We start from the raw sequence: 50414 nt of genomic DNA, 5'->3' as shown, positions 1-50414 counted from the left end.
ATCCAGGGCCCCGGCCACGGGCAGGCGCGCGGAGCGAGTGCAGCGGGCCTGCCCGACGACGGACGACGCGTTTCGCGCGGAGCGCCAGCGGAGCGGGAAACGCGTCGTCCGTCGTAACGGGGGTTCCAGGGGGTCGCCCCCCCTGGGCTGCACGGCTAGCGGTTCTTGAACTGCGGGGGGCGTTTCTGCATCGTCGCGGTCATGCCCTCGGCCAGGTCCTCGGTGAAGAACGCGAGGGCCTGGACGCCGGTCTCCGCGGCGATCTGCCGGCGCAGGCCCGGCACGTCCAGGGACATGTTGAGCAGCTCCTTCGTGCGGCTCAGCCCGTACGGGGACGTCGCGAGCAGCTCGTCGGCGAGCGCCTGCGCGGCGGCGAGGTCGCCGCCCTCCGCGCAGACCTCGTTGACGAGCCCGAGGGCCTCGGCGCGGGCCGCGTCGAGGCGCTGCGCCCGGTAGCAGATCTCCGCGGCCTTCGCCGGGCCGACGAGGCGCGGCAGCAGCCAGGACAGCCCGCAGTCCCCCGCCGACAGGCCGAGGTTCACGAACGGGACGACGAACCGGGTGGTCGGGTCGGCGACCCGCAGGTCGCAGGCCAGCGCCCAGGAGACGCCCATCCCCGCGACCGGGCCGTGCAGCGCCGCGATCACCGGCTGCGGGATCTCCCGCAGCCGCGCGGTGACCTCGCCGCCGCGGGCGATGCCGCGGTACAGCCGCTGGGCGCGGCCCTCCTTGGTCTCCTGGCCCGGATCGCCCTGGATGTCCATGCCGGAGCAGAAGCCGCGGCCGTCCCCGGTGAGCACCACGACCCGGGTGGACGGGTCGCGCGGCAGCTCGTTGAGGACGTCCAGCATCCGCTCGGTCAGCGCGCCGTCGACGGCGTTCAGCCGCTCCGGGCGGGACAGGGCGATGGTGAGCACCCCGTCCCGCCGGTCGAGCCTGATCCCGTCCAACGGCTCAGGAGGTCAGCTGCTGGATGAGCGGGCCCATCTGCTCCATCGGGTTCTTGAACACCGCGAGCGGCTCGTTCGCGTTGATCGCGGCCCAGTTGTCCCGGACGGCCTCGACGGAGAGGGTCTCCTTCTGCCCGTAGCCGGGGCCCTCCGCCACGAAGATCTTCGCGATCCGGCCGCCGCCGACGGTGTAGACCTCGCCGGAGTCCTCGTTGGACTCGTGCACGAGGAAGGCGACGAGCGGGGTGACCTGGTCGACGCCGAGCTTGTCGGCGAAGTCGGCGGGCAGCAGGTCCTCGGTCATCCGGGTCCACGCGACCGGCGCGATGGCGTTGGCCTTGATGTTGTACTTGGCGCCCTCCTGCGCGAGGGTCTTGGTGAACCCGACGAGGCCCATCTTCGCGGTGGCGTAGTTGGCCTGGCCGAAGTTGCCGAACAGGCCGGCGGGCGACGAGGTGTTGACGATGCGGCCGTAGGCGTTGTCGCGCAGATGCGGCCAGGCGGCGCTGGAGACCAGGAACGAGCCGCGCAGGTGCACGGCGATGACCGCGTCGAACTCCTCGACGGTCATGTTCTTGAACGACTTGTCGCGCAGGATGCCCGCGTTGTTGACGACGATGTCGACCTTGCCGAACGCGTCGAGCGCGGTCTGCACGATCGCCTTGGCGCCCTCGGGGGTCGCGACGTTGTCGGGGTTGGCGACGGCCTCGCCGCCGTTCTTCTTGATCTCGTCCACGACCTCCTGGGCGGGGCCGGCGGAGGCGCCGACACCGGAGCGGTCGCCGCCGAGGTCGTTGACGACGACCTTCGCACCGCGCGCGGCGAGCTCCAGCGCGTGCTGGCGGCCGAGGCCGTGGCCCGCCCCGGTCACGACCGCGACACGGCCGTCGTAGCGCAGTTCCGACATCTCTGTCTCCTCACATCGCACCGACTACGCCCCCAGGTAATCATCCGGGGGTTACCCAGTGGTACCACTAAACCGAATCCCGCTCGGCCGCGGCCCCCTCCGATCCCTCCCCGGCGGTCCGCGCGGGCAAGCACCGTGCTCCGTGGGACTTCAGTGAAACTTGCGGCAAATGCCGCATTTCCTGGGGCGTACGGCGTAGTGTCCTCACCCACCCGCATGTCCTCACCCACCCGCGCAACCCGGCCCGGTCCGCACAGGTGCCGCCCCGACATCGGAGGTCCCGTCTCGATGAGCCCTGCCGACGCGTCCAGCGCCCCCCGCCCGTACCGCGTCGTGCAGTGGGCGACCGGCGCGCTCGGCCGCGCCGTGATCCGCGGCGTCCTCGACCGCCCGGGCCTGGAGCTCGCCGGCGTGTGGGTGCACACCCCGGCCAAGGACGGCGCCGACGCGGGCCTGCTCAGCGGACGCGCCGCCACCGGCGTCACCGCCACCCGCGACCTCGGCGCGATCCTCGACCTGGACGCCGACTGCGTCGTCTACGCGCCCGGCCGCGCCGGCGACCCGCTCGCCGACCTCGACACCGTCTGCGCGCTGCTGGCCTCCGGCAAGAACGTGATCTCCATGAACGGCCTCGTCTACCCCCAGGCGCACGGCCCGTCCCTGGTGAACGAGCTGGAGCAGGCGTGCAAGCGGGGCGGGTCGTCGGTACACGGCACCGGCTTCAACACCGGGTTCATGGCGGACGTGATGCCGCTGGCGCTGTCCCGGCTGTCGCGCCGGATCACCCACGTCTACTCCCGCGAGTGCTCCGACTTCGCCCGGCACCCGTCCTGGGGGATGGTGCACCACATGGTCGGGTTCGGCCGCGACGAGGAGGCGTTCCTGCGCTCGCTGCGCCCCACCCGCACCGCGATGCGGTCGCTGTACACCGAGAGCCTGCACCTCGTCGCCGCCGGGCTCGGCGTGGACCTCGACGAGATCGACGTGGACGTCGACTACCGGCTCGCCGGCACCGACCTGGAGATCACCGCCGGCCGGATCCCGCGCGGCACCGTCGCCGCGGCGCGCTGGACGTTCAGCGGGCTGACCGGCGGGCGGCCGGTGATCAGCGTCGAGGTGATCCACAAGGCGGACGCCGCGCGGATCCCCGACTGGGGCGACCCCGGCCACTCGGTGCGGGTGCACGGCCGCCCGTCGATCACCCTCACCACCGACGACGAGTGGGTGTCCGACGAGATCTCCGCCGCCGCGGCGCACGCGCTGAACTCGATCCCCGTCGTGTGCGCCGCCGAGCCCGGCATCCGCACCTACCTGGACCTGCCGCCGGTCACCGGCCGGATGGACGCCACCGCCTCCGGCGGCCTCTGAGGGCCCCGGCCCGCGCCGGCTACGGGAGGGTCTGCTCCACGCGGGACTCCGCCCCGCCGTCGTCCGCCTCCGCCTCGGCCTCCTCCTCGGCCTCCCGGCGGTGCTTGCGGACGCTCCACACCACGATCGCGACGACCGCGATCACCGCGATCCCGATCGCCAGCCCGCGCCCGGCCCACTGCGCGGCCCGGTCGAACGCCTCGCCCGCGAAGTAGCCGCCGAGCGTGAACGTCACGACCCAGGTGAGCCCGCCGAGGAAGTTGAACAGCAGGAACTTCGGATACGGCAGCCGGGAACTGCCCGCCAGCGCGGGCATCAGCGCCCGCAGCAGCGCGGTGAACCGGCCGATGAACACCGCCACCGCGCCGCGCCGCCGGATGAGGTCCTGCGCGCCCTCCACCTTCGCGCGGTGCTTGGCCACCGCGCGGATGTCCAGCAGCCGCGGCCCGTACTTCTTGCCGATCTCGTAGCCGACCGAGTCGCCGGCGACCGCCGCGACGACCCCGATGACCAGCAGCAGCGGCAGCGAGAGGGTGCCCTGGCTGGCCAGCACGCCGCCGACCACCACGGCCGTCTCGCCGGGGAACACGAACCCGACGAACAGCGCCGCCTCCGCGAACACCAGCGCGGCGATCAGCCCGTAGACCAGGCCGGGCGGCAGGCCGTCCACCAGGGTGTTGAAAGTCTCGAGCATGGTCCCCCGCCATCTCGTCCGTCCGGGGCCGCCTCCGGCTGCCGGCCCCTGCTGCGCGCCATGCGATCGTGCGGGCCCGTTTGGCGCGGGCCACCGACGGTTATCGTATGCGCGGGGCCGGTGACCCAGGATCCCCCGGAAGGACGACTTGCCGGCGGCCGGTAGGGCGTGCGGACCGGCGGCCGCCTCCTTCCAGGGTCGCGGTCGCCTCCCCCTGACGGTCGCACCGCACGGTTGACTTTCGGAAGGAACCGGACATGACCGCACAGGAAGTCGAGCGGGGCCGCTTCGTCCGGCAGCCGAACCGGTTCACGGAGCGGATCACCGCGGACGGTTCGAGCGGATACCCCGTGGAGCCGGGCCGGTACCGGCTGTTCGTCTCCTACGCCTGCCCGTGGGCGCACCGCTCGCTGATCGTCCGGCGGCTGCTCGGCCTGGAGGACGCGCTGCCCGTCGCCGTCGTCGACCCGATCCGGGACGAGCGCGGCTGGCGGTTCCCCGACCGCGACCCGGTCACCGGCGCGGTGTTCCTGTCCGAGCTGTACCTGGCGAGCGACCCGTCCTTCGAGGGCCGCTACACCGTCCCGTGCATCTGGGACACCGTGACGGAACGCCTGGTCACCAACGACTTCCCCAACATCACCACGATGCTGGAGACGGAGTTCACCGCGCTCCACCGCCCCGGCGCGCCCGACCTCTACCCGGAGCCGCTGCGCCCGGAGATCGACGAGCTGAACGACCTCGTCTACGACACCGTCAACAACGGCGTCTACAAGGCCGGTTTCGCCAAGGCCCAGGACGCCTACGAGGACGCGTTCGACGCCCTCTTCGCCACCTTCGACCGGCTGGAGGAACGGCTCGCCGGCAGCCGCTACCTGCTCGGCGACCGCATCACCGAGGCCGACGTCCGCCTCTACCCGACGCTCGCCCGCTTCGACGCCGTCTACTACTCGCATTTCAAGTGCAACCTGCGCCGCCTCGTCGACTACCCGAACCTGTGGGGGTACGCCCGCGACCTCTACTCCGTGCCCGCGTTCGGCGAGACGACGAACCTCGACCACATCAAGCGGCACTACTACGGGACGCACGGCGACATCAACCCGTCCGGCATCGTCCCGAAGGGCCCGCTGATCGACTGGACGGCCCCGCACGGCCGCGGCTCCCGGACCGGAGGCTGACACCGGGAACCGGACGCCCGCACCGGGAACCGAACGCCGCTCACTTCACGTCGTACCGGTCACATCCCGTCGTTATGCTGGCGGATCTCCGAAACGATCTCGATGTGAGAGGCAGTACCTCCGACAATGCGCAGCCAGTTCTTCGGAAACATGGACCAGGGGCAGCAGCTCCCCGGCCACTTCGCCCTCCAGAACTCCAAGATGCTCCGCGTCCACCTCAACGGGGACGTCCTGGCCCGGCAGGGCTCCATGGTCGCCTTCCAGGGCCAGATGGACTTCGACTACGAGGGCGCCGGAGGCATCGGCAAGTTCATCAAGAAGGCCGTCACCGGCGAGGGCGTCCCGCTGATGCGCGTCCGCGGCCAGGGCCTGCTGTTCGTCGCGCACGACGCCGCCGACATCCACCTGTTCTACCTGGAGAACGAGGGGCTGACCGTCAACGGCGCCAACATCCTCGCCTACGACTCGCACCTGCAGTCCGACATCCAGCGCGTGCAGGGCGCGGGCATCGCCGCGGGCGGCCTGTTCAACACCACCCTCACCGGCACCGGTTTCGTGGCGCTCACCACGCACGGCACCCCCGTCATGCTCGACTGCGGCCGCGCCCCCACGTTCGCCGACGGCCAGTCCGCGGTGGCGTGGAGCACCAGCCTCCAGGTCGGCGTCAACCGCACCTTCAAGGCCGGCGCGCTCATCGGCCGCGGCAGCGGCGAGGCCATGCAGCTCGCCTACCAGGGCCAGGGCTTCGTCCTCGTCCAGGCCAGCGAGGGCCCCACCGTCCCCCCGCACACCCACTGAGCCGCGCCGCCGGCGGGTGACATCGGTCACCTTTCGGGGCGGCGGATCTTGTCGGAGGCGCGGCCCCGGCTTCGGCAAGATCCCTGTGGCCGCGGGGGAATGGAGGGCGATCGCAACGCGCTGGCATGGGAAGAGGTCAAGTGCGAGTAGCCTTGATAGGTCTCTTATCTCACCTGCGAGCTGCGGAAGAGGGCGATCTCCGCCGTGTCGACAGAGTCGTCGCAAACTAGTGCCGACCCAAAGATCACAGATTTCGGTGCCAACGAGTGGCTGGTCGACGAGCTGTACCAGAAGTACCTCGAAGACCCCAACTCGGTTGACGAAGCCTGGTGGAACTTCTTCGCGGACTACCAGCCGGACACCCGGCCGGCGTCCGTGACCCCCGCGTCCCCCGGCGCACCCCAGACGAGCACCGGAACGGCGGCCGGCGCGGCCGCCAACGGCACCGCGGCCGCTCCGCCGACACCGCAGTCTCCGGTGTCGCCGCCGAAGGCCCCCGCCAAGCCGGCCGACAAGACCGCCAAGCCGGCGCCGAAGGCGGACAAGCCGGCGCCGCCGCCGGTCCCGGCGGGCGCCGAGGAGGTCCGGCTGCGCGGCGTCGCCGCCCGGACGGCCACCAACATGGAGGCCAGCCTCGCGGTGCCGACCGCGACGAGCGTGCGCGCCGTCCCGGCCAAGCTGCTGATCGACAACCGCATCGTCATCAACAACCACCTCAAGCGCGGCCGGGGCGGGAAGGTCTCCTTCACGCACCTGATCGGGTACGCGATCGTCAAGGCGCTCGCGGCGATGCCCGAGATGAACGCCGCGTTCACCGAGGTGGACGGCAAGCCGGTGCTGGTCCGGCCGGAGCACGTGAACTTCGGGCTGGCGATCGACCTGCAGAAGCCGGACGGCTCCCGGCAGCTGGTCGTGCCGAGCATCAAGGCCGCCGAGACCCTCGACTTCCGCCAGTTCTGGGCCGCCTACGAGGAGATCGTCCGCAAGGCGCGCGGCAACAAGCTGACCATCGAGGACTACCAGGGCACCACGATCAGCCTGACGAACCCGGGCACGATCGGCACGGTGCACTCGGTGCCGCGGCTGATGCCCGGCCAGGGCACGATCATCGGCGTCGGCGCGATGGAGTACCCGGCCGAGTTCGCGGGGGCGTCCACCGACACCCTCGCCCGGATGGGGATCAGCAAGGTGATGACGCTGACCTCCACCTACGACCACCGGATCATCCAGGGCGCCCAGTCCGGCGACTTCCTGCGCCGCATCCACGAGCTGCTGCTCGGCGAGGACGGCTTCTACGACGAGATCTTCGAGGCGCTGCGCATCCCGTACGAGCCGGTGCGCTGGGTCAAGGACATCTCCGCCGGCCACGAGGACGACGTCGCCAAGATCGCCCGGGTGCACGAGCTGATCCACGCCTACCGGGTCCGCGGCCACCTGATGGCCGACACCGACCCGCTGGAGTACAAGCAGCGCCGCCACCCCGACCTCGACATCCTCAAGCACGGCCTCACCCTGTGGGACCTGGAGCGCGAGTTCGCGACCGGCGGGTTCGGCGGCAAGCCGACCATGAAGCTGCGCGACATCCTCGGCGTGCTGCGGATGGCGTACTGCCGGACGGTCGGCATCGAGTACATGCACATCCAGGACCCGGAGGAGCGCGCCTGGATCCAGGAGCGCGTCGAGGTCCCGCACGACAAGCCGTCCCGCGAGGAGCAGCTGCACGTCCTGCGCCGGCTGAACAGCGCCGAGGCGTTCGAGACGTTCCTGCAGACCAAGTTCGTCGGGCAGAAGCGGTTCTCGCTGGAGGGCGGCGAGTCCGTCATCCCGCTGCTGGACTCGGTGATCTCCGCGGCGGCGAAGGCCAGCCTGGACGAGGTCGTCATCGGGATGGCGCACCGCGGCCGGCTGAACGTGCTCGCCAACATCGTCGGCAAGTCCTACGGGCAGATCTTCGGCGAGTTCGAGGGCAACCTCGACCCGCGCAGCGCGCAGGGCTCCGGCGACGTGAAGTACCACCTCGGCGCGTCCGGCGACTTCGTCGCCGACGACGGCTCGAAGATCCACACCGAGCTGGTCGCGAACCCGTCCCACCTGGAGACGGTCGACCCGGTGCTGGAGGGCGTCGTCCGCGCCAAGCAGGACCTCCTCGACGTCGGCGAGGCCGGGTTCACGGTGCTGCCGATCCTGATCCACGGCGACGCCGCGTTCGCCGGGCAGGGCGTGGTCGCCGAGACGCTGAACCTGTCGCAGCTGCGCGGCTACCGCACCGGCGGCACCGTGCACGTGATCATCAACAACCAGGTCGGGTTCACCACCGCGCCGGAGTACTCGCGGTCCAGCGTGTACGCCACCGACGTGGCCCGGATGATCCAGGCGCCGATCTTCCACGTCAACGGCGACGACCCGGAGGCGTGCGCGCGGGTGGCGCGGCTGGCGTTCGAGTACCGGCAGACGTTCAAGAAGGACGTCGTCATCGACATGGTCTGCTACCGGCGCCGGGGCCACAACGAGGGCGAGAACCCCTCGTTCACCCAGCCGCTGATGTACGACCTGATCGACGCCAAGCGCTCGGTCCGCAAGCTGTACACCGAGGCGCTGATCGGCCGCGGCGACATCACCGTCGAGGAGGCCGAGCAGGCGCTCCGCGACTACCAGGAGCAGCTGGAGCGGGCCTTCACCGAGACCCGCGAGGCCGTGAAGAAGCCCCTGGAGCCGGGCTCGGTCGTCAAGCCGGACGTCGAGGAGCGCATCCCGATCGACCACGGCAAGGCCGGCACGGCGATCCCGCAGGAGACCGTCAAGCGGATCATCGAGACGCAGGTCAGCCTGCCGGAGGGGTTCACCCCGCACCCGCGGCTGCAGCCGATCCTGCAGCGCCGCGCGCAGATGATCGAGGACGACGCGATCGACTGGGCGACCGGCGAGCTGCTCGCGATGGGCTCGCTGCTGATGGACGGCCACCCGGTCCGGCTCGTCGGGCAGGACACCCGGCGCGGCACGTTCGGGCAGCGGCACGCGGTGCTCGTCGACCGCAGGACGGGCGAGGAGTACACCCCGCTCAAGCAGTTCGGGCAGGGCGTGTCGAAGTTCTACGTGCACGACTCGCTGCTCAGCGAGTACGCGGCGATGGGCTTCGAGTACGGCTACTCGATGACCCGCCCGGACGCGCTGGTCGCGTGGGAGGCGCAGTTCGGCGACTTCGCCAACGGCGCCCAGTCGGTGGTGGACGAGTACATCTCGTCCGGCGAGCAGAAGTGGGGCCAGCGGTCCAGCCTGGTGCTGCTGCTGCCGCACGGCTACGAGGGCCAGGGGCCCGACCACTCGTCCGCGCGGATCGAGCGGTACCTGCAGCTGTGCGCGCAGGACAACATGACGGTCGCCTACCCGACGACGCCGGCGAACTACTTCCACCTGCTGCGCTGGCAGGTGCTGTCGAGCCGGGGCAAGCCGCTGGTGGTGTTCACGCCGAAGTCGCTGCTGCGGCTGAAGGCGGCGACGTCGCCGGTCGAGCAGATCACCGACGGCGCGTTCCAGCCGGTCATCCCGGAGGTCAACCCGGCGGTGGAGCCGGCGGGCGTGAAGCGGGTGCTGCTCACCACCGGCAAGATCTACTACGACGTGGCGAAGGCGCGCGACGCCGCGGGCGCCAACGACACCGCGGTCGTGCGGGTCGAGCGGCTGTACCCGCCGCCGGTCGACGAGATCAAGGCGGAGCTGGCGAAGTACCCGGCGGGCGTCGAGGTGGTGTTCGTGCAGGACGAGCCGGCGAACATGGGCGCGTGGCCGTTCATGGCGCTGAAGCTGCCGCACCACATCGAGGGGCTGAAGATGTCGCGGGTGTCGCGCCCGGCGTCGTCGTCGCCCGCGGTGGGGTCGGCGAAGCTGCACCAGGCCGAGCAGGAGGCGCTGCTGTCCAGGCTGTTCTGACGCTGTCGTGAGCTGACGGGCAGGCCGTGCCGCTCCGCGTCCCGCCGCCGAACCGGCGGGACGCGGAGCGGCTGCGTTAGAGGGAAACGGATCCGCATGTACTTCACTGATCGGGGCATCGAGGAGCTCACCGAGCGCCGGGGCGGCGAGGAGGTCAGCCTGACGTGGCTGGCGGAGCGGCTCCGCGAGTTCGTCGACCTGAACCCCGAGTTCGAGACGCCGGTGGAGCGCCTCGCGACGTGGCTCGCCCGCCTCGACGACGAGGACGACGACGACTGACGCCCCGTTGACGCGCGGCGGGCCGAGATTCGCGATACATCTTGACTTTTCGTTGACGCGACATATCGTGTCAACGGAAGGAACCCTCGGACGAAGGGCAAGAGGCGATGTCGCGCTGGACGATCGACGAACCGACCACGCTGGACTTCGACGGCGTGGTCACGCTGCGCACGACGCTGATCGCCGGCACCGTCTCCGTGCTCGCCTCCGACGAGCGCCCGTCCGTCATGATCAGCGAGGTCGAGGGGCCGCCGCTGATGATCGCGCACGAGGCCGGCATGCTCACCATCACCCACGAGCGGCTCTGGGAGGGCGTGCTGAGCTGGCTGCGCACCCGCAACGCCCGCGCCGCGATCACGGTGACCGTCCCGCACGACTGCCCCGTCACCGTCAACCTGGTGTCCGCCGACGCCGTCATCACCGGGCTGACCGCCCGCACGTCCATCAAGTGCGCGTCCGGCGGCATCACCCTCGACGGGGTGACCGGCGCGGTCGACGCCAACACGGTGTCCGGCGACATCGAGGCGCAGGGCCTGGACGGCACCGTGTCGTTCACCTCCGTCTCCGGCGACCTGGCGCTCGCCGGCGGCGCGGTCGAGCAGCTCACCGCCCGCACCGTCAGCGGCCGCATCGCCGCCGACGTCGACCTGGTCGGCGACGGCCGGATCGAGGTCAACACCGTCTCCGGCGAGGTCGCGCTGCGGATCCCCGAGTCCGCCGGGGCGCGGGTCACGCTGAACGCGGCGGCCGGCCGGATCGAGACGTCCTTCCCCGAGCTCGGCCGCGCCGACCGGGCCGTCGCCACCACCGTCTCCGGCAAGATCGGCGACGGCTCGGGGCGGCTGTCGGTCAACTCGGTGTCCGGCTCGATCACGCTCCTCGGCCGCGGCGACGAGGCCCCGGAGATCAGCACCCCGCGAATGGAGAAGTGAGTTGAGCCCCGTTTTCGGCCACGGCCGGCTCCGCCTGTACCTGCTGAAGCTGCTGGAGGAGAGCCCGCGGCACGGCTACGAGGTGATCCGGATCCTGCAGGACCGGTTCCTCGGGGTGTACTCGCCCTCCCCCGGGACGATCTATCCGCGGCTCGCCCGGCTGGAGGCGGAGGGCCTGGTCACCCACGAGGTGGTCAAGGGCAAGAAGGTGTACTCGCTGACCGACAAGGGCCGCGAGGAGCTCGAGCGCCGGATGGACGAGCTGGCGGAGCTGGAGGAGGAGATCACCGCCTCCGCGCAGGAGTTCGCGCGCGGCGTGCAGCAGGACGTCCGGCAGACCGTCCGGTCGCTGCGCGAGGAGCTGACGCAGGCCGCGCGGACGATGCGCGACCAGGGGAAGGCCACGTCCAAGGAGGCGTGGAAGGAGACCACCGACCGGCAGAAGGACGAGTGGCGGCGGCAGAAGGACTACTGGCGCGAGCAGAAGCAGGCGTGGAAGGAGGAGTGGCGGCAGAACTGGGAGGACGCCTGGAAGACGGCGACCGGCACCCGCGAGGACATCGCCCGCCTGAAGCTGGAGCGGCTGCTGCGCCGGTTCGTCGAGGACGTCCGCAAGGCCGCGAAGCGCTCCCGCCTCGACGACGACGACCTCGCCGCCGTCCAGGCCCTCCTGGACGAGACCCGCGAGCGCCTGCGCACCGAGATCCTCGACCGCGACATCGACGCCCGCGACTGACCGGCGCCTGGAGCGGAGCGCCAGCGGAGCGGAAGGCGCCGGTCAGTCCTGCTCTGGCGTGAGCTACGGGGTGAAGACGATCTTGCCGAAGAGGTCGCCCTCGGCCATCGCGGCGAAGCCCTCGCGGGCCGCGCTGAGCGGCAGCGTCCGGTCGATCAGCGGGCGGGTGCCCGTCTTCACCAGGAACCGCGCGAGCCGTTCGAGCTGCTCGCGGGTGCCCATCGTGGAGCCGACGACCTGGAGCTGCAGGAAGAACACCCGGTTCAGCTCCGCGGGCGGCACCTGGCCGCTGGTGGCGCCGGACACCACGATCCGGCCGCCGGGCCGCAGCGACTTCAGCGAGTGCGACCACGTCGCCTCGCCGACCGTCTCGATGACCGCGTCGACCCGCTCCGGCAGCCGCGCGCCGGACTCGACGGCGACGTCCGCGCCGAGCTCCAGGGCGCGCTTGCGCTTGGCCTCGCTGCGGCTCGTCGCGAACACCCGCAGGCCCGCCGCCGACGCCAGCGCGATCGCGGCGGTCGCGACGCCGCCGCCCGCGCCCTGCACCAGCACGGTCGCGCCGGGCTCCACGCCCGCCTTGTCGAACAGCATCCGGTAGGCGGTCAGCCACGCCGTCGGCAGGCACGCGGCCTCCTCGAACGACAGCTCCGCCGGCTTGCGGACGAGGTTGCGGCGCGGCACCGCGACCTTCTCGGCGAGCGTGCCCGGGTACCGCTCGGACAGCAGGGACCGCTTCGGGTCGAGGGTCTCGTCGCCGCCGCCCCGGTCCGGGTCGCCGATGACCGAGTGGACGATGACCTCGTTGCCGTCCTCGTCGACGCCGGCGGCGTCGCAGCCGAGGATCATCGGGAGCCGGTCGGCGGGGAGCCCGACGCCGCGCAGCGACCACAGGTCGTGGTGGTTGAGCGCGGCGGCCTTCACCGTGACGGTCGTCCAGCCGTCCGGCACCTCGGGATCGGGCCGCTCCCCCAGCGTCAGCCCGTTCAGCGGATGGTCTGCGTCGATCTGTGTGGCCGTGACAGCGAACATGAACGCACACTAACCGCCCGCCCGGAAAGCGCGGCGGCCCGCCCCCGGTCCCGGGGACGGGCCGCACGGCGGGCGGTCAGAGCACCTTGGACAGGAAGTCCTGCGTGCGCTGGTGCCGCGGGTTCGCGAGCACCTCGCGGGGCGTGCCCTTCTCCACGACGACGCCGCCGTCCATGAAGACGAGCGAGTCGCCGACCTCGCGGGCGAAGCCCATCTCGTGGGTGACGACGATCATCGTCATGCCGTCCACCGCGAGCTGCTTCATGACCTCCAGTACCTCGCCGACCAGCTCCGGGTCGAGCGCCGAGGTCGGCTCGTCGAACAGCATCAGCGCCGGCTCCATGGCGAGCGCCCGCGCGATCGCGACGCGCTGCTGCTGCCCGCCGGACAGCTGCGAGGGGTAGCTGCGCGCCTTGTCGGCGAGCCCGACCCGCTCCAGCAGCGCGACGGCCGCCTCGCGCGCCTTCGCCCGCGGGATCCGCCGGACCTGCACCGGCGCCTCCATGACGTTCTCCAGCGCCGTCATGTGCGGGAACAGGTTGAAGCGCTGGAACACCATGCCGATGTCGCGGCGCTGCGCCGCGACCTCGCTCTCGCGCAGCTCGTGCAGCTTGCCGCCGCGCTCCCGGTAGCCGACCAGGTGCCCGTTCACCCACAGCCGCCCGGCGTTGATCTTCTCCAGGTGGTTGATGCAGCGCAGGAACGTCGACTTGCCGGACCCGGACGGCCCGATGACGCACATCACCTCGCCCGGCATGACCTCCAGGTCGATGCCCTTGAGGACGTCCAGCCGGCCGAAGGACTTGCACACGCCCTCGGACCGGACCATCGGCCGCCCTGGCGCGGCGCCGGACGGCCCGTCGCCGTCCGCGGGCTCCGGGGGCTCCGCGCCCGGCTTGCCCAGCCCGACTCCGCTCACCGTTCCCTCCCCTCGACCGCCGTCCGCTGGGCGGTCCGCCGGGCGCGCAGGTTGCTCCACAGCCGCTCCAGCATCGTCTGCCGCTGCGCGGTGCCGCGCCCGAAGTAGCGCTCCAGGTAGAACTGCCCGACCGTGAGGATCGACGTCATGATCAGGTACCAGATGCTGGCCAGCAGCAGCAGCGGGATCGTCTGGTACGTCCGGCCGTAGATGATCTGCACGGAGTACAGCAGCTCGGGCACCGCGATCACCGACACCAGCGAGGACGTCTTCAGCATCGAGATCGTCTCGTTGCCGGTCGGCGGGATGATGACGCGCATCGCCTGCGGCAGCACGATCCGCCGCATCGTCTTCGCGCGGCTCATGCCGAGCGCGCTCGCCGCCTCCGCCTGGCCCTGGTCGACCGACAGGATGCCGGCCCGCACGATCTCCGACATGTACGCCGCCTCGTTCAGCCCCAGCCCGAGGCAGCCCGCGACGAACGGGGTGATCAGCGAGTTCGCGTCGAAGTGCGCGAACGTCGGGCCGAACGGGATGCCGATGGACAGCTGCGGCACGAGCGCCTTGATGAACGCCCACAGCAGGATCTGCACCAGCACGGGGGTGCCGCGGAACGCCCAGATGTACAGCCAGGCGGACCCGGAGATCAGCGGGTTCGGGGACAGCCGCATGATCGCCAGCAGCACGCCGCCGACGACGCCCATCACCATCGCGATGGCGGTCAGCTCCAGCGTCTTGCCGATGCCGGTCATCACCGCGGTGATGGTGAAGTTCTGCCCGATGACGTCCCAGCCGAAGTTGGGGTTGTTGACGACGCTGTAGACCGCCCACACCGCGATGTACGCGATGATCACCGCGGCGACCCAGCGTCCCCAGTGCCGCACGGGGACGGCCCGGATCTCCTCGGGCCGGCCCTCGCGCGACGTCTCGTCCGTGACAGTCATCCGGTCAGCTCGTGGCGCCGTTGATCTGCGGCGAGGTGTTGGCCCCGCTGGTGATGCCCCACTTGTCGAGGATCTTGTTGTAGGTGCCGTCGGCCTGCAGCGCCTTCAGCGCGCCGAGGATCGCGTCCTTGGTGGTGCCGAGCTGCTTGCCGACCGCGATGCCGTACGGCGCGGTGTCGTACGTCGCGCCGGACACCTCGAACTGGCCGCCGGACTGCTTGGCGGCGTAGTCGATGACGGGCGAGTCGGCCAGCACCGCGTCCGCGCGGCCGCTGCTCAGCGCCAGGTTCGCGCCGTTCTGGTCCGGGTACGGCTGGCCGACGGGCCCGGGCTTGCCGGCGTCCTTGCACTTCTTGGTGCGGGTGCCGAGGCCCTTCGCCGCGTCGACGGTGGTGGACACCTCGTCGTTCTGGACGGTGCCCTTCTCGACCGCGACCTTCTTGCCGCACAGCGACAGGTCGTCGGGCTTGAGGTTCTGCGGGTTGCCCTTCTTGACCATCAGCGCGGAGCCGGCGGTGAAGTAGGTGACGAAGTCGACCGTCTTCTCCCGCTCCTTGCTGTCGGTGAACGAGGACATGCCGAGCTGGTACTGGCCGGACTTGATGCCCGGGATGATCGCGTCGAAGCCGGCCTTCTGGAAGGCGAACTCGACGCCGAGCTTCTTGCCCAGCGCCTTGCCGAGGTCGAGGTCCATCCCGATCAGCGTCTTGTTGTCGGTGTCGTAGAACTCGTTCGGCGCGTACGACGGGTCGGTCCCGACGGTGATCTTGCCGGCGGACTTGACGTCCGGGGCGAGCTTGGCGTTCAGCGCGGCGTCCTGGGTGATGCCGGAGAAGATGTCCCCGACGGACTTGGTCGGCGCGGCGGCGCCGCCACCGGAGCCGTTGTCGTCGCCGCACGCCGACAGGGCGAGGGCGCCTGTCAGCACGAGCGCGCCGGCCGCGACGGCGCGGCGGCGCAGAGAACCAGTGATCACAGGTCCCCCTCCAGAGGTCGCAGTGGATCCGCACGGATCCTGAGGTCAAGAGCACATCTTGGCGCACACCTGGCCCGATGCGGATAAAGGGTGCGACACAATCGGACAACGAGGCAGCCCGGCACCCCCGCCGCCACCTCCGGTTCCCGCACTCTACGCGATGATCGTCCCACCATCCGTGACGATCAGTGACGGCCGCCACCGCCCCGCCCCCCGGACCGGCGGGACCCCGTGTGGCACAATCGGACAACGGGTGACCCCCGTACGTCGCGAGATGTCCACCAGGTGACGGCCACCAGACCACACCACCGCGGCGGCATCGCCCGAAAGCCAACTTTCACTGACAGGGGTCGCTGTGGCTGCCGAGCCCATTCCCACCGAACCGCTCTCACTGGACGACGATCCGGCCTTCCCGCTGCACCGCGGCGGCAAGCTGGAGATGCGGTCGACCATCCCGGTCCGCAACAAGGACGATCTGTCCCTCGCCTACACGCCCGGCGTCGCCCGGGTGTGCACGGCCATCGCCGACAACCCCGAGCTCGCCTACGACTACACCTGGACGTCCAAGGTCGTCGCCGTCGTCACCGACGGCACCGCCGTGCTCGGCCTCGGCGACATCGGCCCGGCCGCCTCCATGCCCGTCATGGAGGGCAAGTCGCTGCTGTTCAAGGAGTTCGCCGACGTCGACTCCGTGCCGATCGCGCTGAACTGCACCGGCGTCGACGAGATCGTCGACACCGTGATCCGGCTCGCGCCGTCCTTCGGCGGCATCAACCTCGAGGACATCAGCGCCCCCCGCTGCTTCGAGATCGAGGACCGGCTCCGCGCGGCCCTCGACATCCCCGTCTTCCACGACGACCAGCACGGCACCGCGATCGTCGCGCTCGCCGCGCTGAAGAACGCCGCCCGGTACGTCGGCAAGCCGCTGTCGGAGCTGCGCGCCGTCGTGGCCGGCGCCGGCGCGTCCGGCATCGCCGTCTCGCAGATCCTCATCGAGGCCGGCATCGGCGACATCGCGCTGTCCGACAGCAAGGGCCTCATCTACGAGGGCCGCGACGGGCTCAACCCCGTCAAGCAGCGGATCGCCGCGATCACCAACCGGTCGCACCTGACCGGCTCCACCGAGGAGGCGCTGCGCGGCGCCGACGTGTTCATCGGCCTGTCCGGCAGCACCGTCCACGAGTCGTGCGTCGCGACCATGTCCGACGGCGCGATCGTGTTCGCCCTCTCCAACCCCACCCCCGAGGTGCACCCGGACGTCGCGCGCCGGCACGCCAAGGTCGTCGCCACCGGCCGCAGCGACTTCCCCAACCAGATCAACAACGTGCTCGCCTTCCCCGGCATCTTCCGGGGCGCGCTGGACGTGCGCGCGCACTCCATCACCGAGGGCATGAAGCTGGCCGCCGCGAACGCGCTGGCGGACATCGTCGGCGACGACCTCACCGCCGACTACATCATCCCCAACCCGTTCGACGACCGGGTCGCGCCCGCCGTCACCGCCGCGGTCGCCGCGCAGGCCCGCGCCGAGGGCGTCAACCGCGTCTGACCCCCGCCCGACCCGCCGCGCCTCGCGCCGGCCCGCGCTCCCCACCCGCGGAGCGCGGGCCGCACCGCCTCCTACCGTCCGGCCGCGGCCCGACCGGCCCCCGGACGGACGGACGCGCGCCGCCACGGCCAGTACCGGGCCACGACGCGGCCGAGGACGAGGCCGTCCGGCACGGCCCCGAAGTCCCAGCTGTCGCGGCGGCCGCGGGCGCGCTGGTTGTCGGACTCCAGCCACCAGCCGCTCCCCGACCGGTGCGCCACCCGCTTCACGATCAGCACGTCCGCCCGCTCCGGGTGCCGCGCGACGACGACGTCCCCGGGGCGGGGCCGGGCGCCCGCCAGCACCACGAGCCAGTCCCCCGGCGCCAGCGCGGGCAGCATCGAGTCGCCCTCGACCGCGACCGTCCGCAGCCGCCCGCGCGTCCCGGCCAGCGCCAGCAGCAGCGCCCCGCCGAGCGTCCAGGCCACCGGGTGGCGCATCCGCATCGCTCTCCTCGCCTCCGTGCACGGGCGCTTTCGCGCGCTGGACCGCATAGTCGCGCGGCCACGGGTACATCTCACCGCTGGAAGGGGTTCCGGGTCGCGCCGCGGTCCGGGTCCTAGGCCGAAATACCGAGCGCCCTGGCCGGACGGGCCCAGGGGCACAAGGGTAATGTCGGTGACCTGAGCATGATCCGCAACGAGGGAAGGGAATCGCAGGTGTTCAAGCTTCTGCGCCCGAAGACCACGGTCTCCGCGCACTGCGACCTGCCGTGTGGCGTCTACGACCCGGCGCAGGCCAGGATCGAGGCCGAGTCGGTCAAGGCGATCTGCGAGAAGTACGCGGCCAACGAGGACCCCGAGTTCCGCGCCCGCGCGATCCTGATCAAGGAGCAGCGCTCCGAGCTGGTCAAGCACCACCTGTGGGTGCTGTGGACCGACTACTTCAAGCCGCCGCACTTCGAGAAGTACCCCCAGCTGCACCAGCTGTTCAACGAGGCGACCAAGCTCGCCGGCGCCTCCGGCACCAAGGGCAGCATGGACCCGAAGGTCGCCGACGACCTGCTCGGGAAGATCTCCGAGATCGACAAGATCTTCTGGGAGACCAAGCAGGCCTGAGCACGGCCCGCTTCGAGGCCCGGTCCCGCTTGGGGCCGGGCCTCGGTCGTTCCGTTACGAGCGGGCCAGGTCGGTGAGGGCCTCGCCGGTGAGGCGGTAGGTCGTCCATTCGTCCTGGGGGCGCGCGCCGAGGGCCTTGTAGAAGCCGATGGCGGGTTCGTTCCAGTCGAGGACGGCCCACTCGACGCGTTCGTAGCCGCGCTCGTCGGCGATGCGGGCGAGCTCGGTGAGCAGCGCCTTGCCGTAGCCGTGGCCGCGGACGCCCGGGTCGACGAACAGGTCCTCCAGATAGATGCCGTGCGTGCCGTTCCACGTGGAGAACGTGAGGAACCACACAGCGAACCCGGCGACGCGGCCCTCGTGCTCGGCGATGAGCACGTGGGCGCGCGGGTCGTCGCCGAAGAGCCGCGCGTGCAGCTGCTCCTCGGTGGCCTTCACCTCGTGCAGGGCGCGCTCGTACTCGGCCAGCTCGCGGATGAGCCGGAGGATCGCGGGGACGTCGTCGGGGGCGGCTGGGCGGATCATGCCGAAAGGCTATGCCAGGCCGCCGCGTGCGCCGTCCGCGGGCGCCGGAGCGCTGGCCGCGGCGGTTAGAGCGCGGCCAGGGGCGTCTCCGGGTCGGCCCACCGCTCGTTCGGGACGAGCGGGTACCAGCCGGGGCGTCCCGGGTCGCGGTCGTAGGGGTAGCCGCCGAGCTCGCGGTACAGCTCGGCGTATTCGGCGACCTTGTCGCGGTCCAGCGTGACGCCGAGGCCGGGCCCAGACGGCACCGCGATCCGCCCGTCCGCGTACTGGAACGGGCCGCCCTCGATGACGTCGCCGGCGAGGTGGTGGTAGTGCGCGTCGGCGGCGTAGGTGAGGTTCGGCAGGACGGCGCCGAGGTGCAGCATGGTGGCGAGCTGGATGCCGAGCTCGCCGGACGAGTGGACCGACACCCCGAGCTGGAAGGTGTCGCAGATCCCGGCCGCCTTGACGCACGCGCGGATGCCGCCCCAGAACGTCGTGTCGAGGAGGACGACGTCCACGCTGCGATGCAGCACGTTGGTGGCGAGCTGCTCGAAGTTGACGACGACCGTGTTGGTGGCGAGCGGCGTGGGCGTCCTCTCGCGCACGAGCCGCAGCCCTTCCAGGCCCCAGACGGGGTCTTCGAGGTAGTCGTTGTTCAGGTGCTCGATGGCCTTCGCGAACCGGAGGCCCTCGTCGAGGCTCAGCACGGCGTTGGGGTCGTAGCGCAGCCGGTCGCCGGGGAACGCCTCGGCGAGGGCCTTGTAGCACTCGAGTTCGTAGGCGGGCGGGAAGACGCCGCCCTTCAGCTTGTGGACGGTGAAGCCGTGCCGTTCCTTCAGGTCGCGGGCGTGCGCGACGAGCTGCTCGGGGGTGCGGACCTCCGGCGTCCGGCCGTCCGCGCCCGGGTAGCGGTAGAAGAGGTAGGACGCGAACGGGACGCTGTCGCGGACGCGCCCGCCGAGCAGGTCGTGGACGGGCACGCCGAGGTGCTTGCCGACCAGGTCGAGGCAGGCGAACTCGATGGCGGCGAGCATCTGGGTGCGGTTGTTGTACAGGCTCGCCGTCGGGTTGGCGATCTTGAAGCGGAGGGCCTCCAGCTCGAACGGGTCGTGCCCCTCCAGGTAGGGCGCGAGGGCGCGGAAGGCGTCCTCGGCGGACTGCCCGCCGCCGCCCATCTCGCCCAGCCCGACCAGGCCGTTGTCCGCCTCGACCTCGACGATCGTGCGGACGAAGCGGCCCCAGTGCGCGCCGTTGCTGTGCAGCAGCGGCGCCTCCAGCGGCACCGCGACGGTGGTGGCCCGGATGTCGGTGATCTTCATGCTCAGAGGTTCCCCTTCACCGTGACGGCGACGATCCCGCAGGCGGGCAGGCGGACGGTCGCGGCGCCGTCGCGGACGGGCGCCTCGGCGGCGTCGCGGCCGAGGCCGGAGTCGACGGTCGCGGCGCGCATCCCGGGGACGGTCAGCGCCGTCTCGACGGGCGCGGCGGCGAGCGAGCGGAGCCGGACGACGAGGTCGGGGCCGTCCCGCCCGATCGAGGTGATCTGGACGTCGGGGTCGTCGACGGACGCGTACGCCTCCACCGGCGCCGCCCGCCCGGTCCCGGTCGTCAGCGTCGCGACGAACGGGTCGGTGAGCCCGGCGGCGGCGAGGGCGCCGAGCCGCCGGCCCGGGACGTCGCCGGCGGCGGACGCGACGGCGTACCGGAAGGTGGTCTCGCCCTGCTGCTGGGACGGGAAGTTGGTGTCCCAGATGTTGTTCAGCGCCCAGGAGTAGACGGTGGCGGGCTCGTCGTCGATGGTCGGCGGGAACGGCGCGTACGGCATGTGGATGGAGCCGAACTGGACGAGGGGCGCCTCCAGCGTCGCCCACGCCACGGTGAGGTCGGGGTCCTCGAAGGCGACCCAGTGCCGGATGGGGCGCATGTGCTCGGCCGATCCGGGGACGCTCGGCACGCCGGTGCCGCCGACGCCGCCGGTCAGCTCCCAGGCGGCGGGCGGTCCGCCGGCCGCGAAGGGGAAGGCGAAGAACACCGCCTCCTTGGTCGCGGTGGGCTGCTTGCCGAGCTGGAAGCGCAGGTCGAGGCGCGGGACGCCCGCGTGCAGTTCGAGGGTCGTGCGGATCCAGTCGGCGCCCTTGCCGGTGAGCTCCACGACGAGGCGTTCCCCCACCGGGGTGCGTTCGCACTTCACGACGGCGGCGTGCCGGCCGAGGGCGCGGTCGCCGAGGAGCGTCCGGTCGTGCACGAGCATGTGCCCGGACATGTGGTTGAAGTGGGGGGCGGTCGCGTACCGGTCGTAGACGTACTGCCCGAATCCGGCGGCGGCGTCGGCGTTGACCAGCTCGCGGCCGGCGGCCTTGTCGAAGACGGAGGCGAGGTGGCCTTCGGCGAGGTCGTAGGTGACGCGGTAGTACTCGTTCTCGATCACGCCGTCGCGGCCGAGGTCGACGGGTTCGGGCGCCGGGTTCTCGCCGCGGACGACGTCGAGGCGCACGCGTCCCATGCCGGGGACGTCCGGGACGACGGCCTCCAGGTGGCGGCCGATGGGCCGGGTCGGCCACTCGTCGGGGTCGACCTCCTCCTCGTGGTGCGGCAGCGGGTCGCCGGTGCGGGCGTCGATCAACGTCACAGGAACGTCGACGGGGACCACGTCGCGCGGCAGGAACGCGCGGACGACGTCGGTGCGGGCGGTGCCGCCGGGGTTCAGGACGGCGAACGAGGCGAGCGCGCCCGGCGCGGGTGCGAGCGTGGCGCCGAACCGCCGCGAACCGGCCTGCAGCAGGTCGAGGGCGTCGTCGTAGGACTGGTAGCCGACCGCGGACTTGCGGGTCCACTGCAGGCCGCCGGAGTCGGTGCCCTCCTCGGCGTCCTCCCACGGGTTGGCCGCGCCCCAGGTGTGCTCGTCGAACAGCGCCGCCTTGTCGTAGGCCTCGTCCAGGCCCTCGGCCTCGGCGCCGGCGAGGGCGTGCAGCGTCTCGGCGGTGCGCAGGACGTTCTGGGCGCGGCGGACGTGCCCGAGCGGGCGGGCGCCGGAGCCGAGGCCGTCGGCCCACCAGTCGGTCCAGTCGCCCTCGTGGACCGGGAGCCGGTCGTGGTGGTGCTCCTCGACGTGCTCGAAGAAGTCGGCGTTGGTCGCCATGCGCAGCCGCGGGTACTCCCATGTCGCGTTCCAACGCAGCGCGATGTCGGCGGGCATGATCGACGGGCCTGCGTTGTCGGCGTGGGCGCCCTGCACCCGCAGGTGTACGGCGTCGAGGACGTCGGGGGCCTTGTCGGCGCCGACCTGGCCGGGCGCCGCGTACCAGCCGAAGGTGCCCGGCCCGTACGGGTAGGGGCGGTCGGCGAGGGAGGACAGGTAGCGCGGGAGCAGGTCCTCGGCGAGGTCGTAGCCGTCGACGAGGCCGACGGTGTTGCCCTCCATGTACGCCATGCCGTGCGGGGTGTCGGTGAACCAGACGATCAGCTCGCGGCCGCTCGGCGCGCGCCAGCGGAACGGGCGGCCGAGCTTGTCGCCGCCGGTGATGTACGGGACGGAGCGTCCCGCCCAGTTGTGCGCCGCCGCGAGGTAGCGGACGCCCGCGGCGTTGAGCGCGTCGACGACGCCGACGACCGCGCCCGGGATGTCGGTGTGCATCGCCGAGCGGACGTCGATGCCGTGCCGGTCCCGCAGGTCTTTGACGAACCGGAGCTGCCGGTACAGCTCGTCGGTCGAGCACGCCTCGGTGTGCAGCTGCATGGGGAACGCGGTGACCTCGATGTTCCCGCTGCGGGTCCGGTCGACGAACTCGGCGACCTGGTCGTCCGGGCGGGTGGCGAGCCAGCGCAGCGCGGGCAGCGACGACTCCACCGACCAGCGGAACCGGGCGTCGTCGGGCCGCCCGTCGGTCTCGCGGGAGAGCCGGAGCGCGGCGTCGAGGTAGTCGAGGTGGTGGCGCAGGACGGTGCCCTGGGTGTCGGTGTAGCCGATGTCCAGGTGCGAGTGGTGGACGACGAAGACGCTCCACTTGCGCTGCGGGGTGACGTCGAGCGGGGCGGCGCCGACGAGGCCCGCGCCGTCCCGCACCTCCAGCGTGAGGCGGCGCGGGGCGTCGACGGCCGGGACGAGCAGGGTCGCCCGGCCGGCGTCGTCGGTGCGCTCCTCGGCGTCGCCGAGCCGCAGCGCCAGCCCGGGGCCCGCCTCGATCCGGACGGCCTGCCGGAGCGCGCCGGCCGCGTCCCGCCTGAACAGCGGGACCACCGCCGCCCGCACCGACAGCCCGCGGACCGCGAGCACCTCGGCGGAGGTGTCGTGGCGGAGGGCGGCGCGGATTCCGTCGTAGTCCGGGGAACCGAGGCTCTCCGTCAGGAGCCGACTGGTCATCCGTGTCCTTTCAGAATGACTGTGACCGGGGGATCAGAACTGGGCGAGCGTCAGCCCGCGGGTGAACAGCCGCTGCGTCGCCAGGAACAGCACGACCGTGGGGAGCGAGACCACGAGCCCGGCGGCGAGCGCGACCGGGACGGGCGTCCCGGCGTACACGTCGGTGGTGAGCGCCGACAGCTCCGCCCAGACCGGCCGGACGTTGTCGGACTGCGCCAGCGTCAGCCCGAACAGCAGGTCGTTCCAGACGTAGGTGAACTCGAGGATGAACACCGCGGCGAGCGCGGCCGACGACAGCGGCAGGTAGATGCGCCAGAAGATGCGGAAGGTGGACGCGCCGTCCAGCCGCGCCGCCTCGAAGATCGAGACGGCCACCGAGCCGAAGAAGTTGCGCATCACCAGCGCGGCGAGCGGGACGCTGATCGCCGTGTGGACCAGCACGAGGCCCATCTGGTTGTCGTACAGCGACACCTTGCTGTAGCCGACGAACAGCGGCACGAGCAGCATCTGGAACGGCACGACCGTGCCCGCGAAGATCACGATGAACCAGAGGAACCCGAACCGGACCCGCAGCACCACGATCGCGTATCCGGCGAGCGCCCCGAACAGCACGGCGAGCGCGGGCGCGACCAGGCTGTAGATCGCGGTGCTGCCGAGCGTGGCGCCGACGTCGGTGCGGCTCCACGCCTCGCTGATGTTGTCGAACAGGCCGATCGAGCCGGGCGGCTTCACCGCGTCGGACGGGTCGTAGTCGCCGGCGGGGCGGACGGCGTTCGCGACGATGAGGTACGTCGGGAACAGCCACACCAGGCCGAGGACGATCAGCACGGCGCGGCGCATCAGGAGCCCTCCCTGGCGAGCTGGTGGCGCAGGTAGACGTAGGAGGCGAGGCCGGTGACGGTGGTGAGCGCCACCGCGATCGCCGACCCGTAGCCGTACTCGTCGGCGACGAAGACCTGCCGGTACATGGTCACCGCGAGGGTCTCGGAGGTGCGGCCGGGGCCGCCCTGCGTCATCACCCAGACGATGTCGAACGTCTTCAGGCTCGCGACCAGCGCCAGCCCGAACACGACGGTGGTGAGCGGCCGCATCAGCGGCCAGATGACGTGCCGGAACAGCTGCCAGCCGGACGCGCCGTCGATCCGGGCGGCCTCGATCGGCGCGCGCGGGATCGACTGGAGGCCGACGACGAACAGCAGCATGTTGACGCCGAGCTGCTGCCACGCCCACACCACGATCATCGCGAGGGTGTTGCGCGGGCCGTCCTGGAGGAACTCGGTGTGGCCGCCGGGCATGCCGAGGAACGACAACACCTGGTTGGCCATGCCGTCGGGCTGCAGGATGAAGCCCCAGATGAGGCCGAGGCCGGCGCCCGACATGGCGTACGGGACGAGGAACGGCAGCCGGTACCAGGCGCCGCCCTTGATGTTGTACGACAGCACGGCGACCAGCAGGCCGAGCCCGACCGGCAGGATCGTGGTGCCCGCGACCCACAGCAGCGTGTTGCGGACGGAGGTGAGCAGCGCCTCGTCCTGGAACAGCCGCCGGTAGTTGTCGAGGCCGGTGAACTTCGGCGACCCGAGCCCGTCGTAGCTGGTGAGGCTGAGGTACGCCGTCCACAGGAACGGCAGGTAGATCAGCACCGCGACGAAGAGGACGGCCGGGGTGAGGTAGGCGTGCCGGAAGCGGCCGTGCATCGCGAACCCGCTCGGGACGCGCCCGCCCGTCCCGCCGCGGTGGGGCCCGCCGCGCGCGCGTCGGTGCGGGGTCCCCGCGCGCACGGCGGTCGTCTGGTCGGTCATCGGTTCAGCTTCCGGCCTTGTGGTTCTTCCAGTAGTCCTCGTTGGCCTTCTGGATGTCCTTGAGGACGCTCATGTACGAGCCGGGCTTGCTGAGGAAGCCGTCGAACCCGCTGAGCGCGGCCGTCAGGACGGGCGCGGGCGCTGCCTCGAAGTAGCGGAGCACGAGCCGGTTCTGGCCGCTCGCCGCCTCCTTGGTGACCTTGTCCAGCTCCGGGTCGGCGATCTTGACCTTGGGGTTTCCGGACACGTCGCCGCGCGCGTTGGCCCACTTCTCCTGCGCGGCGGGGGTCACCCACCACTTCAGGTACTTGGTGCTGGCGGCGGCGTCGGGGGCCTTGCGCAGCGAGCACAGCGGCCCGCTCTCGAAGATCAGCGACCGCTTCGGCAGCGACGGCTGGACGTTCGGGATGAGGAAGAACCCGTAGTCGGTGCCGAGCTTGAGGCCGCGCTGGGTCATGCTGGTGTTGAACCAGGTGCCGCTGATGACCATGGCGGCGTCGCCGGCCTTGAAGTGGTCGGCGGGGTCGGCCTTGTCGCCGGGGTTGGAGAAGTAGCCGGCGTCGATCATCGACTTCCACTGCTCCATCACCTTCACCACGCCGGGGTCGGTGTAGGACGCCTGCCCGGTGGACAGCCGCTCGTAGAGGTCGGGGTCGGTGCCGGCGAGCAGCTGCTCGAACCAGGCGAAGGAGAACAGCGAGGTCGGCGTCGTCTGGTTGAACGGGACCTGGCCCTTGCTCTTCAGCGTCTGGGCGATCTTCATCAGGTCGGCCCAGGTGCTCGGCGGCGTGAGGCCGTACTTCGCGAAGATCTTCTTGCTGTAGAACATGCCCCAGTACCCGGTGTTGAGCGGCACGCAGTACTGCTTGCCGCCGACCGTGTAGTACTTGGCGAGGTCCTGGGTGAGGTCGCCGCTCTTGATGGCGTCCTGCCAGATCGACGTGGTCTCGGCGACCTGGTTCTGCTCGACGATCTCCTGGAGGCGTCCGCCGGTCTGCCAGGTGAACAGGTCCGGCTTGACCTTGGTGCGGAACGAGGACTTGATGAACGCGGTGTAGGTGGGCTCGTCGGTGTACCCGACGGGCGTCATGTCCAGCCCGGTCTGCTGCTTGCCCAGCGCGCTCATCTGCTCGAAGAAGGGCTTCCACGCGCCCTTGTCGTTGTAGAGCCTGAGCCCGGACTTCGACCCTCCCGAGTCGTTGCCCGAGGCGCAGCCCGCGACCGCGGCGAGCGCCGCGGCCGCCGCGAGGACGGCGGTCGTGCGCATGCGCATCGACGGCATGGGGGCCTCCCTGGTTCGTGGGGTGGTTGGAGGTCGGCTGAGGGTGTTCTGGGTGTGCTGAAGGGAACCGCCGGCCCTGCGCGGGCGCGGGCGGCCGGTGACGGACGGTGGGTCGTGGGCGGTCGGGGGGTCGGGCGGGCGCTCGGGCGGGCGGTCCGGAGAGCGGTCAGGCGAGCGGCGGGCGGCCGGTCAGGCGAGCCGGGACGCGATGACCTTCGTGACGTCGCGCAGGTGCGCGCGCATCAGTTCCTCGGCGCGTTCGGCCTCCCCGGCCTCGATGGCGCCGAGAATGGCCCGGTGGTCGTCGTGGTCGCGGCGCCGGTCGTCGAAGATCCGCAGTATCTCCCGCTGCTCGGCGCCGTGCACCGACAGCAGCGAGTCGATGACCTCGCCGAGCACGGCGTTGCCGGACGCGTGGGCGGCGGCCCGGTGGAAGGACATGTTCGCCGCGTCCAGCTCGACGTCCTCGCCCTCCAGGTGCCGGCCCGCGTGGTCCAGGACGGTGCGCAGCCGCTCCAGGTCGCCGGGCTCGGCGCGGCGGGCGGCCATCGCGGCCAGCGGGGGCTCGATGAGCAGCCGGGCGTCCAGCAGCTGGAGGAGCTGGTCGCCCTGCAGCGGCCGGACGTTGGGGTTCGGGATGACGACCCGTTCGAGGTCGGCGCCGACGTAGATGCCGGAGCCGTGCCGCATCTGGACGGCGCCGGTCGCCTCGAGCCGGCGGAGCGCCTCGCGGAGCGTGGGGGTGGTCACCGCGAAGCGCTCGGACAGCTCCCGCGCCGAGGGGAGCCGGTCGCCGGGACGCAGCCCGCCGGCGCGGATCAGCTCCAGGACGCGCTCGGTGAGCGCGTCGGAGAGGCTGGGCCGGGCCACATCCTTGGTCATCGTTACCTCGTTCACTCCTCGAAGAAGTCAAGTCATCTAATCACTTGATGTGCCGGGCTGTCCAGGGTCGGGACGGAACGCCTCGCGCAGCGCGGCGTGCTGCTCGGCCCGCGCCCGGCGCGCCACCGCCGCCGAGAGGACGCCGTCGAACCCGTGGTAGGCGCCCGGCACGTGCCGCAGCTCCACCGGCACGCCCGCCTCGATCAACCGACGCGCGTACACGAGGTCCTCGTCGCGCAGCGGGTCGGCTTCGGCCGCCAGCACGTATGCGGGCGGCAGCCCGGACAGGTCCCGCGCGCGGGCCGGGGCGGCGTACACGGGCGTCTCCCAGCCGGGCTTCCCGCGCTCCGGGCCGAGGTAGTGGCGCCACATCTGCTCCACCTCGCCCCGGTTGAACAGCGGCGGCTCGGTGTAGGCCCGCATCGACGCGGTGTCCATGCGGTCGTCGAGCACCGGGTAGAGCAGCAGCTGGAAGGCGAGCGGCGGCCCGCCCTCGTCGCGCGCCCGCAGCGCCACCGCCGCCGCCAGGCCGCCGCCCGCGCTGCCGCCGCCGACCGCCACCCGGCCGGGATCGGCGCCGAGGTCGGCCGCGTTCTCGTGGGTCCAGACCGTCGCGGCCCAGGCGTCCTCGAACGGCGCGGGGAACGGATGCTCGGGCGCGAGACGGTAGTCCACCGACACCAGGACGATGCCGAGCCCGGCCGCGAAGTCCAGGCAGCGGTGGTGCTCGTTGCCCAGGTCGCCGGTGACGAAGCCGCCGCCGTGGAAGTACACCAGCACGGGCCCCGCCGGACGTTCCGGCCGGTACACGCGCACCGGCACACCGCCGGGGATCGTCCGGTCGGCGACGTCCACTCCCGGCGCGGCCGCCGGCTCCCCCGACAGCGTCGCCGACAGCTCCCGCATCGCGGCCCGCGCCTTGACCGGGTCGGCCAGGCTCACGTACGGCATCCCTGCGAGCGCCTCGGACAGTTCGGGATCCACCCCGGTCACCCCGTCACGGGGACGTCGACGAAGCGCGGACGGTAGATGCTCACGTCGCGGTACACGTCCCTCGTCGGCCCCGCGGTCGTGTCGAGGCTGTTGACGTTGTACGACACCACGAGCTTGTTCGCCGTCGTGAGCGAGGCGTGCGCGTGCGCGTTGTAGGTGTAGACGTCTGCGTCGCCGTACGACCCGTACGGCCCGCCCTCGGGCGTGTTGTACACCGTCTTCTCGTCGGTGAACGGCCCTGCTGGCGAGCACGACAGGTACGTGTCGATCTGCGCGCTGAACGCGTTCTTGGTGTCCTGCGTGAGCAGGATGTAGAAGTTCCCGCGCTTGCTCACGCTGAACTCGTTGGACACGCCGCCCAGCACCTCCACCGCCGCCGACTCCGACGCCGACCAGGTGCCGCCCGCCGCCAGGTAGCTCCACGTCCCGCGCAGGTCGGTGCCCGCGACCCGCGCGACGTACATGTGCTTGCCGTCCGCGCCGAGGTCCTCGGTGCCGTAGACGTAGGTGTAGCCGCCGTCGCGGAGCAGCGCCGACCCCCACATGACGCCGCTGCCGGACGGCAGCGACGTGACCGACGTCGGCCGGGTGAGGTCGCTCGTCGAGAACCGCGCGAGGACGTTGGCGTCCCAGGTCACGTTCAGGTCGCCGGACCCGACCTTGTACTCGCGGTACGGCTGCTGGATCTCGCTCCCGTTCATCGTCATGTCGCCCGCCCAGTAGACGTGCGACGCGTCGCGCGGCGGCAGCAGGGCCGTCGGGTTCGCGGCGGTGCCGCCGTGCGCGGTCCCGGTCAGCGCGCCGCCCGCCGACCGCACGACGAACGTGTTGTTGACGAACGGGGTCGTGCCGCCGTCGGCGACCGTCATCGGCCGGGACCCGTCCGCGTTGACCTTGCCGAGGAAGGTGTCGGAGAAGCCGAAGACCGTCCGGCCGTCCGGCAGCTTCACCGAGTAGGTGCTGTCGCCGCCGGTCCAGTCGTCCAGCAGCGCGTTGCCGTTGCCGTACGAGGTGAACTGCGTGTTCAGCGAGGTGTCGGGCGTCGCCGTGCCGAACGTCGGCGCGGCGCTCCCACCACAGGTGAGCGCCGCGGCGCGAGCGGCGGCCGAGGGGGCGACCAGAGCGGTGGCGGCCAGCGTCGAGGCCACAGCCGCACGAATGAGAAGACGCATGCGGACCTTCCTGGGGGTTCGGGACTGGTGAGCGGGAGGTGCATCAACGTGCGCATCTGTGTGGGCGTGCAGCGCCCGAGCCTCGCGTTGCTCGGGTTTTGTCAGGGGCCCCGGCTACCGTGCGGATTGTGTTGGTGACGCAGGCGTACCGGTTCGCGCTGGACCCGAGCCCTCGGCAGGAGCGGGGATTGTGGTCGCATGCGGGGGCGGCGCGGTTCGCATGGAACTGGGGCCTGGCGGCCTGCCGGGACCGGTACGACGCCGAGGGCAAGTGGTGGTCGGGTGTGGAGTTGCACCGGCTGTGGAACCGGGTGAAGAAGACCGACCCTGGCCTGGGCTGGTGGGGCGAGCACTCCAAGTGCGTGCATCAGGAGGCCTTCCGGGACCTGGACCGGGCCCTGCGCGGGTTCGTCCGGGCTCGTAAGGGTCTTCGGAAGGGGCGGCGCCCGGGGTTTCCCCGGTTCAAGAAGCGGGGCCGGTGCCGTGACTCGTTCCGGTTCGGTTCGGGCGTGATGCGCTGTAGTGGCCGGACGGTGACCTTGCCGCGGCTGGGAACGATCGCCACGCACGAGTCCACCCGCAAACTCGCCCGGCGACTGGAGAACGGGACGGCGCGGATCCTGTCGGCCACGGTGTCGCGGACCGCGCACCGCTGGTTCGTCTCGTTCACCGTGCAGGTCGACCGCAACGTTCTCGGACGGCATGCCCGGCCGGGCACCATCGTGGGTGTCGACTTGGGCGTCACGACACTGCTGACCGGCGTCGACGATCATGGCGCTGAGATCGAGGTCGGCGGGCCGAAGGCGTTGCGGGCCGGGTTGCGGAAACTGCAGCGGCTCGGCAAGGCGCACGCCCGTGCACAGCGCGGCTCGGCCAACCGCGCCAAGGCCGCCAAGCGGCTCGCGCGGCATCATGCCCGCGTCGCCGCCGTCCGCGCCGACGCGCTGCACAAGGCCACCAGCACCCTGGCCGCCCGCTATGAAACCGTCGTCGTGGAAGACCTCAACGTCACCGGCATGCTGGCCAACCGGCGGCTGGCCGGCGCCGTCGCCGACCAGGGCTTCGGGGCCGTGCGGCGGATGCTCGATTACAAGACCGGGTGGAACGGCGGCCGTCTCGTCGTGGCCGACCGCTGGTTCCCCTCGTCCAAGACCTGCTCGGGGTGCGGCGGGCGAAAGCCAAGCCTGTCGCTGTCCGAGCGGACCTTCCGGTGCGACGCGTGCGGCCTGGTGCTCGGCCGGGACGTCAACGCCGCGATCAACCTGCGAAACCTCGCCGCCAGTGGGGCGGAGAGACGAAACGCCTGTGGAGGCGATGTGAGACCCGGCCCCGCCGGGCGACCGCCCGCGAAGCAGGAACCCGGCACCGCGCACCACGCGGGTGAGACCGGGACCGCCGCCGCGCAAGCGACGGCTATCTGGACAGCGGATGCTCACATTCGCTCCTGGTTCCGATAACGGCTAGAGGTCGAACGCGCTGATGTGCCAGCGGCCCAGGTTCGCCACGAAGGCCGTGGTGTCCCGGAACGCCAGGTTGGTCGGGTGGCAGAGGACGTGGGCGGTGGGGTCGCGGACGACCGTCTCCGGCCGCCCGTCCGGGGTGAGCCGCAGCACCTCGCTGGGCTCGTAGAGGCCGACGTAGAGCAGGCCGTCGGGGCCGAACGCGATGCCGTCGGGGACGGTGCCGGGCAGCTCGGCGACCGTCGTACGGTCGCCCGCGGTGCCGTCCGGCCGGATCTCGACGCGGGTCACGCCGGGCAGGAACGACTCGGCGACGTACAGGGCCGACTCGTCCGGCGCCAGCGCGAGGCCGTTGGCGAACGCCATCGGACGCTCGTCCCAGACCTCGCCGGTGCCGTCCGGCGCGTAGCGGAACACCGAGGGCCCGGGGGCGTCGATCTGCCGGCTGTCGGAGACGTAGATCCGGCCCGCCGCGTCGATCACCGGGTAGTTCGGGTTGGCGAAGCGGTGGCCGTCCGCGCCGTCGGCGAACAGCGACACCTCGCCCGACGCCAGCTCGAGGCGGAACACGCCGGGATGCTTGATGTCGCAGATGTACAGGTGCGCGGCGGACGCGTCGAACGCGATGCCGAGCACGAACCCGTGGGTGGTGGCGACCTGCTCGACGCTCTCGCCCGCCGGGTCGACGCGGAAGATCTGGCCGGCCTCCCCGCCGCACCAGACGCTGCCGTCGGGATGGACCGCCACGCACTCGGGGTGGTCGAGGCGCGGGCTGCTGAACAGGCCGTCGAAGAAGACGCGGGCGTCGGGCATTCAGACCTCCGGGAGTGCGGCGGGGTTGCGGGCGAGCAGGCCGCCGTCCACGCGGTGCTCGGCCCCGGTGATGAACGAGGAGCGCGGCCCGGCGAGGAACGCCACCACCTCGGCGACCTCCTCCGCCCGCGCGACGCGGCCCAGCGGGTGCGCCCGGCCCCACTCGGCGACCTGGTCGTCCTGGCTGGTGTCGCCGCGGAACAGGTCGGCGGCCCAGCGCAGCATCGGGGTGTCGACGGAGCCGGGGCACACGACGTTGGCGCGGATCCCGTCGGCGGCGTGGTCCAGCGCCATCGCGCGGGTGAGCCCGTTGATCGCGGACTTGCTCGCGGTGTAGGCGGCGACCCGGTCCTGCGACGCGAACGCCTGCACCGACGACACCGTGACGATCGTGCCGCCGCCGCGCCGCCGCAGTTCCGGGACGGCCGCCTTGCAGACCAGGAAGACGCCCTTGAGGTTGACGTCCAGGACCTCGTCCCACAGCTCCTCGGCGGTGTCCTCGACGGTCCCGTACCGCTGGATCCCGGCGCAGGTGACGACGGTGTCGAGCCCGCCGTGCGCGTCGACGGCGCGGCGGACGAGGGCGCGCATCTGCCCGGCGTCGGTGACGTCGGCGACGACGCCGGTCACGTCCAGGCCGGCGTCGCACAGCTCCGCCTCGGTGGCGCGGACGCCGTCCTCGTCGATGCCGCAGAACACGACCGCGGCGCCGTCCTCCGCGAGCCGCCGCACGACCGCCCGGCCGATGCCGAGCGACCCCCCGGTGACCACGGCGACCTTGCCGGCGAACTCCTTCATCGCGCTTCCTCCCCCTCGATCACGGCCGCGCGCAGCCACAGCGGCCTGGTCTCGCGCGGCCGCAGGGCGAGCGCCGACCCGTTGCGGACCGCCTCGGCGAGGCCCTCGGTCGGCCGTCCGGCGAACGGTTCGAGCCCCACCACGTACGCGCGGCCCCACCAGGGCGCCTCGCGGGACGCGCCGAGCTCGCGCCACAGCCACAGGTCCGGCAGGACGGCGGCGTCCCACCGGACCCGCAGGCCGAGGGCCGCGTCCGGGTCGATGATCTCGTAACGGCCGTCCTGGAACCCGGACAGGTAGTGGATGTCGCTCGGCGCGCCGCGCTCGGGGACGACCGCCAGCCCGGGGCCGGCGGTCGCCCCGTCCGGGAACCGGATCCGGTGGCCGGGACGCAGGAACGGCGCGCCGAACACGATGTGGTGGCCCCACATCACCTCCAGCGCGACGTCCGACTCGTTGGTCAGCTCCTCGTCGACGCGCAGCTCCGCCTCGCCGGACACGAGCCGGAACGTCTTCACCACGCGCAGCGGCATCCGCCGCGCCCGCACGGTGAGCCGCACCGCGACCTCGGACGGGTCGTCGGCCGCGATCTCGACGTCCCAGGGCAGCCCGGCGACCTCGCCGTGCTGCGCCAGCGCGGCGCCGCGGTAGGTGCTCGGCTCGCCGCCGTTGGGCAGCACCTCCTGCCAGCCGCCCTCGTAGTGGTCGAGGAACGCCGCCACGTCGTCGCCCGCGCCGCCCGCCACGTCGCGCGGGTTGCGGATCCCGTCCGGGGCGAGCCAGACGAAGTCCATGTCGCGCGGCTTGTAGCAGAACTCCGCGACGTCACCGCCCTTGTCCGCGAGGACGGTGACGCGCAGCAGCTCGTTCTCCAGCACGACGGCGCGCATCCCGAACCAGGTGATCTCGTGCAGGCGCGCGCCCCAGTTGCGGGCCGGGCGGTGCCGTCGGTACGCCATCGGTCAGCCGAACTTCAGGTCGACGAAGCGGGGCCGGTAGATGGTGACGTCCTTGTAGTGGTCGGTGTTGACGAAGCTGTTGACGTTGTAGGAGACGACGAGGCTGCCGGGGCGGCTCAGCTCCGGGTGGGCGTGCGCGTTGTAGGTGAAGACGTTCGGGTTGTGGTAGCTGCCGTTCGCGCCGGTCTCGGGCGTCGAGTAGACGGTGGTCTTGCCGGTGAACGGTCCCTGCGGCGAGCAGGAGAAGTACGCGACGATGTTGGTGTTGAACTTCTCGGTGGTGTCCTGGGTGATGAGCATGTAGGCGCGGCCCATGCGGGTGACGCTGTACTCGTTGGCGACGCCGTCCATGATCCGCGCGGAGTCGGCCTCGTTCCGCGACCAGGTGCCGTCGCCCGCGTAGAACTCCCACGGCTCGGTGAGGTCGGCGCCGCGGACGCGGGCCAGGTGCATGTACTTGGTGTCGCCGAGGTCCTCGACGCCGTACACGTAGATCATGCCGTCCCGCCGCTCCAGCCAGGACGCCCAGGAGATCCCCTTGGACGACGGGATCGCGGTCACGCTGACGGGCTCGGACAGCCGGTCGGGCCGGAACTTCGCGACGACGTTGCGGAGCCAGCGCCAGTCCCAGATGCCGGGCCCGAACCGCTCGTACTCCTGGTAGGTGACCTGGACCTTGCCGCCCGCGGTGATCGCGTCGCCGGCCCAGTACCAGTGCTTGCCGTCGCGCGGCGGCATCACGGCCTTCGGCTGCTCCCGGGTGCCGCCGTGTACGGTGCTCAGCCGATCGCCGGACTTGACCACGAACGAGTTGTTGAGGAACGGGGTGGTGCCGCCCTCCTCGACGACCGGCGAGCGGCCGCCGTCGTCGTTGACCTTGCCGAGGAAGGTGTCGGAGAAGACGAACGCCACCTTCCCGCCGGGCAGGGTGGTGGAGAAGGTGCCGTCCGCGCCGGTCCAGTCATCGGTCCGGCGGTTGTCGTTTCCGTAGCGGGCGAACAGGGTGTTCAGGCCGGCGTCGGGCGCCGAGCCCTGGAAGGACGGGGTCGGGGTGCCGGCGCACGCCTGGACGGCGGTCGCGGCGGCACGGGCGGGGGCGGTGAAGGTCGTCGTGGACAGGGCCAGGGTGAGAACGCCGGCGGCGAGGCCGCGCCAGGGGGATCTTCTGCGCACGGCCAGAAGTCTGGTCATCAGATGACTTGTTGTCTAGATGTATCGTGCTGCCCGTGAACGTTCCCCGGGTCGCCCTCATCGGCGAATGCATGATCGAACTGCGGCATCTGGCGCCGGACCGGCTCGCCCTCGGCTACGCCGGGGACGTCTTCAACACCGCCGCCTACCTGGCCCGCAGCGCCGCCCCCGGAACGGTGGACGTGCAGTTCGTCACGGTCACCGGCGACGATCCATACAGCACCGAGATGCGCGCGGCCTGGCACGCCCACGGCGTCGGCGACCGGTACGCGCGGGTGCGTCCCGGCGGCCGCGCGGGCCTCTACCTGATCCGCACCGACGAGCAGGGCGAGCGGACGTTCCAGCACTACCGGAGCGAATCGCCCGCCCGCGACCTGTTCGGCCCGGACCAGCCCGCCGCGATCGACGACGCGATCGCCGGCCACGACCTGGTCTACCTGTCCGGGATCACCCTGTCGATCATGGCGGAGCCGGCCCGGGCCCGGCTGGCGGAGGTGCTGGCGGAGACCCGCCGGCGCGGCGGTCTCGTCGCCTACGACGGCAACCACCGGCCGAGCGGCTGGCCGTCCCCCAGCGCGGCGGCACGGGCCGCCGGCGCGATCCTGGCGCACACCTCGATCGCGCTGCCGTCCCTGGACGACGACCGCCTCGTCCACGGCGACGCGTCCGCCCGGGACTGCGTCGAGCGGCTCCGCGACGCGGGCGTGCCGGAGATCGTCGTCAAGCTCGGCGCCCAGGGCTGCGTGATCGCCGACCGCGGCTCGATGGAGGCGGTCCCGGCCGTCCCGGACGTCGACGTGGTGGACACCACGTCGGCGGGTGACGCATTCAACGGCGCCTATCTGGCGGCCCGGCTGGCCGGGACGGACCGGCGCGCGGCCGCCGGGGCGGGCGCCCGGCTGGCCGCCGAGGTGATCGGCCATCCCGGCGCGCTCCTGCCGCCGCTTCCGGCCCGCCGCGTCCCGGCCGCGACGCCCCCGCCGCGCGCCGCCGGCGAGCCCCCCAGGGACCAAGTCATTTAGTCAATACTCGGACAACCGGTCGAAACCTGTGCGCGCCGAAGTCTCGCAGTGGGCTCCGCAGGCGGTAGTTTCGGAAGCAGCGGGACCATCCTGCGAGGGAGTGACGTGACCGAGGAAACCGCTGCCATGCCTGCCAGTACACAGTTGTCCGTGCGCGACGTGGTGACAGTGAAGCTGCCCGCCGCGAGCGCCTACCTGTCCGTGCTCAGAACCGCGACCGCGGGGCTGGCCGCCAGGCTGGACTTCACGCTGGACGAGATAGAGGACCTGCGCATCGCGGTCGACGAGGCGTGCGCGATGCTGCTCTCCCAGGCCGTCCCCGGGACGGACCTGTCGTGCGAGTTCGAGCTGACCGGGGAGGCGATGCGCATCTCGGTGTCGGTGATCACCGTGGACGGCCAGGAGCCGAGCCGCGACACCTTCGCGTGGACGGTGCTGTCGTCGCTGGCCGGCGAGGTCGACGCGCAGATCGGCTCCGACGACCGGGTGACCGTGACGCTGCAGAAGCGGCGCGGTACGGCGGGGGCCCCGTGACAGAGAAGACGACCATCGCCGGCGCGAGCAACGAGCGGTCCGAGAGCGGCGTACCGGACCGCGCGCGGGCCCGCGCGCTGTTCGAGCGCCTCGCCGAGCTGCCCGAGGGCGACCCGGAGCGGCAGCGCATCCGCGACCAGCTCGTCGAGCTGCACCTGCCCCTGGTGGAGTACCTGGCCCGCCGCTTCCGCAACCGCGGCGAGTGGCTGGACGACCTGATCCAGGTCGCCACCATCGGGCTGATCAAGTCGATCGACCGGTTCGACCTGGAGCGCGGCGTCGAGTTCTCCACCTACGCCACGCCCACGATCGTCGGGGAGATCAAGCGGCACTTCCGCGACAAGGGCTGGGCGGTGCGGGTGCCCCGCCGGCTCCAGGAGCTGAAGCTGTCGCTGACCAAGGCGATCAGCGACCTCGCGCAGCGCGAGGGCCGGGCGCCGACGGTCAGCGAGCTGGCCGCCCACCTGCAGATGAGCGAGGAGGAGGTGCTGGAGGGCCTGGAGTCGGCGAACGCCTACTCCACGGTGTCCCTCGACGCGCCCGACTCCGGCGACGAGGACGCGCCCGCCGTGGCGGACTCGCTCGGCATGATCGACGAGTCGCTGGAGGGCGTGGAGTACCGCGAATCGCTCAAGCCGCTGCTGGAGAAGCTGCCCGCCCGGGAGAAGAAGATCCTCCTGCTGCGGTTCTTCGGGAACATGACGCAGTCGCAGATCGCGGCGGAGCTCGGCATCTCCCAGATGCACGTGTCGCGGCTGCTGGCCCGCACGCTCGCGCAGCTGCGCGAGGGCCTCACCGCCGACGAGTGACGCCGAACGCCGAGGGGCCCCGGGGACGTGTCTCCCCTGGGGCCCCTCGGCGTTCCCGGCTTTTCCGGCATTCCCAGCGTTCCCGGCCCGCGGCCGGCCGCCGGTCAGTTCTTCGCGGACGTCCCCTTGGCGGGCGCGTCCTTGGCCGGCTGCTCCTTCAGGCGGTCCATGAGCTTCTGCCCGAGGGACCGGTCGTCCTTGGCGCGCGGCTCCGCGGCGCGCGGCGCGGCCTTCGCACCGCTGGACGGGCCGCCGGACGCGGCGTCCTCCTCGTCCTCATCGTGATCATGGACGAGCCAGGCGGTGCTCGCCGGGCTCAGCACCGCGACCAGCGCGAGCACGGCGACGACGCCCATCGGCACGGCGATCCCGGGCCGGTCGCTCTGCCACAGCGACCAGGCGACGGGCAGCGCGAACAGCTGGGTCAGGACCGTCGGGGCGCGGCTGCCCTGGGCGCCGCGCAGCAGGCCGCGGGCGCAGGCGAGCATGCCGAGGCCGCCGGCGAGGGCGAGCACGGTCACGCCGATCGCGCTCACCGGGTCGACGGCGGCGCCCGAGGCGGTCTCGACGCCGGTGTAGACGCCGAACGCGACGGCGCCGAGGCCCTCCGCGCCCTCCAGGGCGGCGGCGGCCCGCACGGTGATGGGACGATCGGTCACAACGAAACCCTACTCGCCCGCCGCCGCGGCCGATGCGTGGGGAAACGCACGGGAAACGCTCGATACGCTGGCGCCGTGCGCGCCATGCTCATCGCCAACCCCAAGGCGACCTCGACCTCCCGGCGGGCCCGCGACCTCCTCGTCCGGGCCTTCACCGGCGATCTCGACCTCGAGATCGCCGAGACCGCCCACCGCGGGCACGCGACCGAGCTCGCCCGCCGGGCCGCCGACGAGGGCTACGACGCGGTGATCGCGCTGGGCGGCGACGGCACCGTCAACGAGACGGTGAACGGCCTGCTCGCGAACGGCCCGTCGCCGGACCTGCCCGCGCTGGCGGTGCTGCCGTCGGGGAGCGCGAACGTGTTCGCCCGCGCGCTCGGGCTGCCGAACGACCCGGCCGGCGCGACCCGGGCGGTGCTGGAGGCGCTGCGCGCCGGGCGGTACCGGACGGTCGGGCTCGGCACGGCGTGCCTGCCGGACGGCGTGGAGCGCTATTTCACCTTCAACGCGGGCGTGGGGCTGGACGCGGAGGTCGTCCGGGAGGTGGAACGCCGCCGCGGCGCGGGCGCGAAGGCCGATCCGTCACTCTACGTGCGGGCCGCGATCCGCCATTTCTTCGCGGGCACGGATCGGCGCCATCCGGCCCTGACTCTGGAAGTGCCGGGACGCCCGCCGAAAGCGGGCCTGTTCCTCGCGTTCGTCTCCAATACCGCGCCGTGGACTTTCATGGGACGGCTGCCGGTGAATCCCAGTCCGAGGTCGAACTTCGCGCGCGGGCTGGACGTGTTCGGGATGCGCACGCTGGCCGCCGGCCCGGTCCTGGGCGCGCTCGCGCAGATGATGCTGGTGCGGACCCGTCCGGTGCAGGGACGCGACGTGGTGAACGTGCACGACGCGACGGAGGTCACGCTGCGCGCGGACCGTCCGGTCGCATTCCAGCTGGACGGCGACTACCTGGGAGAACAGCGCAGTGTGACGTTCCGCTCGGTGCCGAAGGCGGTCCGCATCCTCATCTGAGACCGCCGTCACGCCATGCTGAGAGCCAAGTAACACGCCCGACCCACAGGTGTGACACATGCGACACCCATACTTTGAGAATCCTTTCTCAAAGGTCTTGCGTCTGCCCGCGCCCGGCTGACACGCTCAAAGTGCGCCAGCCGACAGGGGCCCCAACGTCGTCCGCCTCCTGATCGCAGCGCCGCGGAACAATCACCCTCGGATCGCCGGCCACCGCCGCTCCGGGCGTTCGCGACATGTGAAACCGTTCACAAACGTGGAGTGTCTCACACCACCTGACGAAGGAGTGGACCGCATGGACTGGCGCCACCGCGCTGCCTGCCGTGACGTGGACCCCGAGCTGTTCTTCCCGATCGGCAACACCGGGCCCGCGATCCTGCAGATCGAAGAGGCCAAGCAGGTATGCCGGCGCTGCGACGTCACCGACGCCTGCCTGCGCTGGGCGCTGGAGTCCGGCCAGGACTCGGGCGTCTGGGGCGGGATGGGCGAGGACGAGCGCCGCGCCCTCAAGCGCCGCGCCTCCCGTGCCCGCGCCCGCGCGAACGCCGGTCTCTGAGCGTCCCACCCGACGAGCGGCGCCGCCTCCGAACCCCCAGGGCCGGAAACCCCGGCGCCGCCCGCACCGCACTTCGACGTGCCCGCAGCCTGACCCCAGGCGGCGGGCACTCGGTGTTTTCAGGGCCGGTCACTGTGTCTTCAGGGCCGGTCCCTAGGGCTGGGCGGCCGAGCGGGGCCCGTGGAGCCGGTTGCTGTGGTCGATCGGGACGTCCACGATGACCTCGGTGCCGCCGCCCGGACGGTCGCGGAAGTCGAGGCTGCCGCCCAGCTCCCCGACGATCAGCGTGCGGACGATCTGCAGGCCGAGGCTGTTGCTGCTCTCCACGTCGAAGTCCGGGGGCAGGCCCACCCCGTCATCGGAGACGATCGTGACGAGCCGCGGCCCGGCGGCGGGCCCGCGGCCGGCGGGCGCCTCCTTCCCGACGCGCGGGTCGTGCGCGTCGGAGCCGGGCCACTCCCCCCACACCGGCACGCCCGCCGGTTCGCGCGGCGGGTCGCCCTCGCCGTAGCGGTGCGCGACGACCTCCAGCGTGCCGAACCGGTTGGCGAGGCCGTGCTCCAGCGCGTTCTGCAGCAGCTCGGTGAGCGCCATCGCCAGCGGCGTCGCGACCTCCGCGGGCAGCACCCCGAAGCTGCCGGTCCGCTTCGGGGCGACCTTGGTCTCCGGCGTGGACACCTCCCCCGCCATCATGATCACCCGGTCCGCGATGTCGTCGAAGTCGATCAGCTCGTCCGGGGTGTGCGACAGGGTCTCGTGCACGATCGCGATCGACCCGACGCGGCGGACCGCCTCGTCCAGCGCCGCCCGCCCCTCCGGGATCCGCAGCCGGCGCGCCTGCAGCCGCAGCAGCGCCGCGACGGTCTGCAGGTTGTTCTTCACCCGGTGGTGGATCTCCCGGATGGTGGCGTCCTTGGTCATCAGCTCCCGGTCGCGCCAGCGCAGCTCGGTGACGTCCCGGCACAGCACGATCGCGCCGATCCGGGTGCCGCCGACGACCAGCGGGATCGTGCGCAGCTGCATGACCGAGCCGTTCGCCTCGACCTCCACCTCGCGCGGCGCGCGGCCGCTGAGCACGACGCTGAGCGCCTCCTCCAGCGGCTCGCCGGTGTCGCACAGGTCGGCGGTGACCTTGCCGAGCGACTCGCCGACCAGGTCGGCGGGGAAGCCGAGGCGCCGGTAGGCGGACTGGGCGTTCGGGCTGGCGTAGGTGACGCCGCCGGCGCGGTCGAGGCGCATCAGCCCGTCGCCGACGCGCGGCGAGCGGACCATGTTCGGCTCCTCGCCCGGCACCGGGAACCGCCCCTCGGAGATCATCTTCGCGAGGTCGCTGGCGCTCTGCAGGTAGGTCAGCTCCAGCCGGGACGGGGTCCGCGCCGAGCTGAGGTTCGTGCTGCGCTGGATCACCCCGAGGATCTTGGCGCCGCGGCGCACCGGGATCGACTCCTCCCGGACCGGGATGCCGCTGCCCCACTCCGGGTCGCCCTCCCGGACGATCCGCCGCTCCCGCCACGCCACGTCGATCAGCCCGCGCCGGCCCGTCCGGACGACCTTGCCGACGAGGTCCTCGGGGTAGGCGGTCGGGCCGGTCGTCGGCCGCATCTGCGCGATCGCGACCCAGCCCTGCACGGCCGCGCCGGTGTCGATCGTGCCGCCGCCGCGCCGCCCGCCGCGGGCGCCCGGCCCGTCGGCGGGGACCGCCGCGCCGGACCGCAGCGGCACCCACAGCAGCAGGTCGGCGAACGACAGGTCGGCGAGGAGCTGCCAGTCCGACACCAGCGCGTGCAGCCACTCCACATCGGTCTCGGTGAGGTCGGTGTGGTCGCGGACCAGATCGGTCAAGGTAGGCACACGACCATCATCGCCCATCCGTTCTGGTGCCCCGGCGCCGTCCCCGCCGCCCGCCACCTGGCAGGATTCGGGCATGACCGACGACCCCCTCGCCCGGCTCCGGGACGCCGCCGCCCGGCGCGCGGAGGCGGGCCTGCGGCGCACGCTGCGCCCCCGCGGCGCCGACCACGACGGCCTGGCCGACCTCGCGTCCAACGACTACCTCGGCCTGTCCCGCGACCCCCGGCTGGTGGAGGGCGCGGTCGCCGCCGCGCGCGCGTGGGGCACCGGGTCGTCCGGGTCCCGGCTGGTCACCGGCACGACCGGGCTGCACGCCGAGCTGGACCGGCGGCTCGCCGCGTTCACCGGGAGCGCCGCCGGGCTGGTGTTCTCCTCCGGCTTCCTGGCCAACCTCGGCGCCGTCACCGCGCTGGCCGGGCCCGGCGCGCTCGTGGTGTCCGACCAGGTCAACCACGCCTCGATCGTGGACGCGTGCCGGCTGTCGCGGGCCCGCGTCGCGATCGTCCCGCACCGGGACGCCGGCGCCGTCGAGCAGGCCCTCGCCGGACGTGACGAAGACCACGCGATCGTCGTCACCGACGCGGTGTTCTCCGTGGACGGCGATCTCGCGCCGCTGGCGGAGCTGCACCGGGTCGTCCGGGCGCACGGCGCGCTGCTGGTGGTCGACGAGGCGCACGCGCTCGGCGTCGTCGGCGACGGCGGGCGCGGCGCCGCGCACGCCGCCGGGCTGGCCGGTGAGCCCGACGTGATCCTCACGCTCACCCTGTCGAAGTCGCTCGCCTCGCAGGGCGGCGCCGTCCTCGGCGCCCCGGAGGTCATCCAGGCGCTGCTGGACACGGGCCGCTCGTTCATCTTCGACACCGGCCTGAACCCGCCCGCCGCCGGCGCCGCGCTCGCCGCGCTCGACGTCCTGGAGGCGGACCCGGGCCTGCCGGGCCGGGCCCGTGCCACGGCCCGCGCGATGGCAAACCTCGCGGCCGGTTCCGGACTGGAGACCGCCGATCCGGCCGCCGCCGTCGTCCCCGTCTTCCTCGGCGAACCGGACGACGCGGTCCGCGCCGCCGGGATCTGCGCTGAGCACGGGCTGCGCGTCGGCTGCTTCCGGCCGCCGTCCGTGCCGAAGGGCCGGGCGTGCCTGCGGCTCACCGCGCGCGCCACGGTCGACGAGTCGGACCTCACAAGGCTGCGGGCGGCCCTGGCGGAGATCGCGCGCTCTACCGGCCGTAGTCTTCACGCATAACATCGGGGGAAACCGATGATGAACGTGAGGAGATGCCGTGACGGAGGTCAGGGGCGGGCCCCGGCACGGGGACGGATTCGAGCGCGGATTCGATCGGGCGGCGCTCGGCGACCTGGGTAAGCACCACACCAACCAGGCGCCGCGCATCCCGAAGTACTACAAGCTCAAAGAACTCCTCGTCGAGCTCATCCAGTCGCTGCCGCCGGGCAGCCCGCTGCCGCCCGAGCGCGCGCTGGCGGAGAAGTACGAGACGTCCCGGACGACCGTCCGGCAGGCCCTCGCCGAGCTCGTCGTCGAGGGGCGCCTGCAGCGCATCCAGGGCAAGGGCACGTTCGTCGCGAAGCCGAAGGTGTCGCAGGAGCTCCAGCTCGTCTCCTACACCGAGGACATGCGGCACCACGGGCTGCGCCCCGAGACCCGCATCCTGGACGCCGGGTACGTCAGCGCCGACGAGCGCCTCGCCGCGCTGCTGTGCATCCGCCCGGGCGGGCGGGTGCTGCGCGTCCACCGGCTCCGGCTCGCCGACGGGGAGCCGATGTCGGTCGACACCTCCCACCTGCCGGCCCGCCGCTTCCCCGGCCTGCGCCGCGAGCTGCCCCGGCACCGCTCCCTGTACGAGACCCTCGCGACCGCCTACGACGTCCACCTGACGGAGGCGGAGGAGACGATCGAGACGGTCCTCGCAACCCCGCACGACGCGCAGCTCCTCGGCGTCGACGTCGGCCTGCCGATGCTGCTGCTGTCGCGGCACGCCTTCGACACGACGGGCCAGCCCGTCGAGTGGGCGCAGTCGCTGTACCGCGGCGACCGGTACAAGTTCATCACCCGCCTGCGCCGCGACTCCTGATCCTTCTTCAGGGCGCCTCGGGGGCGTGGGCCTCGCGGAAGGCGGCGGGGTCGAAGGTGCCGCCGAACGCCGGGGCCAGGCCGCGGTGCGCGGCGAGCAGGAACTCGGCGGGATCGAGGGCGGACGCCCCGGCGGGCAGCGCGCCCGACAGCGGCCGCGCCGCGATGGTCTCCAGGTCCCGGATGTTGCTGCGCATCGCCAGGTCGGGGTCGTCCGGCCAGGCGCCGATGACCACGCCGGCGAGCTGCACGCCGCGGTGCGCCATCGCCTCCAGCGTCAGCGCCGTGTGGTTGAGCGTGCCGAGGTCGGGGCGGGTCGCCACGACGACCGCGGCGCCGAGCCAGCGCGCCAGGTCGGCGATGGTGGTGCCCTCCTCGTCGTAGCGGACGAGCAGCCCGCCCGCGCCCTCCACCAGCACGAGCCGGCGGGTCGCGGCGAGCTCCTGGACGTGCTTGGCGACGTCCGGCAGCCGGACCGGCGGGACGCCCGCGCGGCGGGCCGCGGCGGCGGGCGACAGCGGGTCGGGGAAGCGCGCGGACTCGTGCAGGTCCTCGACGCCGGCGAGCCGCCGCACCTCGTCGAGGTCGCCGGGCTCGCCGCCGCCCATCCCGGTCTGCCCGGGCTTGACCACGGCGACGGACGCGCCGCGCGCGGCGGCGACGGCGGCCAGCGCCGCGGTGACGATCGTCTTGCCGACGCCCGTGCAGGTCCCGGTCACTACGAGCACACTCACGCCCGGCACACTAGCGCGCGGGACGGGCCCGGTCGGGCGCTGATTCCCACAGTCTTCCGGCGCCGGATTTGTATTCGCGGGAACCCGGGGGCGGGGCGGCGCGTCCAAGGCGCATGGCCGGTTCGCATACACGCACCAGCTCGATCGTCGCGCTCGCGTGCGCGGGCGCGCTGGCGGCCTGCGGCGGGGCCTCGGGCGTGGAGAAGCCGCCGCACTCGCTGCCGCCCGCCGGGACCGCCACGAAGCCGGCGAAGGAGTCCCCGCGCGGCGAGCACCTCGTCCTGCGGTTGCGCAAGACCGGCGGCATCGCGGGCCTCGGCGGCCCGGGCGGCCTGCCCGACTTCTCGCTGTACTCGACGGGCCGCGCGCTCGTCGCGTCCCAGGCTAAGGTCACCGAGTACCGGCTCACGCCCGCGGCGCGCGACCGCCTGCTGGGCGAGGCGCGCGCCGCCGGCCTCGGCCGCTCGCACACCGTCCCCGCCGGGCAGGTCTCGGATGCGATCGTGCTGGAGTTCACCATGGACGGCGCGCACAGCGAGATCGCCGAGCCCGGGGTCCGGCCGGACCCGGCGACGGAGTTCCAGGCGCGGCTCGATCCCGCCCGGTGGCCGAAGAGCGACCTCACGTCCGGCCCCCGGCCGTACAAGCCGTCCAAGGTGGCCGTGCTCGCGTCGCAGGGCGCGGTGGCGGACGGCCCGGTCCGCACCTGGCCGCTGGCGCCGCTCGGCAAGGGGACGCAGTTCGGGGCCGCCGTGTGCACGGTCGCCGCGCCCGGCAAGGTTCCCGCGACGAGCCCGAGCACCGCATGGCGCAGCGCGGGCAAGACCTACACCGTGCGCGTGCGCCCTCTCCTCCCGGACGAGCAGACCTGCACGGCCCTCCGTTGAGCTGCGGCGTGTTGCCCTAGCTCAACGGGTCAGGTCGGCGGCTACCTCGCGGGTGATGGTCTGCAGGTCGGGGGGTAGCTGGTCGAGGCGGGTGTCCAGGTCGTCGGCGAAGCTCAGTCGCTCCAGTTCGGGCGGCGGGACGGCTTCCGGCATCCACGCGGAGTGGATGAGGAACGGGACGGTGGTGCCGGGCGGCGGCGCCAGCACGGCGAGCGGGCCGCGCCCCACGTCGGCGGCGTCGAACAGCTCGATACGGAAGCGGTCGTCGTTGTGGACGGCGACGACGAGGTAGCCGTCATGGCCGCCGGGGTCGGCGCCCGCGTACCGGCTGCCGCCGCGCCCGCGCGGGACGAAGCACGGCGACGTCGGGTAGTCGTCCAGCGCGAACGTCCACTCGGCGAGCGCCTTGAGGTCGTCGCGGTCGTGGGTGACCAGGACGGCGGGGGTCTCCTCCGGCGGGAACAGGTCGGCGTCGATGCGGCCGGTGTAGTTGCGCAGCGCCCGCTGGTTGATCGCCTCGGGGTGGAAGCCCAGGTAGACGAGGTGGTGCCGGGTCGGGGCGGTCTGCCCCTCGATGCTCCAGTCGATGGCCGAAAGCTCGGCCTGCCACCAGCGCGCCGGGTCGCTCGCGCGGGCCCGCTCGGTCACCTTCCCGGTCTCCGGGTCGAACACAAGGACGGTGGTGAGCGCGGGCGTCATGCCGTGGCAGTACATGCCGCGCAGCGCCGGGTCGACGGGCCGGCCGAACGCGTCGAGGTCGTCCTCGCGCAGGTACATGCCGATGTCGACGCCGGGCGTGTGCTCCATGACGACCTGCACGCCGCCGGAGTCGTCGTACCTGGCGTAGAAGTGGTTGACCTCGGGCGCGATCCGGAACTCCGTGCAGGCGACGGTGCCGCCGCCGGGGCGCAGGTCGTCCTTGCGGATCAGCAGGACGGGCCCGTCGGGGTTGTTGGCGACGGTCCGCTCCGCGCCGAACACCTCGTCGGTGTCGATCTTGTAGGCGGTGTCGGCGAGCACGAGCCAGTCGCGGGTCTGCGTGATCGTGTGCGTGGCCTGCGGCAGGACGGCGTCCGCGACCTCCCAGCGCTCGACCCGCCTCCCCTCCCCCGCGTACCGGATCACCGAGACGGTGCCGGTCATGACGTCGCGGCTGACCGTCCACAGGCAGCCGCGCTCGGGGTCGACCACCGGGTGCGCGGACGTGGAGACCAGCGGCAGCACGGCCTGGTCGATGGCGGGCCTCCAGTCGTCGCGGTGGCCGACCTCGGCGACGAACCCCAGCGTGACCGGGTCGACCTCGACGGGCCGCCCGGCGTCCCAGGTGGCGAACAGCCGGTCGCCCCACGGCAGCGGCGCGGTGTTGGCGGCGTTCACGAACCCCCACGGCGAGCTCGTCCCGACGGGCCCGGCGGTGAACAGGCCGGGGCGCCGGCGGCGGAGCCGGACGGACGGGGTGTCGATCACCCGGGCGCGCCAGCGGAACCGGCCGCCGGCGTCCGGCCGGAGCGGCAGCCGGGCGATGATCCCGTCGCCGAAGAACGCGTGTACGGGGTGGGTGCGCTGGTCGGAGGTGCTGACGACGAAGTGGCCGCGGACGTCGGCGGGCCACGCGCCGGCGACGACCTCGAACGCGAGGTCGCCGATGTCCTGCGTGCCGAGGATCGAGCGGGGGACCGGCATGGCGCCTCCTGGGGGTGCGGCGGGCCGTCGACACCCGCCAATCAACACGGCCCGGCCGCTAGTAGTCAACCCTCTAACGACTAGGACGCCCGCCCGGCGGCCGCTCCTTCCGGATGCGGATAGCCTGATATGTCGCGACCTTCCGGTCGCGATGATCCGGCACCGACGCTCCCCCGCCTGGAGAAAGCACCCGATGCAGCCCGTCACCGTCCGCGACGCGCACCCCCACGAGTACGACCTGATCGGCGAGCTGACCGTCGAGGTGTACGTGCACGGCGGGCTGGTCTCGCCCGAGTCCTCCTACGTCGGGAAGCTCCGCGACGCCGCCGACCGGGCCGCCAAGTCGCAGCTGCTCGTCGCCGAGATCGCCGGGGAGGTCGCGGGCGCCGTCGCCTACTGCCCGCCCGGCAGCCCGTACGCCGAGCTGGCGGGGCCGGACGAGGCCGAGTTCCGCATGCTCGCCGTCCTGCCGAAGGCCCGCCGGTCCGGCGCGGGACGCGCCCTGGTCGGCGAGTGCGCGGCGCGCGCCCGCGCCGCCGGCCTGACCGGGCTGCGGCTGTCGACGCAGGCGAACATGGAGGCCGCGCACCGCATGTACGAGCGGCTCGGCTTCGTCCGCACCCCGGACCGGGACTGGTCCCCCGTGCCCGGCCTCCGCCTGCTCACCTACTCGCTGACGTTCCAGCCGCCCGTTCCGGAGGCCCCGTCCTTCTAGACCGCCGGGGACGTCCAGAGGCGCGGGCCGGAGCGGGCGTCCAGGCGGCGCAGGAACGACAGGATGCCCGCGGTGCCGGTGCCCCAGGTGAACGCCTGGGTGTCGAGGTCGTTGCCGGGGAAGACCGGCCGCCGGGGGTCGCCGCCGCTGCGCACGAGCATCAGCTCGACGATCTCCTCGGCCTCCTCGGCGCCCCGCCAGTACGCGTCGTCGCCGGTCGCCAGGGCGACGTCGATGAGCGCCTCCCCCATGCCCGCGAGGCCGCAGCACTGGGACGACACCCACGCGCGCGGCGCGATCGCCAGGCAGGCGCGGGCGCCCCGTTCGGCGAGGTCGAGGTAGTGCGCGTCGTCATAGGCGCGGGCGGCGCGGAGCATCGCGCCGACGACGCCGGACATGCCCTGGCACCATGACGCCCCCATCGGCCGCGCGGCCGGTCCCTCCAGCTCGCCGATCAGCGCCTCCGTCCGCTCGGCCAGGGCGGCGAACGCGTCGCGGGCGGCGGTGCCTGCGGCGGCGTCGCCGGTGGCGCGGTGGAAGGCCAGCAGGAAGTCGGCGACGCCCGCGTCGCCGTGCGCGTACGCGGTGTCAACCGCGACGCCGGACCCGGGCTGCTCGACCGACACCGCCGCGTCCGGCGCGGCGACGTCGCCGGCCAGCAGCCGCCGCGCGCACTCCGCGGCCGTCGCCGCGTTCGCCGGATCGGGGGCGAGGGCGTCGAGGATCAGGTGGCCGGTGCCGATCCCGGCGACGCCGTGCGCCTGGTCCGCGCGCTCGCCGCCGGACGCGCGGACGGGCCGGGGCATCGCGACCCCGGCGGCGGCCAGGAAGATCGCCGTGCCGGTGAGCCCGAAGTAGAGCGAGGCGGGCAGGTTCGCGGCGGGCAGGTTCGCGGCCGTCCAGCGGGCGAGGTCGGTGCCCCCGGCTTTGCCCTCGGGATGCTGGAGCAGCTCCATCCCGACGCCCGCCGAACCGGCGTAGACGTTGGTGACGGGCGGGCTCGTCCGGCGGTCCTCGGGCTCGTCCATGAGCCGCTCGGCGAACCGGACGCACTCGCGGACGGTGTGCGCGCGGACCGACGACAGCAGGTCGCCGGTCAGGCGCGGGACGGGCACCGGGGCGGCGGGCCTCGCGGTCGCGTGCCGCCCGGCGCGGATCTCGGCGGCGGCGCGCGTCCGGACGTCCGGGTCGGGGCTGAGCAGCCGCGGCACGAGCGCGACCGGGCCGCCTCCCGGGGACATCCGCGCCAGGCACTGCAGCGTCCGCTCGACGCCGCGTTCCGGGTCGGGGTCGATGATGACCGGGTTCATGCCGGTGGCCGCGAAGAACAGCGTCGCGCCGAGCGAGAACAGGTCGTCCGCCGGTTCGGACGGGCGGCCGGTGCGCTGGTCGGGCACGCTGAAGCCGCGGCTCCACCCCGGCATCTGCAGGTCGCCGTGGCGGCTGGTGCCGAAGTCGACGATCGTGCAGCCGCCGTCCTCGCCGAGCACCACGTTCTTGGGCGACAGGTCGCGGACGACCACGCCGCGCGCGTGTACCGCGTCGAGGACCGCGAGCAGCCGGGACGCCAGGTCCGCGAGCTCGGCGCCGGTGAGCGCGCCGTGCTCGGCCACGTGCCGGTTGAGGTCGGTGGCGCCGGCGTCGCTCATCACGAGGAACTCGTCCTCGCCGTGCCGGAAGTGGTCGAGCGCCTCCGGGACGCCGTCGACCCCGGCGAGGACGGTCAGGACGCGCAGCTCGTTGCGCAGGTACATCCGCAGGTCGTAGCCGTCGGGGTGCTCCCCGACGTAGGCGCGGGCCTCCTTGACGACGACGGGCCGCCCGCCCGCGTCCTCGGCCCGGTACACGTTGCCGCGCGGGCCGCGCATCACCCCGGTGGTCACCCGGTAGCGTCCCCCGATCGTCCGGACGCGCGGCGCTCCCACGCTCGCGGCCCGGGCCGCGGCGGCGCCGGGTGGGGCGGGCGGGCGGAACGGGTCGGCGGCCCACGGCGGGCAGGCGAACTCGACGCCCGCCGCGCCGGGCTCGGCCTCGCCGTCCGGGCCGACGACGACCAGCTCGAAGTCGCCGTTGTCGTCCACCTTGTACTGCGGGGCGAACGGGGCGTAGCGGTAGTAGACGGGCGCGTCGGGGCGGACGCGGCGGTCGCTGACCACGCGCGGCCCGGCCATGCCGGCGAGGGCGGTCGCGAGAGCGTGGCCCAGCCCGACGACCGCGTCCTGCGGCGGGTAGACGGTGACGGCCTTGCCGACGGAGGCCGCGTCGAGGTCGCCGGAGTTGAGCTCGCGCAGCATCTCGACGGAACGCGCCGCCTTGAAATCGCACGGTGCGGCCAGCAGCAGCGGCAGGATGCGGTCGAGCGTCTCCGCGAACGTGCCGGGCCGCGCGGAGACATGCAGTTTCCAGCCCTGCCGGGGCGCGTCGAAGCCGGGATCGCGGACGCTGATCCAGGTGTCGTCGGACCGGATTTCCCTGCCGCGCTCGCGGGCGATTGTGGAAATGCGCTGAAATACCGATGGCTCCATTGTCGCCCTTCGATCGCGGTGCGGGCCCGGCAATGCGAGGACGCACCGGAAGAGGCCACCGGTGGGAGCCAATGGCCTTTCCGCGTGCGTCGGTGAGGGTCAGACGATGGAGGGGCAGCACGGGTAGCTGCTGCACACCGTGCGCTTGCAGGTGTTCACGCAGGCCTGCGGGCCGTGCAGCAGTTCCAGCAGTTCCATCTCGAAGTCCACGTCGAGGTCTTCCGGGTCGAGGACGCCGGCGTCGCGGGGCTCCAGGGCGAGCACGGACATGGGGGGCTCCTTCCTTGGCCGCCGTTCGGGCGGCCGTTCGGGATCTGAGCCTGGGGGCCGGCATCGGGTGGCGCCGGGCTCCCCCAGATCAAACGGACGCATTATGAGCAGATGATCAGCGGGCTGTCCAGACAGTGATTTGTCACCGGTGCGGCAGCGCCGAACACAGCCGTGGAACGAGGCATTTACAGCCGACATTCGATGATCTAGGTTGGCCCTGTGTTCCGACGTTCCCCGGCCCTCGCCGACGACAGGTCGGGGCTCGAAATCACCTATTGGGAAAGCCGCGACGAGGAACTGCTGAAAGCCGGTCTGCCGGCGATGCTGCGGCGGTTTCCGGCGCTGGTCGCGGCGGCGGTCCGGCTGGCGTGGGAGGCGAGCCGGCGCGACACGGCGGTCGCGCTCGGCGGCAACCTCGCGGCCGGGGTGTTCACCGCGTTCGGGCTGCTCGCCACCTCCGACGTGCTGGCGTCGCTGTTCGCGGCCGGGCCGACGCCCGGGCGGGTCCGCGCGGCGCTGCCCGCGCTGGCGCTGGTCGGCGCGGCGGCGGGGCTGCGCGGCGCG

General features: G+C 72.5%; 46 protein-coding genes and 1 pseudogene. 20 read left to right on the top strand and 27 right to left on the bottom strand.

From position 1 onward, the window contains the following. Positions 1 to 155 precede the first annotated feature (155 nt). Both F9B16_RS19390 and F9B16_RS19385 read right to left on the bottom strand, forming a co-directional pair. A complete protein-coding gene (locus tag F9B16_RS19390; protein ID WP_151541497.1) occupies positions 156 to 950 on the bottom strand; it encodes an enoyl-CoA hydratase/isomerase family protein in 795 nt (264 codons plus the stop codon). A 4-nt stretch (positions 951 to 954) separates the two neighbouring features. Further along, entirely contained in the window at positions 955 to 1857 is a 903-nt protein-coding gene (locus tag F9B16_RS19385; RefSeq protein ID WP_151541496.1) for an SDR family oxidoreductase, read from the bottom strand. A gap of 288 nt (positions 1858 to 2145) precedes the next feature. Between F9B16_RS19385 and F9B16_RS19380 the strand changes: the two genes are divergently transcribed. Continuing rightward, a complete protein-coding gene (locus tag F9B16_RS19380; protein ID WP_151541495.1) occupies positions 2146 to 3225 on the top strand; it encodes an NAD(P)H-dependent amine dehydrogenase family protein in 1080 nt (359 codons plus the stop codon). Between the two features lie 19 nt (positions 3226 to 3244). Here the strand turns inward: F9B16_RS19380 and F9B16_RS19375 are convergent, their stop codons facing one another. Then, entirely contained in the window at positions 3245 to 3919 is a 675-nt protein-coding gene (locus F9B16_RS19375) for a DedA family protein (RefSeq protein WP_151541494.1), read from the bottom strand. Positions 3920 to 4176: 257 nt separating this feature from the next. Here F9B16_RS19375 and F9B16_RS19370 point away from each other — a divergent pair, with 257 nt between their 5' ends. The 6 genes from F9B16_RS19370 to F9B16_RS19345 all read left to right on the top strand — a co-directional run bounded on the left by F9B16_RS19370 (position 4177) and on the right by F9B16_RS19345 (position 11769). After that, positions 4177 to 5097, top strand: coding sequence for a glutathione S-transferase family protein (locus tag F9B16_RS19370; protein ID WP_151541493.1), 921 nt, complete (start codon positions 4177 to 4179; stop codon positions 5095 to 5097). A gap of 126 nt (positions 5098 to 5223) precedes the next feature. After that, a complete protein-coding gene (locus tag F9B16_RS19365) occupies positions 5224 to 5895 on the top strand; it encodes an AIM24 family protein (RefSeq protein WP_151541492.1) in 672 nt (223 codons plus the stop codon). Positions 5896 to 6099: 204 nt separating this feature from the next. Next, positions 6100 to 9822: a multifunctional oxoglutarate decarboxylase/oxoglutarate dehydrogenase thiamine pyrophosphate-binding subunit/dihydrolipoyllysine-residue succinyltransferase subunit gene (locus tag F9B16_RS19360; RefSeq protein WP_151541491.1), complete on the top strand. Its 3723-nt coding sequence runs from the start codon at positions 6100 to 6102 to the stop codon at positions 9820 to 9822. 96 nt (positions 9823 to 9918) lie between these two features. Then, positions 9919 to 10101 carry a DUF6104 family protein gene (locus tag F9B16_RS19355; protein WP_151541490.1) on the top strand — a complete coding sequence of 61 codons (183 nt, stop codon included), beginning with the start codon at positions 9919 to 9921 and terminating at the stop codon, positions 10099 to 10101. A gap of 107 nt (positions 10102 to 10208) precedes the next feature. Beyond that, on the top strand, positions 10209 to 11033 hold the full coding sequence (locus F9B16_RS19350) for a DUF4097 family beta strand repeat-containing protein (protein WP_151541489.1): 825 nt from the start codon (positions 10209 to 10211) through the stop codon (positions 11031 to 11033). 1 nt (position 11034) lies between these two features. After that, positions 11035 to 11769 (top strand): PadR family transcriptional regulator, encoded by a 735-nt coding sequence (locus F9B16_RS19345; RefSeq protein ID WP_151541488.1) that lies wholly within the window; start codon positions 11035 to 11037, stop codon positions 11767 to 11769. 63 nt (positions 11770 to 11832) lie between these two features. On the opposite strand, the gene F9B16_RS19340 is transcribed toward F9B16_RS19345, so the two are convergent. The 4 genes from F9B16_RS19340 to F9B16_RS19325 all read right to left on the bottom strand — a co-directional run bounded on the left by F9B16_RS19340 (position 11833) and on the right by F9B16_RS19325 (position 15640). Further along, positions 11833 to 12801 carry a zinc-binding dehydrogenase gene (locus tag F9B16_RS19340; protein WP_151541487.1) on the bottom strand — a complete coding sequence of 323 codons (969 nt, stop codon included), beginning with the start codon at positions 12799 to 12801 and terminating at the stop codon, positions 11833 to 11835. 76 nt (positions 12802 to 12877) lie between these two features. Next, positions 12878 to 13630, bottom strand: a complete 753-nt coding sequence (locus F9B16_RS19335; protein ID WP_151541505.1) for an amino acid ABC transporter ATP-binding protein — start codon at positions 13628 to 13630, stop codon at positions 12878 to 12880. Between the two features lie 86 nt (positions 13631 to 13716). Next, on the bottom strand, positions 13717 to 14664 hold the full coding sequence (locus F9B16_RS19330) for an amino acid ABC transporter permease (protein ID WP_151541486.1): 948 nt from the start codon (positions 14662 to 14664) through the stop codon (positions 13717 to 13719). Positions 14665 to 14668: 4 nt separating this feature from the next. Further along, positions 14669 to 15640 (bottom strand): ABC transporter substrate-binding protein, encoded by a 972-nt coding sequence (locus F9B16_RS19325; protein WP_151541485.1) that lies wholly within the window; start codon positions 15638 to 15640, stop codon positions 14669 to 14671. 355 nt (positions 15641 to 15995) lie between these two features. On the opposite strand from F9B16_RS19325, the gene F9B16_RS19320 reads away from it, so the two are divergent. Then, the gene (locus F9B16_RS19320) at positions 15996 to 17186 is read left to right on the top strand and encodes an NAD(P)-dependent malic enzyme (RefSeq protein WP_151541484.1); all 1191 of its coding nucleotides are present in this window, start codon (positions 15996 to 15998) and stop codon (positions 17184 to 17186) included. Positions 17187 to 17257: 71 nt separating this feature from the next. Here the strand turns inward: F9B16_RS19320 and sodX are convergent, their stop codons facing one another. Next, positions 17258 to 17671 carry a nickel-type superoxide dismutase maturation protease gene (gene sodX / locus F9B16_RS19315; protein WP_225991767.1) on the bottom strand — a complete coding sequence of 138 codons (414 nt, stop codon included), beginning with the start codon at positions 17669 to 17671 and terminating at the stop codon, positions 17258 to 17260. 213 nt (positions 17672 to 17884) lie between these two features. On the opposite strand from sodX, the gene sodN reads away from it, so the two are divergent. Continuing rightward, positions 17885 to 18283, top strand: coding sequence for a superoxide dismutase, Ni (sodN, locus tag F9B16_RS19310; RefSeq protein WP_264159737.1), 399 nt, complete (start codon positions 17885 to 17887; stop codon positions 18281 to 18283). A 54-nt stretch (positions 18284 to 18337) separates the two neighbouring features. On the opposite strand, the gene F9B16_RS19305 is transcribed toward sodN, so the two are convergent. The 9 genes from F9B16_RS19305 to F9B16_RS19265 all read right to left on the bottom strand — a co-directional run bounded on the left by F9B16_RS19305 (position 18338) and on the right by F9B16_RS19265 (position 29281). After that, positions 18338 to 18808: a GNAT family N-acetyltransferase gene (locus F9B16_RS19305; protein WP_151541482.1), complete on the bottom strand. Its 471-nt coding sequence runs from the start codon at positions 18806 to 18808 to the stop codon at positions 18338 to 18340. 65 nt (positions 18809 to 18873) lie between these two features. After that, a complete protein-coding gene (locus tag F9B16_RS19300; RefSeq protein WP_151541481.1) occupies positions 18874 to 20109 on the bottom strand; it encodes an enolase C-terminal domain-like protein in 1236 nt (411 codons plus the stop codon). Between the two features lie 2 nt (positions 20110 to 20111). Then, positions 20112 to 23150: a glycoside hydrolase family 38 N-terminal domain-containing protein gene (locus F9B16_RS19295; protein ID WP_151541480.1), complete on the bottom strand. Its 3039-nt coding sequence runs from the start codon at positions 23148 to 23150 to the stop codon at positions 20112 to 20114. 33 nt (positions 23151 to 23183) lie between these two features. After that, on the bottom strand, positions 23184 to 23990 hold the full coding sequence (locus F9B16_RS19290; protein WP_151541479.1) for a carbohydrate ABC transporter permease: 807 nt from the start codon (positions 23988 to 23990) through the stop codon (positions 23184 to 23186). Beyond that, a complete protein-coding gene (locus F9B16_RS19285) occupies positions 23990 to 24952 on the bottom strand; it encodes a carbohydrate ABC transporter permease (RefSeq protein WP_225991766.1) in 963 nt (320 codons plus the stop codon). The genes F9B16_RS19290 and F9B16_RS19285 overlap by 1 nt, the downstream gene beginning before the upstream one ends. 4 nt (positions 24953 to 24956) lie before the next feature. Continuing rightward, a complete protein-coding gene (locus F9B16_RS19280; protein WP_151541478.1) occupies positions 24957 to 26234 on the bottom strand; it encodes an ABC transporter substrate-binding protein in 1278 nt (425 codons plus the stop codon). A 189-nt stretch (positions 26235 to 26423) separates the two neighbouring features. Continuing rightward, entirely contained in the window at positions 26424 to 27116 is a 693-nt protein-coding gene (locus F9B16_RS19275; RefSeq protein WP_151541477.1) for a FadR/GntR family transcriptional regulator, read from the bottom strand. A 36-nt stretch (positions 27117 to 27152) separates the two neighbouring features. Next, the gene (locus F9B16_RS19270; protein ID WP_225991765.1) at positions 27153 to 28100 is read right to left on the bottom strand and encodes an alpha/beta hydrolase; all 948 of its coding nucleotides are present in this window, start codon (positions 28098 to 28100) and stop codon (positions 27153 to 27155) included. Positions 28101 to 28105: 5 nt separating this feature from the next. After that, a complete protein-coding gene (locus F9B16_RS19265; protein ID WP_151541476.1) occupies positions 28106 to 29281 on the bottom strand; it encodes a DUF5005 domain-containing protein in 1176 nt (391 codons plus the stop codon). Between the two features lie 128 nt (positions 29282 to 29409). Here F9B16_RS19265 and tnpB point away from each other — a divergent pair, with 128 nt between their 5' ends. Further along, positions 29410 to 30738, top strand: a complete 1329-nt coding sequence (gene tnpB / locus F9B16_RS19260) for an IS607 family element RNA-guided endonuclease TnpB (protein ID WP_151541475.1) — start codon at positions 29410 to 29412, stop codon at positions 30736 to 30738. 3 nt (positions 30739 to 30741) lie between these two features. On the opposite strand, the gene F9B16_RS19255 is transcribed toward tnpB, so the two are convergent. From F9B16_RS19255 to F9B16_RS19240, 4 genes are read right to left on the bottom strand one after another with little or no spacing between them, the layout of a single operon-like run. Then, positions 30742 to 31554 carry an SMP-30/gluconolactonase/LRE family protein gene (locus F9B16_RS19255; RefSeq protein ID WP_151541474.1) on the bottom strand — a complete coding sequence of 271 codons (813 nt, stop codon included), beginning with the start codon at positions 31552 to 31554 and terminating at the stop codon, positions 30742 to 30744. Continuing rightward, a complete protein-coding gene (locus F9B16_RS19250) occupies positions 31555 to 32352 on the bottom strand; it encodes an SDR family NAD(P)-dependent oxidoreductase (RefSeq protein WP_151541473.1) in 798 nt (265 codons plus the stop codon). Next, the gene (locus tag F9B16_RS19245; protein WP_151541472.1) at positions 32349 to 33311 is read right to left on the bottom strand and encodes a DUF4432 family protein; all 963 of its coding nucleotides are present in this window, start codon (positions 33309 to 33311) and stop codon (positions 32349 to 32351) included. The genes F9B16_RS19250 and F9B16_RS19245 overlap by 4 nt, the downstream gene beginning before the upstream one ends. 3 nt (positions 33312 to 33314) lie before the next feature. Beyond that, the gene (locus tag F9B16_RS19240; protein WP_151541471.1) at positions 33315 to 34502 is read right to left on the bottom strand and encodes a DUF5005 domain-containing protein; all 1188 of its coding nucleotides are present in this window, start codon (positions 34500 to 34502) and stop codon (positions 33315 to 33317) included. 35 nt (positions 34503 to 34537) lie between these two features. Here F9B16_RS19240 and F9B16_RS19235 point away from each other — a divergent pair, with 35 nt between their 5' ends. The 3 genes from F9B16_RS19235 to F9B16_RS19225 all read left to right on the top strand — a co-directional run bounded on the left by F9B16_RS19235 (position 34538) and on the right by F9B16_RS19225 (position 36867). Beyond that, a complete protein-coding gene (locus F9B16_RS19235) occupies positions 34538 to 35524 on the top strand; it encodes a sugar kinase (RefSeq protein WP_225991764.1) in 987 nt (328 codons plus the stop codon). A 105-nt stretch (positions 35525 to 35629) separates the two neighbouring features. After that, positions 35630 to 36058 carry an ATP-binding protein gene (locus F9B16_RS19230; RefSeq protein WP_151541470.1) on the top strand — a complete coding sequence of 143 codons (429 nt, stop codon included), beginning with the start codon at positions 35630 to 35632 and terminating at the stop codon, positions 36056 to 36058. Further along, positions 36055 to 36867: an RNA polymerase sigma factor SigF gene (locus F9B16_RS19225; protein WP_190852562.1), complete on the top strand. Its 813-nt coding sequence runs from the start codon at positions 36055 to 36057 to the stop codon at positions 36865 to 36867. The genes F9B16_RS19230 and F9B16_RS19225 overlap by 4 nt, the downstream gene beginning before the upstream one ends. Before the next feature lie 104 nt (positions 36868 to 36971). Here the strand turns inward: F9B16_RS19225 and F9B16_RS19220 are convergent, their stop codons facing one another. Then, entirely contained in the window at positions 36972 to 37526 is a 555-nt protein-coding gene (locus F9B16_RS19220; protein ID WP_225991763.1) for a hypothetical protein, read from the bottom strand. Positions 37527 to 37601: 75 nt separating this feature from the next. Between F9B16_RS19220 and F9B16_RS19215 the strand changes: the two genes are divergently transcribed. Together F9B16_RS19215 and F9B16_RS19210 are read left to right on the top strand one after the other, a co-directional pair. After that, positions 37602 to 38543, top strand: coding sequence for a diacylglycerol/lipid kinase family protein (locus F9B16_RS19215; RefSeq protein ID WP_151541469.1), 942 nt, complete (start codon positions 37602 to 37604; stop codon positions 38541 to 38543). A 295-nt stretch (positions 38544 to 38838) separates the two neighbouring features. Beyond that, positions 38839 to 39099: a WhiB family transcriptional regulator gene (locus tag F9B16_RS19210; protein WP_151541468.1), complete on the top strand. Its 261-nt coding sequence runs from the start codon at positions 38839 to 38841 to the stop codon at positions 39097 to 39099. A gap of 153 nt (positions 39100 to 39252) precedes the next feature. On the opposite strand, the gene F9B16_RS19205 is transcribed toward F9B16_RS19210, so the two are convergent. After that, positions 39253 to 40950, bottom strand: a complete 1698-nt coding sequence (locus F9B16_RS19205; protein ID WP_151541467.1) for a sensor histidine kinase — start codon at positions 40948 to 40950, stop codon at positions 39253 to 39255. 73 nt (positions 40951 to 41023) lie between these two features. On the opposite strand from F9B16_RS19205, the gene F9B16_RS19200 reads away from it, so the two are divergent. Both F9B16_RS19200 and F9B16_RS19195 read left to right on the top strand, forming a co-directional pair. Continuing rightward, complete coding sequence (locus F9B16_RS19200; RefSeq protein WP_151541466.1) at positions 41024 to 42190, top strand: 8-amino-7-oxononanoate synthase; 1167 nt, start codon at positions 41024 to 41026, stop codon at positions 42188 to 42190. A gap of 37 nt (positions 42191 to 42227) precedes the next feature. Beyond that, positions 42228 to 43037: a GntR family transcriptional regulator gene (locus tag F9B16_RS19195; RefSeq protein ID WP_404800505.1), complete on the top strand. Its 810-nt coding sequence runs from the start codon at positions 42228 to 42230 to the stop codon at positions 43035 to 43037. 7 nt (positions 43038 to 43044) lie between these two features. Here F9B16_RS19195 and bioD read toward each other — a convergent pair whose 3' ends face one another. Then, positions 43045 to 43770, bottom strand: coding sequence for a dethiobiotin synthase (bioD, locus tag F9B16_RS19190; protein ID WP_192808869.1), 726 nt, complete (start codon positions 43768 to 43770; stop codon positions 43045 to 43047). 113 nt (positions 43771 to 43883) lie between these two features. On the opposite strand from bioD, the gene F9B16_RS19185 reads away from it, so the two are divergent. Next, a complete protein-coding gene (locus F9B16_RS19185) occupies positions 43884 to 44657 on the top strand; it encodes a hypothetical protein (protein ID WP_151541465.1) in 774 nt (257 codons plus the stop codon). 21 nt (positions 44658 to 44678) lie between these two features. On the opposite strand, the gene F9B16_RS19180 is transcribed toward F9B16_RS19185, so the two are convergent. Further along, positions 44679 to 46340 (bottom strand): carotenoid oxygenase family protein, encoded by a 1662-nt coding sequence (locus F9B16_RS19180; protein ID WP_151541464.1) that lies wholly within the window; start codon positions 46338 to 46340, stop codon positions 44679 to 44681. Positions 46341 to 46533: 193 nt separating this feature from the next. On the opposite strand from F9B16_RS19180, the gene F9B16_RS19175 reads away from it, so the two are divergent. Next, a complete protein-coding gene (locus F9B16_RS19175; RefSeq protein WP_151541463.1) occupies positions 46534 to 47055 on the top strand; it encodes a GNAT family N-acetyltransferase in 522 nt (173 codons plus the stop codon). Here F9B16_RS19175 and lanL read toward each other — a convergent pair. Both lanL and F9B16_RS50965 read right to left on the bottom strand, forming a co-directional pair. After that, positions 47052 to 49580, bottom strand: coding sequence for a class IV lanthionine synthetase LanL (gene lanL / locus F9B16_RS19170; protein WP_151541462.1), 2529 nt, complete (start codon positions 49578 to 49580; stop codon positions 47052 to 47054). The two genes, F9B16_RS19175 and lanL, sit on opposite strands and share 4 nt — an antisense overlap. 99 nt (positions 49581 to 49679) lie before the next feature. Continuing rightward, positions 49680 to 49850, bottom strand: a complete 171-nt coding sequence (locus F9B16_RS50965) for a hypothetical protein (protein ID WP_192808868.1) — start codon at positions 49848 to 49850, stop codon at positions 49680 to 49682. A 219-nt stretch (positions 49851 to 50069) separates the two neighbouring features. On the opposite strand from F9B16_RS50965, the pseudogene F9B16_RS19165 reads away from it, so the two are divergent. After that, positions 50070 to 50414 (top strand): annotated as a pseudogene (locus tag F9B16_RS19165) (ABC transporter ATP-binding protein); the annotation flags it as partial.

It is taken from the genome of Actinomadura montaniterrae, from assembly GCF_008923365.1.
Classification (GTDB): domain Bacteria; phylum Actinomycetota; class Actinomycetes; order Streptosporangiales; family Streptosporangiaceae; genus Spirillospora; species Spirillospora montaniterrae.
Note: the sequence above shows the minus strand (reverse complement) of the source record. Positions and strands in the feature narration are given on the sequence as shown.

Coding starts and splice junctions, on each gene's coding strand:
- F9B16_RS19265 (WP_151541476.1), bottom strand. CDS start 29,281: ATGCGTCTTCTCATTCGTGCGGCTGTGGCCTCGACGCTGGCCGCCACC.
- F9B16_RS19245 (WP_151541472.1), bottom strand. CDS start 33,311: ATGGCGTACCGACGGCACCGCCCGGCCCGCAACTGGGGCGCGCGCCTG.
- F9B16_RS19200 (WP_151541466.1), top strand. CDS start 41,024: ATGACCGACGACCCCCTCGCCCGGCTCCGGGACGCCGCCGCCCGGCGC.
- lanL (WP_151541462.1), bottom strand. CDS start 49,580: ATGGAGCCATCGGTATTTCAGCGCATTTCCACAATCGCCCGCGAGCGC.
- F9B16_RS19340 (WP_151541487.1), bottom strand. CDS start 12,801: ATGTTCGCTGTCACGGCCACACAGATCGACGCAGACCATCCGCTGAAC.
- F9B16_RS19385 (WP_151541496.1), bottom strand. CDS start 1,857: ATGTCGGAACTGCGCTACGACGGCCGTGTCGCGGTCGTGACCGGGGCG.
- F9B16_RS19355 (WP_151541490.1), top strand. CDS start 9,919: ATGTACTTCACTGATCGGGGCATCGAGGAGCTCACCGAGCGCCGGGGC.
- F9B16_RS19305 (WP_151541482.1), bottom strand. CDS start 18,808: ATGATCCGCCCAGCCGCCCCCGACGACGTCCCCGCGATCCTCCGGCTC.
- F9B16_RS19180 (WP_151541464.1), bottom strand. CDS start 46,340: ATGCCGGTCCCCCGCTCGATCCTCGGCACGCAGGACATCGGCGACCTC.
- F9B16_RS19330 (WP_151541486.1), bottom strand. CDS start 14,664: ATGACTGTCACGGACGAGACGTCGCGCGAGGGCCGGCCCGAGGAGATC.
- F9B16_RS19185 (WP_151541465.1), top strand. CDS start 43,884: ATGGCCGGTTCGCATACACGCACCAGCTCGATCGTCGCGCTCGCGTGC.
- F9B16_RS19250 (WP_151541473.1), bottom strand. CDS start 32,352: ATGAAGGAGTTCGCCGGCAAGGTCGCCGTGGTCACCGGGGGGTCGCTC.
- F9B16_RS19365 (WP_151541492.1), top strand. CDS start 5,224: ATGCGCAGCCAGTTCTTCGGAAACATGGACCAGGGGCAGCAGCTCCCC.
- F9B16_RS19175 (WP_151541463.1), top strand. CDS start 46,534: ATGCAGCCCGTCACCGTCCGCGACGCGCACCCCCACGAGTACGACCTG.
- F9B16_RS19350 (WP_151541489.1), top strand. CDS start 10,209: ATGTCGCGCTGGACGATCGACGAACCGACCACGCTGGACTTCGACGGC.
- sodX (WP_225991767.1), bottom strand. CDS start 17,671: ATGCGGATGCGCCACCCGGTGGCCTGGACGCTCGGCGGGGCGCTGCTG.
- F9B16_RS19210 (WP_151541468.1), top strand. CDS start 38,839: ATGGACTGGCGCCACCGCGCTGCCTGCCGTGACGTGGACCCCGAGCTG.
- F9B16_RS50965 (WP_192808868.1), bottom strand. CDS start 49,850: ATGTCCGTGCTCGCCCTGGAGCCCCGCGACGCCGGCGTCCTCGACCCG.
- F9B16_RS19370 (WP_151541493.1), top strand. CDS start 4,177: ATGACCGCACAGGAAGTCGAGCGGGGCCGCTTCGTCCGGCAGCCGAAC.
- F9B16_RS19375 (WP_151541494.1), bottom strand. CDS start 3,919: ATGCTCGAGACTTTCAACACCCTGGTGGACGGCCTGCCGCCCGGCCTG.
- F9B16_RS19240 (WP_151541471.1), bottom strand. CDS start 34,502: ATGACCAGACTTCTGGCCGTGCGCAGAAGATCCCCCTGGCGCGGCCTC.
- F9B16_RS19290 (WP_151541479.1), bottom strand. CDS start 23,990: ATGCGCCGCGCCGTGCTGATCGTCCTCGGCCTGGTGTGGCTGTTCCCG.
- F9B16_RS19255 (WP_151541474.1), bottom strand. CDS start 31,554: ATGCCCGACGCCCGCGTCTTCTTCGACGGCCTGTTCAGCAGCCCGCGC.
- F9B16_RS19280 (WP_151541478.1), bottom strand. CDS start 26,234: ATGCCGTCGATGCGCATGCGCACGACCGCCGTCCTCGCGGCGGCCGCG.
- F9B16_RS19295 (WP_151541480.1), bottom strand. CDS start 23,150: ATGACCAGTCGGCTCCTGACGGAGAGCCTCGGTTCCCCGGACTACGAC.
- F9B16_RS19275 (WP_151541477.1), bottom strand. CDS start 27,116: ATGACCAAGGATGTGGCCCGGCCCAGCCTCTCCGACGCGCTCACCGAG.
- F9B16_RS19335 (WP_151541505.1), bottom strand. CDS start 13,630: ATGGTCCGGTCCGAGGGCGTGTGCAAGTCCTTCGGCCGGCTGGACGTC.
- F9B16_RS19300 (WP_151541481.1), bottom strand. CDS start 20,109: ATGAAGATCACCGACATCCGGGCCACCACCGTCGCGGTGCCGCTGGAG.
- F9B16_RS19285 (WP_225991766.1), bottom strand. CDS start 24,952: ATGACCGACCAGACGACCGCCGTGCGCGCGGGGACCCCGCACCGACGC.
- F9B16_RS19380 (WP_151541495.1), top strand. CDS start 2,146: ATGAGCCCTGCCGACGCGTCCAGCGCCCCCCGCCCGTACCGCGTCGTG.